This window comes from Coleofasciculus sp. B1-GNL1-01, assembly GCF_040220235.1.
Lineage (GTDB): Bacteria > Cyanobacteriota > Cyanobacteriia > Cyanobacteriales > Coleofasciculaceae > Coleofasciculus.
Map to the genome: position 1 here is coordinate 115,343 of NZ_JAVJTO010000088.1, position 44,487 is coordinate 159,829.

General features: G+C 46.3%; 25 protein-coding genes (1 of these 25 running past the window's edge). 8 read left to right on the forward strand and 17 right to left on the reverse strand.

Annotation, left to right across the window (positions count from 1 at the left end; translation table 11 throughout):
* Positions 1 to 235: the 3' portion of a DNA sulfur modification protein DndE gene (gene dndE / locus RID53_RS21890; RefSeq protein WP_446390101.1), read on the forward strand. It extends 146 nt beyond the left edge of the window; the window shows 235 of its 381 coding nt (coding positions 147-381); the start codon falls outside the window, past its left edge; it ends in the stop codon at positions 233 to 235.
* A 1,871-nt stretch (positions 236 to 2,106) separates the two neighbouring features.
* On the forward strand, positions 2,107 to 6,732 hold the full coding sequence (locus RID53_RS21895) for a hypothetical protein (protein WP_446390102.1): 4,626 nt from the start codon (positions 2,107 to 2,109) through the stop codon (positions 6,730 to 6,732).
* 542 nt (positions 6,733 to 7,274) lie between these two features.
* On the opposite strand, the gene RID53_RS21900 is transcribed toward RID53_RS21895, so the two are convergent.
* From RID53_RS21900 to RID53_RS21915, 4 genes are all read right to left on the reverse strand, one after another.
* Positions 7,275 to 8,522: a CHASE2 domain-containing protein gene (locus RID53_RS21900; protein WP_446390103.1), complete on the reverse strand. Its 1,248-nt coding sequence runs from the start codon at positions 8,520 to 8,522 to the stop codon at positions 7,275 to 7,277.
* A gap of 160 nt (positions 8,523 to 8,682) precedes the next feature.
* Positions 8,683 to 9,180 (reverse strand): hypothetical protein, encoded by a 498-nt coding sequence (locus tag RID53_RS21905; protein WP_446390104.1) that lies wholly within the window; start codon positions 9,178 to 9,180, stop codon positions 8,683 to 8,685.
* Positions 9,181 to 9,210: 30 nt separating this feature from the next.
* Entirely contained in the window at positions 9,211 to 9,900 is a 690-nt protein-coding gene (locus tag RID53_RS21910; RefSeq protein ID WP_446390105.1) for a tetratricopeptide repeat protein, read from the reverse strand.
* Between the two features lie 226 nt (positions 9,901 to 10,126).
* The gene (locus RID53_RS21915) at positions 10,127 to 11,011 is read right to left on the reverse strand and encodes a tetratricopeptide repeat protein (protein WP_446390106.1); all 885 of its coding nucleotides are present in this window, start codon (positions 11,009 to 11,011) and stop codon (positions 10,127 to 10,129) included.
* A gap of 748 nt (positions 11,012 to 11,759) precedes the next feature.
* Here RID53_RS21915 and RID53_RS21920 point away from each other — a divergent pair.
* Together RID53_RS21920 and RID53_RS21925 are read left to right on the forward strand one after the other, a co-directional pair.
* Positions 11,760 to 12,695: a hypothetical protein gene (locus RID53_RS21920; RefSeq protein ID WP_446390107.1), complete on the forward strand. Its 936-nt coding sequence runs from the start codon at positions 11,760 to 11,762 to the stop codon at positions 12,693 to 12,695.
* A 70-nt stretch (positions 12,696 to 12,765) separates the two neighbouring features.
* Complete coding sequence (locus RID53_RS21925; RefSeq protein ID WP_446390108.1) at positions 12,766 to 12,903, forward strand: hypothetical protein; 138 nt, start codon at positions 12,766 to 12,768, stop codon at positions 12,901 to 12,903.
* Between the two features lie 43 nt (positions 12,904 to 12,946).
* Here the strand turns inward: RID53_RS21925 and RID53_RS21930 are convergent, their stop codons facing one another.
* Positions 12,947 to 13,156, reverse strand: coding sequence for a hypothetical protein (locus RID53_RS21930; protein WP_446390109.1), 210 nt, complete (start codon positions 13,154 to 13,156; stop codon positions 12,947 to 12,949).
* A gap of 189 nt (positions 13,157 to 13,345) precedes the next feature.
* Between RID53_RS21930 and RID53_RS21935 the strand changes: the two genes are divergently transcribed.
* Positions 13,346 to 17,368, forward strand: coding sequence for an NB-ARC domain-containing protein (locus tag RID53_RS21935; protein ID WP_446390110.1), 4,023 nt, complete (start codon positions 13,346 to 13,348; stop codon positions 17,366 to 17,368).
* Positions 17,369 to 17,870: 502 nt separating this feature from the next.
* Here RID53_RS21935 and lpxB read toward each other — a convergent pair.
* The 6 genes from lpxB to purC form a co-directional block, all read right to left on the reverse strand.
* Positions 17,871 to 19,196, reverse strand: coding sequence for a lipid-A-disaccharide synthase (gene lpxB / locus RID53_RS21940; protein ID WP_446390111.1), 1,326 nt, complete (start codon positions 19,194 to 19,196; stop codon positions 17,871 to 17,873).
* A gap of 193 nt (positions 19,197 to 19,389) precedes the next feature.
* Positions 19,390 to 20,217, reverse strand: coding sequence for an acyl-ACP--UDP-N-acetylglucosamine O-acyltransferase (gene lpxA / locus RID53_RS21945; protein ID WP_446390112.1), 828 nt, complete (start codon positions 20,215 to 20,217; stop codon positions 19,390 to 19,392).
* A 419-nt stretch (positions 20,218 to 20,636) separates the two neighbouring features.
* Entirely contained in the window at positions 20,637 to 21,149 is a 513-nt protein-coding gene (gene fabZ / locus RID53_RS21950; RefSeq protein ID WP_446390113.1) for a 3-hydroxyacyl-ACP dehydratase FabZ, read from the reverse strand.
* Between the two features lie 165 nt (positions 21,150 to 21,314).
* Positions 21,315 to 22,220, reverse strand: coding sequence for a UDP-3-O-acyl-N-acetylglucosamine deacetylase (gene lpxC / locus RID53_RS21955; RefSeq protein ID WP_446390114.1), 906 nt, complete (start codon positions 22,218 to 22,220; stop codon positions 21,315 to 21,317).
* A gap of 210 nt (positions 22,221 to 22,430) precedes the next feature.
* Positions 22,431 to 25,103, reverse strand: a complete 2,673-nt coding sequence (locus RID53_RS21960; RefSeq protein ID WP_446390115.1) for a BamA/TamA family outer membrane protein — start codon at positions 25,101 to 25,103, stop codon at positions 22,431 to 22,433.
* Positions 25,104 to 25,433: 330 nt separating this feature from the next.
* Positions 25,434 to 26,168 (reverse strand): phosphoribosylaminoimidazolesuccinocarboxamide synthase, encoded by a 735-nt coding sequence (gene purC, locus RID53_RS21965; protein ID WP_446390116.1) that lies wholly within the window; start codon positions 26,166 to 26,168, stop codon positions 25,434 to 25,436.
* Positions 26,169 to 26,641: 473 nt separating this feature from the next.
* Here purC and RID53_RS21970 point away from each other — a divergent pair, with 473 nt between their 5' ends.
* Complete coding sequence (locus tag RID53_RS21970) at positions 26,642 to 26,899, forward strand: DUF7219 family protein (protein WP_446390117.1); 258 nt, start codon at positions 26,642 to 26,644, stop codon at positions 26,897 to 26,899.
* Between the two features lie 108 nt (positions 26,900 to 27,007).
* Here the strand turns inward: RID53_RS21970 and RID53_RS21975 are convergent, their stop codons facing one another.
* From RID53_RS21975 to RID53_RS21985, 3 genes are all read right to left on the reverse strand, one after another.
* The gene (locus RID53_RS21975) at positions 27,008 to 27,640 is read right to left on the reverse strand and encodes a cytochrome c oxidase subunit 3 (RefSeq protein ID WP_446390118.1); all 633 of its coding nucleotides are present in this window, start codon (positions 27,638 to 27,640) and stop codon (positions 27,008 to 27,010) included.
* Positions 27,641 to 27,712: 72 nt separating this feature from the next.
* Positions 27,713 to 29,398 carry a cytochrome c oxidase subunit I gene (ctaD, locus tag RID53_RS21980; RefSeq protein WP_446390119.1) on the reverse strand — a complete coding sequence of 562 codons (1,686 nt, stop codon included), beginning with the start codon at positions 29,396 to 29,398 and terminating at the stop codon, positions 27,713 to 27,715.
* Between the two features lie 66 nt (positions 29,399 to 29,464).
* Positions 29,465 to 30,478, reverse strand: a complete 1,014-nt coding sequence (locus RID53_RS21985) for a cytochrome c oxidase subunit II (protein ID WP_446390120.1) — start codon at positions 30,476 to 30,478, stop codon at positions 29,465 to 29,467.
* Between the two features lie 957 nt (positions 30,479 to 31,435).
* Here RID53_RS21985 and RID53_RS21990 point away from each other — a divergent pair.
* Both RID53_RS21990 and RID53_RS21995 read left to right on the forward strand, forming a co-directional pair.
* A complete protein-coding gene (locus RID53_RS21990) occupies positions 31,436 to 34,504 on the forward strand; it encodes a response regulator (RefSeq protein WP_446390121.1) in 3,069 nt (1,022 codons plus the stop codon).
* A 73-nt stretch (positions 34,505 to 34,577) separates the two neighbouring features.
* Complete coding sequence (locus RID53_RS21995; protein ID WP_446390122.1) at positions 34,578 to 36,548, forward strand: adenylate/guanylate cyclase domain-containing protein; 1,971 nt, start codon at positions 34,578 to 34,580, stop codon at positions 36,546 to 36,548.
* Between the two features lie 330 nt (positions 36,549 to 36,878).
* Here the strand turns inward: RID53_RS21995 and RID53_RS22000 are convergent, their stop codons facing one another.
* The 3 genes from RID53_RS22000 to RID53_RS22010 all read right to left on the reverse strand — a co-directional run bounded on the left by RID53_RS22000 (position 36,879) and on the right by RID53_RS22010 (position 44,114).
* A complete protein-coding gene (locus tag RID53_RS22000; RefSeq protein WP_446390123.1) occupies positions 36,879 to 38,495 on the reverse strand; it encodes a mucoidy inhibitor MuiA family protein in 1,617 nt (538 codons plus the stop codon).
* A gap of 197 nt (positions 38,496 to 38,692) precedes the next feature.
* Positions 38,693 to 41,656, reverse strand: coding sequence for a mucoidy inhibitor MuiA family protein (locus RID53_RS22005; protein WP_446390124.1), 2,964 nt, complete (start codon positions 41,654 to 41,656; stop codon positions 38,693 to 38,695).
* A 274-nt stretch (positions 41,657 to 41,930) separates the two neighbouring features.
* On the reverse strand, positions 41,931 to 44,114 hold the full coding sequence (locus RID53_RS22010) for a mucoidy inhibitor MuiA family protein (protein ID WP_446390125.1): 2,184 nt from the start codon (positions 44,112 to 44,114) through the stop codon (positions 41,931 to 41,933).
* Positions 44,115 to 44,487: the final 373 nt, after the last annotated feature.

Genomic DNA, 44,487 nt, shown 5'->3' on the forward strand with positions numbered 1-44,487 from the left:
CCCGATTCCGGCTGACTCGAATGTGGAAATGACATGGCGGGTGTTTGGTGGCGATTTGGCTGATATTTTGTTAATGGCGCTGAAACAACGCTGTCATAATGATGGTTTAGGGTGTGATAAGGATACTCTTACCAATCAATTTCGCCTTCATCTACATCGGGGGATTGGGTATTTAGCGGGTGATCCCACGATTAGGAAAATTGAAGATTTTATCGAAATTGCCAATAAGCAATAAATGTTCTTGGTTATTCACCTCTCTACACCCTTCCATCATGCATGTCTGGTTATTTTCGATGACATTATGTGTGATGTGTTCTGTGTTTGTTAACTCTGTAGGGGCGAGTTAGGGGTTACGGTTAATAGGGGTCTACAGGTCGGCACATTTTCCCATGATGAAATAGTACCTAAAATGCGCGATCGCGTCAAGTCCTAATCTTTATTTCTTTCGAGGCGATTATCCCTTTATTTGCCATGTTCACCTGCATATCTGAAGAGGTTCATCTGTGAACAAAGGAGATGGAGACAGGGGATGTTGGTGGATTACGGTGGATAGCGAATATAAAGGATTAGTTAGGTCAATTGATTCCTACCTAACCCACCCCACAGGTTCCGGTGAATAGGGGTCTATAGGTCGGCACATTTTCCCATGATGAAATAGTACCTAAACTTGGCGATCGCGTCAACCCCTAATCTTTTTTCTTTCAGGACAATTATCCCTTTGATGTGCCATGTTCACCTGCATATCTGAAGGATTCATCTGTGAACAAAGGAGATGAAGCCAGGATTTTGGTGAGTTACTGTGGATAGCGAATATAAAGGATTGGTTTGGTCAATTGATTACCACCTAACCCACCCCACAGGTTTCGGTGAATGGGGGTCTACAGGTCGGCACATTTTCCCATGATGAAATAGTACCTAACATTCGCGATCGCGTCAACCCCTAATTCTTATTTCTTTTGGGGCGATTATCCCTTTGATGTGCCATGTTCACCTGCATATCTGAAGAGGTTCATCTGTGAACAAAGGGGATGAAGACAGGGGATTTTGGTGGATTACTGTGGATAGCGAATATAAAGGATTAGTTGGGTCAATTGATTACCATCTAGCCCACCCCACAGGTTCTGGTGAATGGGGGTCTATAGGTCGGCACATTTTCCCATGATGAAATAGTACCTAAAATGCGCGATCGCGTCAACCCCTAATCCTTATTTCTTTCGAGGCGATTATCCCTTTAATGTGCCATGTTCACCTGAACATAGGTATGATTGAGGATTTTTCCTATTCCCCTATCAAATTACGACTTGTCTTCCTCTTGAATTAACTTTTAATAAAGAATAAATTATTAGTTAACGGTTGAGATGAGAGAACCGGAAATCGGGAACCGGAAAGAGTAATAAATTGACTTTCGTTAACATTTATTTATACAACAGACATAATTTATGTCCGGGTACTTAAAGTTACCATAAACTTGTAGGCAATCGCCATTGTGGTTGTTTAGAATATCGGTTGACTAGATTATCGGCGAGTAGAGAATTCTCCGCTCTACTAGCATGATCACTAGATCCGGATTCTAGCGAAGAAAGACGTTGCCGTGTCTTGATTCCAGGCTGGCTGATTGAGTTACGGTGAAATGATTTATTCTTTTAGCCAAGAAATAAGACGGCAAAGGGAACCGCATCTTCTCAACAGGTGTAAGACAGATCTACCTCAAAAATCCGGACAGGTATAACAGGTTTGGGTAAGTAATAGCGTATCACTGTCAATGGCACGATAGGTCTATTCCTGTTTTCTGACTTTAGCTTAACCCTCAAAAAACCTGTCAAAAAAGAATTATTAACTTAGGGAAATCTACAACGGTGATCACAGCTTACCGTTCAATTTATAAGTAGTCAGATAAAAGAAAACGGCACGGTATTAAGTTTTGCAAATAAGCCTCAAACCCTTACATAAACGAATGACGAAGGACAAAGGACGGTCCCCACCGCCAGACTGTAATTGTGTCCACCTACTTAGCGCTAAAACCCAAGCCTAGTGGTTAATCGCAAGCCGCAACTGGAATATCCTCTACTTGTTCAGGACGTCGCTCACCCCCCTATAGAGAAACCTATGACACAAAAATCATTGCTAGAAATCTTTGAATATATTTCCTTGGCTGGCTCTGCTGTCGGAACTGTCGTAGCGGCGACATCTCAGCAGGTGGCTTACGCCGCAACGCCGTTAACGGTGGCGCTGGCGCTGAATCTGTTGAACCGACGTAACATAATACAGCAGACACAGGATAGCACCAGAAGTGCGATCGGGGAAACCTATCAACTGATTCAATCCCTACATCAACAAGTCCAAGCTATCCCCACGCTGAATAATCAACTCAATAGCTTAGACCAACAATTTAATGCTCGACCCGAAAAAACGGCAATTGAGGACTTAAAAGCCTCCCTAAGTGAATTAACAGAACAATTCACCCAACTGAGTCAAACCTTTAATACTCGCCCGGAACTACAAACCATTGAACAGTTGCAAACCACTGTTGCACAATTGACCGAACAGTTTAATAGCCTTAGCACTCAGTTCGAGCAGCTACCGACTGAGCCAGAGGTAGACTTAAGTAGCATTGAACAAGCCGTTTTTGAACTAACGGAGCAATTTAGCCAACTCTATCAACAATTCCATAGTCGTCCCGAACTTGAGGATATTGAGCAAACTCAGGCGGCGATCGCCCAACTCCATGAACAACTCGGTACTATTACGGTTCGCCTGGATCACTTACCTGCATCATCCGAGGTAGACTTAAGTATGCTCGAAGGCGCGATCGCCGAAATTACTAGCCAAGTTGACACCTTAACCACGCAAGTTAACACCCTACCCAGCACCAGCGACACTGATCTCACCGGAGTAGACGCCGCACTTTCAGAACTCACCGAGGAATTTAGCCAACTCCAAGAACAGTTCCAGACTCGTCCAGAACTGCAAACCATCGCCCAACTTAGAGATCACCTTGCAACCTTGACTCATCGCTTAGATGAGTTACCCACCGCACCCCTAACCGACTTAATTAGCGTCGAAAGTGCGATCGCCGAAATTACCAGTCAAGTTGACACCTTAACCACTCAGGTTAACACCCTACCCAGCGCCAGCGACACTGATCTCACCGGAGTAGACGCCGCACTCTCAGAACTTACCGAGGAATTTAGCCAACTCCAAGAACAGTTCCAGACTCGCCCAGAATTACAAATCATTACTGATCTGAGTGAACAACTCGAAACCCTCAGCACTCGCCTGGATCAACTTCCCACCGCACCAGCGGCTAACTTAAACGGTTTAGAACCCGTTATTGCTCAGATTACCAGTCAAATCGAAACCTTAACCGCACGAGTCAATACCCTTCCCCTCTCCGGCGAAACCGATTTCACCGAAATTGAAGAAGCGATCGTCCAAATCCATGGTCAAATTAACACGATTCAGCAGCAATTCCAGAATCGCCCTGAACTGCAAATTATTGAGCAATCCCAACGTGCGATCGCAGACCTAAGCGAACAACTCGAAACCCTTAGCCAGCGCCTGGATCAGCTTCCCACCGTACCCGGCGAAGAGTCAACCGCGATCGCCGAAATTACCCATCAACTAGACAGCTTAACCACTCAGGTAAACACCCTCTCCCCCGTTTCTGACACCGATTTGCGCGGGATAGAAGGTGCGATCGCGGATATCAGCGAACAACTGGAGACATTAAGCGCACGAGTTGATCATCTCCCCTTAACCGCCACCCCCGAAGCCACCGACTTCAGTGAAATCGAAGCCGCGATCATTGATTTTAATCAACAACTGGGTCAACTCCATCAACAATTTACCACCAGACCCGAACTAGAAACCATTGAGCGATCGCAAACCGAAATTAGCCAGCTTACGGAACAATTTGCCATCCTCAATAGCCGCCTTGACCAACTCCCAACGACATCAGAGGAAGGCGTGGAACAGGTGATTGGCGAGATTCGGGGTCAAATTGAAACCCTCAGCCAACGAGTTGACCAGCTTTCCCCAGTTTCCCCAACCGATGTCAGTCAGTTAGAACAAGCCATTACTGACATTACCGCACAAATCGACAACTTAACCCAGCAAGTCAACACCCTCTCTACTCCTTCAGACACCGATCTATTTGACGCAGAAGACACCCTGGCTCAAATTCAAAGTCAGATTAACACCCTGAATCGACAGTTCCAGACTCGACCAGAACTTCCAGAACTTGAGCAAACACAAACCGCGATCGCCCAACTGACGGAGGAACTGGAAACTCTTAGCAACCGCCTGGATCAGTTATCCACAGCACCAGAGGGTGATGGTAATGTCACCGAACAAACCATTACTGAGATCACCGATCAGATTGAAACCTTAACCGAACGGGTAAATACCCTATCCACTCCCCCAGACACCGATGTGAGTGGAATCGAAACCGCACTGTCAGAACTCACTGACCAATTTAGCCAATTCCAGCAACAATTCCAGACTCGTCCAGAACTAGAGGAAATCCAGCAATCTCAAACCGCGATCGCCCAACTGAGTCAGCAACTGGAAACCCTTACCACGCGCCTGGATCAGTTGTCAACCACACCAGAGGGTGAGGATAGTCTCACTGAACAAACCCTGGTTGAGATTACCCGTCAAATTGACAGCCTAACCACACAGGTAAATACCCTATCCACCCCTACCGAAACCGATGTCAGTGGCGTTGAAACCGCGCTGTCAGAACTCACTGACCAATTTAGCCAATTCCAACAACAGTTCCAGACTCGTCCAGAACTAGAGGAAATCCAGCAATCTCAGAATGCGATCGCGGATCTAACTGAACAACTGGACACCCTGAGTACCCGCCTAACTCAGGTATCGACGACACCAGAGGTAGATCTGAGTGGGATTGAACAAACCATTGCCGAAATTGCGGGTCAAATTGACACCCTAACTCAACGAGTGAATACCCTCTCCACTCCCACCGAAACCGATTTGAGTGGGGTAGAAGACTCCCTATCTCAACTAGCGGAACAATTTAGCCAACTCCAGCACCAGTTCCAGGAACGTCCAGAACTAGAGGAAATCCAGCAATCCCAAACCGCGATCGCGGATCTAACGCAGCGACTGGAAACCCTGAATATTCGCCTGAATCAGTTACCTATTGTTCCCGAAGTCGATCTGAGTGGGATTGAACAAACCATTGGCGAAATTACGGGTCAAGTTGAAACCTTAACCGAACGGGTGAATACCCTCTCCACTCCCACCGAAACCGATTTGAGTAGCGTCGAAGCGGCGCTGTTTGATTTAACTGAACAAGTCAGTCAACTTCAGCAACAATTCCAGGAACGTCCAGAACTAGAGGAAATCCAGCAATCCCAACGTGCGATCGCGGATCTGACTCAACAACTGGACACCCTGAGTACCCGCCTAACTCAGTTACCGACAACGCCAGACGTCGATCGGAGTGCGACGGAACAAACCATTGCCGAGATTACCGATCAGATTGAAACCTTAACCGAACGGGTAAATACATTATCCACTCCCACAGCACCCGATCAAAGCGGAATCGAAGCTGCACTTTCGGAACTCGCGGAACAATTAAGCCAACTCCAGCAACAGTTCCAGAATCGTCCGGAACTCCAGGAGATGGAACAGTCGCAAATCATGATTAGTCAACTGGCTGAACAACTGGAGATACTGACGAATCAGCTTGATCAAACCTCAGCGACGCCGGGAGTCGATTTGATGGAAATCGGATCAGCGATCGTTGATGTTCATGATCGCCTGGATCAACTAACGGCGCGTTTCGAGCAATTTCCGGGGACACCCGACACCGAACCCGCACCGATTCAACCCACCCTTACCGATTTAGTCGAAGAGGAGGTTGTTGCACCTCCGCCTCCCATCCCCACAATCCCCGCACTGGAACAAATTCAGCAACTTCCCGAAAATGAGGCGATCGCACCGCTTACGGATAAGCTAAAATCCCTGAACGAACAGTTTCACAATCAGCCTGCGACTCAAGCGGTTGAGGGATTAAAAATGACGCTGATTCAGTTAACGGATCACGTCAACATAATCACATCTCGTTTGGGAGGTTTACCGACAACGCCAGACCTAGATCTGAGTGGGTTAGAACAAGCGATTACCGAGGTTCACACCCAACTCGACGCCTTCAATCAACAGTTTAATGCACGACCGGAAGTTCAAGCCATTGAGCAATTGCAAGAGGCGATCAATCAGCTAGGTGAGCAGATTTATACCACCCTGGTGCAATTTACTGAAGACTCGGAATCAATGTCCAAGAAGGAAAAAGATGACGCCCTCAAGGATATCGATTTCCAGTTAGATGCGATGGAGTTGTGTCTAGAGAACCTACCCATGCTGGCTGACTTAGACTTCAGTGGGGTGGAAGGAGCGATCGCCGCGATCGACGAACAGCTTGACAATCTAACTCAAACCATCGCCGAGAATCAAGCTGCACTCTTTGAAGTGGATCTCAGCGGTGGAGAGGAGGCGATCGAAGACATTAATCGTCAGATTGAGGCGCTCAATCAAAAAATCAGTTCCCAATTAGATAAAGCGACGATAAAACAATTGGAAGACGCGATCGTTCATCTGAAAAAACAGCTTAATGCGGTTACGTTTACTTTAGAAACACTACCCGTGGCGTCCGATGATATGGACTTCGGTGGAGAAGAACCAGACATCGCTGATTTACAGTGGTGATTGGTCATTGGTCATTGGTCTTATGTCCTTTGTAAGAACCGTATAATCGTAGGGTGCGTTAGGCGGAACAACTCATATTTATGATCCTGTTAATAGGAATGTCGCCGTAACGCACCATGATTTGCAATGTTAATCAACAACTGATTACCGAAGATATTACGCTCTATTTAATTCCTATTTTCTGATTCACTCTTGCATTTTTCCACAATCATGAGATTCTACGTCCAACCAATTTCTCGCACCAATGGTGCGAGTTTTTCAAATAGCTTCAGGCGTATGTTAATCGGGGCGGGTTTAATTACTTATAAGTGCAACCGAAAAGATAGTAGTGAAACCCGCCCCTACACAGTTTGTCGGTTGGGTTGAGTGAAGTCGAGGTAAGCCCTCACCGTCGAAGCCTCACGCGGCTCGACTGAGCTTCGCCGAACGTCCGAAGTCCGAGGTGTTGCCTATTGCCTATTGCCACTATCGTGAGTTTCACATCTCAAAGGTAAACACTATTATAGTGAGGAAAGGAAACGCTGCGATCGCTTAACTCCTATTCAAAAAAATTCAGTTAGCCATGCATGAATGAGAATATTCAAGATGAACTCAAGTAGTCGCAGAGAAATATTAACAATTGGTATGGACATGAGAGCAAAGGCAGGAGCTACAACGGGAATCCATCCGTATTGAGTAAAGATGAAAAAGCCAATGCCAAACACTACAATTAGCGCACCGATTGTACTCAAACCCAAAACCAGGGGATGACGTATTTTCCAGGTCAAACTCCCCCCAACTAGCGCCCATCCTAAAATCCATAAAATCTCCTCCCATTCTGACCAAAACCCAAGCAGGGGTCGCCCATCTAGTACCGTACTCAACAGTTGACTGACGATATGCCCATGGACAACTACTCCTGGCATTTTTTGAAGAACTTCCCCTTGGGAACTGTAGGGCGTGGAGAACAGATCATTTGCTGCCGGAGCAGAAATCCCAATCAGGACAATGCGGTCTTTAACTAAGCTCGGATCAACACGATCTTCGAGAACGTCTGTCAGGGTCACACTATCGGCTAACTTTTGGCCAGTGCGGTAATTCAACAAAATTTGATAGCCACCAGTATCCGCTTGTTGGTAACCCCCCGATGTGGGAGATAGGGGTTTAAAGACGATATCACCCCATTTTAGATACTCCTTTCCGTTTTGCTGAATAGTTTGTGGCTCAATTCCTTTTTGTTCGAGGTAGTACCGGGCAAGTTGAAAGTTAAAAGAAAAACGGGTGGTACAACCTTCAGGAATGTCGGAATTGTGAAACAATAACGCCCGACGCACGACACCCTCTTCATCGATTGGTAAATCCGAAAAGCCAACTTGATCCTGAGACACCCCTTCGGGTGGGGGAGTCCCTCGCCTGGTTTCGTTACCTAACCTACAAATGGGAATAATATTATCGCTGTTTTTAAATAGTTGGGTTAATTGGGAGTTACCCGGAGGGATGGGAATATCTCGATACATATCCAAACCAACCACCGTGGGTTGATGCTGCTTTAGCTGAGAGAGGAGTTGATGCATCAGAGCATCGGTCATGGGCCACTGCTCTAGTGATTGAATATCATTCTCAGTCACTTCGACTACCAACAAACGGGGGTCTGGTGGTAAACTCGGTCGCAACTGCATCATTATATCAAAAACATTTAGTTCCCAAGGTTCTAGTCTTTCAAACTGCCGTGTTCCAAACAGTAAAACTATCAGCGCTATGCCAGTCAATATAGTTCCTTTAAGATCTGAAATAGTTAAGTATAAGCGCATAAGGGAAGCCTGAAAATATACAATAAACTTTACAGTGACTCAGATAGCAAAACCTGTGAGAAATGCGGCTCCAGCCCTGACAGGTTTAGTTTTTTTATTTTAGGGGGGACTAGACAAGGAGGACAAGGAAGGAAAGAAGACAAGGGGAAATTGTGAGTCCCTACAAAAGGGTTGGTTTAGCGACATTAATTTGACAAAATATATTATACCAAATCAGAGTTAGCAACCTCTGTGATAACCCAGTCCGCGTAGGCGGACTACCCTTCGGGAAGGCTTCGCATACATCTGATGAACTCAATGTCTCCACATCAATCCACGGCGTCACCCCCCGCCGAAACCAACCCATTACCGTCACCGATTCACCCACTAAATCACTGGGGCAAGTTCCCAGAGGGAGTAAGTTACCCAGAGAACCTAAAATTGAAAAGTAATGCAATTTAACTAAACCACTATCGGTTTCAATAATTAAATCCACGCCTAACCAATTCTGCAATCCTCGCCGCCCTAAAAGTTTACCTGTAAATTCCACAAGTTGATGGGTAGAGGGTAACGCATTCGGATCAGCTAGCATTTGTTCTAAGCTGGGTTGGTGACGAATCGCCGCAGGTTTGATATCGGGAAAGTTACCGTAGGGTGGGCAAGGGTTATAAACCTTCAAATGCTTATTGGTGGGTTACTCTTGCCCACCCTACATAAAATCAGAGGAGAATTGTTCAATTATTTGCTGTATATATTCATAACCCTCTGTGTCACCTTGTTGCTGAACAAGAGTGGCAGCTTGGCGAAAATCCTCAAGGGCTTTTGGTTTATCTCCTAAGTTACGGTAGGCAAAACCCCGGTTGTAGTATGCCAAAGCATCGTCAGGATTAAGTTGAATGGCTTGAGTGAAATCCGCGATCGCTCCTTGATAGTCTTCTAGCTTAAAGCGGGCAAGACCCCGGTTGTAGTATGCCAAATCATCGTTAGGATTAAGTTGAAGCACTTGATTGTAATCCTCTATCGCCCCTTGGTAGTCTTCTAGCTTAAAGCGGGCATTACCCCGGTTTCCGTAAGCAAAAGCATCTTCAGGATTAATTTGAATGGCTTGAGTGAAATCCGCGATCGCCCCTTGGTAATTTTCTAGCTGATAGTAAGCATTCGCCCGTCGATGGTAAGACTCTGCATTGTTGGGACTTAGTTGTAGTGCTTGAGTTAAATCAGCAATAGCCCCCTGATAATCTCCTTTCTCTGCTTTGATTCTTGCCGAGTTAATCAGGTTTTGAACTGTCGGTTGTTGGGCGACAACAAGATTCGTCAAAGCGACGGCAAACTGAGGCTGTACCCACACAATCGCTGTACCGATGAGGGCGGCTGGTATGTGATTGGGAAACTTGATCATTGTCTCGACTACTCCGCAGATTAAACGAATAATGTATTCTCCCGTTAATATTGGTGGGTTACGGCGGATACTTCATTAAATGGTTATCACTTCGATTTAGATACCGCCTAACCCACCCTACGTTACTATTTGGTATTTCCAGTTTAAGGGAGCAACAATGTTGGCTGAGGATAAGACAGATCGGGGTATTTATACCGGAAAGGAGCCGGAAAATAATTTAAGGTCATTACTGCTCAAGCCGTCTAATTATTTGCTGTGTATATTGATATTTCTCTGTGTCACCTTGTTGCTGAAAAAGAGTGGCAGCTTGGCGAAAATCTTCAAGGGCTTTTGGTTTATCTCCTAAGTTAAGATAGGCAATACCCCGACCGGTGTAGGCACCAACATAATCAGGATTAAGTTGAATCGCTTGATTGTAATCCTCTATCGCTCCTTGGTAGTCTCCTAAGTCAGAGCGGGCAAAACCTCGGTTGTAGTATGCCAAAGCATCGTTAGGATTAAGTTGAAGCACTTGATTGTAATCCTCTATCGCCCCTTGGTAGTCTCCTAGGTTAGAGCGGGCATTACCCCGGTTGCCGTAGGCACCAGCATAGTCAGGATTAAGTTTAATCGCTTGAGTGTAATCGGCGATCGCTCCTTGGTAGTCTTCTAGGTTAGAGCGAGCAATACCCCGGTTGCCGTAGGCAATAGCATCCTCAGGATTAAGTTTAATCGCTTGAGTGTAATCGGCGATCGCTCCTTGGTAGTCTCCTAAGTCAGAGCGGGCATTACCTCGACCGATGTAGGCGTAGGCAAAGTCAGGATTAAGTTGAAGCACTTGAGTGAAATCCGCGATCGCCCCTTGGTAATTTTCTAGCTGATAGTAAGCATTTGCCCGCAGATAGTAAGCCTCTAAATTGTTGGGATTCAGTTGTAGTGCTTGAGTTAAATCAGCAATAGCCCCCTGATAGTCTCCTTTCTCTGCTTTGATTCTTGCCGAGTTAATCAGGTTTTGAACTGTCGGCTGTTGGGCGACAACAAGATTCGTCAAAGCGACGGCAAACTGAGGCTGTACCAACACAATCGCCGTACCGATGAGGGCAGCTGGTATGTGATCGGAAAACTTGATCATCGTCTCGACTACTCCGCAGATTAATTTGGCTGATTCAATAAACTGTTCGGCATTTAAACCTTAATATCAATAACGGCGAAAGCCTTGTAGTGCGTTTAGCGAAGCCATGCCGAAGGCTTTGCATCTTGCTCGCTACTAATACCCAATTTAAATGCATGACAGCTTACGACAGAGAACAGAAGGTTGTCAGGTTTTTTGTATTTACTTTATCACGAGAGCTGGACAACCTCTCTCCAAACGAAGAATGGCGTGAGTTTGACGCCTGTTGTATCAAACAAATGGTAGGGGCGCACTGACGTGCGCCCGATTTAACCCTTCGACCCTTCGGCACACTCAGGGCATCGCTTCGCGGCAATTGAGCGTTCGACTGAGCGCTCACGCGGCTCGACTGAGCATCGCCGAACGTCCGAAGTCCTGTCGAAATTCAGGGTTAACCGTGTAATCTATTGCTTAATTTTAGGAGTTGTCGGTTGGGTTGACGCAGGAAACCCAACCAAGTTTAGGATTATTGTCTGAAATATTGATTGAATAATATTTTCTCCCGTTAATATCGGTGGGTTACGGCGGATACTTCATTAAATGGTTATCACTTCGATTTAGATACCGCCTAACCCACCCTACGTTTTTTGATTCAAGTATTTTTCCCCTGGCTCTTTTTTTGAGAGAAAGGGGTTTTAATTTTGCTTATTATGTTATAACATTATTACAAGTAAACAGTACACTAATATAACACAAGGAAAAGAAGCTCATGAAACCTTTACCGCCTCACTTCGACACCAGCCATACCGCTGAAACCTCTGCCCAGCAAGCGTTAACAGAATTTGGGATTACCCAACTCCTGTCTCTACTCAAGCACTACCGCGATATTGATTTTGATGCGTCGCAAATGCACCTCACGGATACTGAAGTCCATGCGATCGCCCAGCTATTTATCCAGCAGTTGACCGAAAGCCTCAACGGTAAACTGATTGCTGGCGCGTTAAATACCCTGCGTCATAGTGAGGAGATAGAGAAACAGGGGAAGCCAAGGAAGCAAGGGGAGAATTTTTACAATCGCCCTCTCTCCACGCCTACCCCTCGCTATACAGAAGGCGATCGCGTTCAGTGGAAAACGAATCAGACAGACTGGGGTGTGATTGTAGGGCGCTTCTATGAATACCATCACCATCAATGGATGGTTTATTACATCATCCAACTCGCTTCTGATTCTCCTAGTGCAGCTTGGGTAACGACAGATACGGCGGCTGAAGCGGATGTGGAAAAAATACCTGATACGGTTGAATTGAATGAAGAGAATGGCAATTCTTATCGTTATCCCACCCATTCTCGCCGTGGGATACCGCCCCTATCTCTGCATTGCCCGACGGGACGTTATAATCCTCGACGACGCCACAATCTGCGCCCGATTACTCAGCGTGAACAATACATTATTGACCTTTATTGTTATTGTGAATTAGGGATGACGCCAAAGCAGTTTTATGCTAAATGGGATGTCACATACGAACAACTTTCTCATATCTGTTCCCGTTCCCTGGGGACAGTGCAGAATTGGTTCAACCGAGGTCAAGGATATTATCCGCCTAAACCTAGGGATTTGCGCCATCTAGCAATTATGGATTTTTTGTTAGAACATTTTGAAGAGATACCCCAATCCCTGATGGATCTGCTGTGTTCGTCTCGATAGGTGGATGTTAGGGCGTTTGCTATAGCAACCGCTATAGCGGTTAGGACAGATTATTTGGTAGAGACGCGCCATGGCGCGTCTCTACAATGGTGTCTTATTTCAGTGGGCTTGGAAACCAAGCCCCTACGGTTCCTGTTTCATCCCGGTTCACCCTTCTGTCACTACCTGGGTAATAAATCTCTCCACCAATGGAACTCCGGTGTCTTGATCGATACCCTAGGGTACGGAAGGTCAGTTCAACGAAAATTGTATCACCTGATTTTATTGTGTGTCAGAAACACAGGCAATACAACTTTAACTAATCCTGTAAGCGATCCAACTAAAATTGCAATGGCTAGAATAATCTCTGCTGGGCTGTTCCCATCTTTCATCCAGCTTGCCGGACTATGGAGTACAGGTTGGGCTGGCGTAACCACTGCAATAGAATTGGACGGCGTGATGTTAGTTGTCGAGTTGGTCATTGTTTGAACTTTATTTCAATTGGTGTTGAAACTAGGTTCGCTTTGGGGTTGTAATCAAAAGCAAGTGCTGTTGAGGAATTGATGAAAGCAAATAAAATTCAAGGCTAGAGTAAGGTTAGGGTAGGATCTTCATTTAGGATAGTGCTACCCCAACCCTAAACTTTTTGCGAAAATCTCTCATTGATAACGATGCCGAGAGCTACCTATGGATCTGAAGTTCAAGCTAGAGCGCTGCGCCTGTTTGAGGCTTTGCTTTCGTTTGTTAATCACGAATTAGAAGATGGCGATGATTTGGACATCAAATCTAATTGGCGTGAGCAAGATTCAGCTAAACCCAAGCTGCTTGTAGAGACAAAGCTCAGGGTTTTAGCGGAATTGACTCGCAAGGACAAGCATCAAGGTGGCTTAACCAAGCCTCACATTCGGGAAGCTCTTCATCGGATGAAAGATTTTCTGAAAATTCTGGAAGATAATCGGGTGCAGAAGAAGGGTAAAGAAGAATGGCGTTTCACCCTAACTCTGTGGTCAAAAGATAAAGCCGAAAATCTCAAGTGGTTTGACCAAGAGTGGGAACGTTTACGACCACCTAAGTCTAAGCAACAAGCAGGGGCTATTGCAACTGCACCCCAAACGGTTAGATGTAAGCCCCCGATGAGAGGTATTCCCCCCTTACCTCCTTATTTTGTAGAGCGCCCAGAAACGAGTCAAAAGCTAAAGCAATACCTACTTTCTGAGAAAACTGCCCGGATAGGAACCTTAGTAGTGTATGCGATTTACGGTTTGGGGGGTATTGGTAAATCTACCCTTGCGGCGGCTTTGACTTATGACCCAGAGATACAGGATTATTTTCCCGATGGCGTTTTATGGGTAACTTTAGGTCAACAGCCAGACTTGCTTTCACATCTGAGTCGCTGGATACAGGAGTTAGGGGATTATGACTTTAAACCTACCACAATAGATACAGCTTCAATGCATTTGCAAAGACTGTTGTACGATAAAGCTGTGCTGTTGGTAGTTGATGATGTTTGGAGTTTAGACCATTTTGAACCCTTTCGGTTTTGGGGTACAAAATGTCGGCTGCTAGTGACAACTCGTGAAAATCTAATTATTGACGCAATCCGCTACGAGCTAGATGTAATGACACAAGAGCAGTCATTAACACTGCTAGAAAATAGCGTGGGGAAACTATCGAAAACGGAGCGTCAGCAGGCAAAAGATTTAGCTAAGACAGTGGGTTACTTGCCCTTAGCGCTGGAGTTAGCGGCTGCTCAAATTGCTAATTATCAAGTGTCTTGGGCTGAATTACTAGCTGACTTGCGCCAGGAAATCGCTAGCTTGGAAGCCTTAGATTTCCCAGGTGCAGAAGGAATAGAAAGTGAAGCGATAAAGAAGCGTTATAGCTTATTGGCATCTTTTAACTTAAGCCTGAAACGATTGTCGCCAGACTATTTACAAAAGTTTGCCTGGTTGGGTGTCTTACCAGAAGATGCCACGATTACTTCGGCAATGATAGTCACGCTTTGGCAGTTAAATCAGGGGAAGGCAAAAAAAACGTTACGCGATTTCCAAGCTAGGGCTTTACTATTCTCCGGCAGTCCTCTTGCGGATGAAACTTCAACTTATCGCCTGCATGACTTATGGCACGATATGGCGCGTCACTTGCTCACTCGCTCTTCAGCAGTGGAGACAGATACTATACCAGGTTTGGGTTTAACCCTCCCACAAGCTCACGCTACCCTGTTGGAACACTATCGGGCAAAAACTGAAAATAATTTATGGTACACACTGCCTGATGATGGTTATATTCATGCTCATCTGACATGGCATTTGGAGAAAGCGGGCTGGATTGATGAACTGCATAAACTGCTGCAAGAGGAGACTGCACAGGGATATAACGGTTGGTATCAAGCTTGCGATCACCTAGGGCAGTTGGGGAGCTATGTGAAAGATGTGGCAAGGGCTTGGCAGTTAGCAGAAGAGGCATTTGAGTCTTGCCCTTCCCAATCCCTTGGTTGGCAATATCGCTATGCGCTGATCATAACTTCTCTCAAAAGCTTAGGAGAAAAAACTCCACCTGAACTAATAGCGGCATTGGTAAACAAGCAGATATGGACTCCTGCTCAAGGTTTAGCTTATGCTCAGCAGATACCGTACTCTGGTAATAGGGCAGAAGCCATCAAAAAACTAGCTCCTCATTTACCGGAGGCGTTACTTCCACAAGCCCTAAAGATAGCACGAGAGATTCAAGTGGAGAATGACCGTACTCTAGCGATGGTTTACCTTGCCACTCATTTTTCGCAACTCCTCCCAGAAGCATTGGAGGCAGTACGGAAGATGCACAATGAGGCTTTACCTCTCTACCCGTTAAGTCTCCTCATCCCTCATTTACCGTCTGATTTGCTCACACTCGCTTTGGCGGAGGCAAGGAAGATACAAGATCCAAATTATCGTGCCTACGCTCTAGCTTACCTAGCTTCCCATTTGCCACAAATTCGGCAAGAAGCCTTAGAAGCAGTACAAGCAATTCCCAACGAGTGGTATCGCGACCATTTTTTAAGCACCAATCCTCTAATTGACCTTGCCCCTAATTGGTCAGAAATCTTGCCAGAAGCGTTAGCTGCAGCACGTTCTCTGGGTGGATCTTTTCGCGCCCATAAATTGAGCTATCTGGCTATTAATTTTCCGCAAATCTTCCCAGAAGTTTTGGAAGCGATAGAGGCAATCCCAGATGAGAATAACCGTGCTTTAGCCTTAAGTAACATTGCTCCTGATTTGCCTTCTGATTTGCTTGAACCCGCCTTCAATGTGGCACGCAAAATTCAGAATCAGAATTATCAAGCTCTAGCCCTGAGTAATATTGCCCCCCGTTTACCAGACATTTTCTCATTCTCAGAAATTCTGAATATGGTAAGAGCGCTTCCAGATGAATGGCAGTCTTATTGGGATGAGATGCAGTATGAGTCGTATTATCTTAGAGCTTTAAGCAACCTTGCCCTCCATTCACCGGACATTTTGCCAGCAGTTTTAGAGAAAGTCTTCCAGACGCGGTTTAGTCGTGACGATACACTATGTAAACTTATACCCCATTTGCCCCCTAATTTGCTCAAACAAGCCCTTAAGTTAACACAGGCAACCCAGGATGAATTGAGTAGGGCTTATGCTTTGACACATCTTGCTTCCTACTTGCCAGAACTCTTCCCAGAAGCCTTAAAGATAGCACGATTAATTCAGGATCAATGGTCTCGTGCCAAAGCCCTAATTCACCTATCGTCTTATTTTCCGGAAATCCGGGAAGAAGCCCTTACTGCATCACGGTTAATTCAGAATGAATATTCCCGTGCTATGTCCCTAGGTGAACTGGTTCCTCATTTTCCGGAGATTTGCCCAGAAGCCTTTGAAGTGGCACAAGCCATTCCAGTGGAGTATCACCGTGCAATCGCCTTGGAAATTCTTGCCCCCCATTTGCCCCCGATTCTTCTCAAACAAGCTATTGAGGTAGCTCAAGGGCTGCATGAAAAGGATGCTCGTGCGATCGCTTTGAGTTGCCTCGCTCCCTACCTCCCCGAATCCTTGCCACAAGCTCTTGATGCAGCAATTAACGCTGAATCTCGGTTGTGTACCGATGCTCTGTGTCAGCTAATTCCTTATTTGCCCTCTAATATGCTGATACGAACATTGGAAACAGCACGGTTGATGCAGAATCAGTGTGACTGTGTTAAGGTTCTGAGTCATCTGGCTTGCCGTTTACCCGATATTTTCTCAGAAGCCCTTGAGGTAACACAAGCCATTCCGGATGAGAATGGTCGTGCTTTAGCACTCAGTTATCTTGTTCCTAATTTACCTGAACATCGGCTCGAATCTGCTCTGGAAATAGCACGAGCAATTCAGGATGAGAATCACCGTGTCTTCGCCCTTAGAACCCTTGCGTCCCGTATGCCACAAATCATACCGCAAGCTTTGGATTCGCTAAGGTTGATTCAGGATGAGTTATCTCGCGCTCGTGCCTTAAGCGAACTCACACCCTATTTAAAACTGTTTTCGGTAAATGTCTCTCTTTGGCAAGAAATTCTTCACATTTTGGCTCATCTTCCTCGTCATAATTTTTTAGAGAATCTAGTGTCTTTAAGTCCTATTCTTGTAGAGCTAGGTGGCTCCGAAGCTTTAAAGGAAACCGCCCAGGCAATCCAGGATGTTGGCAGATGGTGGTCTTGAAAACCAACCCTCATAGGTAAATATTGGGACGGTTTTGAGGATGAACCCGATGAAATTATTTATGACTTTCTGGAGTATCAATAATTTGTTTGCCTCTCTGCTTGCTCCCTTCGTCCAAGAATGCTTAAAATCAAGCGTATAAGCTGTTCGGCATTTAAACCTTAATATCAATAGTGGCGTAATCCTTGTAGTGCGAGCATCTTGCTCGCTACTAATACCCAATTTAAATGCATGACAGCTTACCTCAATTCCTGAACAACAGGGAACGGGGAATACCTAATTTATACCAAATCTGGGTTGATTATCCCCTTGATAGACTCCTTCATTCCCCCTTGCACTTCTCCACAATCACGAGATTATTCGTCCAATCAGTTTCTTGCACCATTGGTGCGAGTTTTTGATTATGGCGGTAAGGGTGGTGAATCGGGGCGGGTTTAGTCACTGATGGGTGCAACCGAAAAGATAGTAGTGAAACTGTAACCAATTTTATCAAGGCATAGATTTATTGAGTGGAGTACGCTAGCTGGAGAATCGCTAACGCCGCGCGATCGCATACTCCGACTTCCCCTAATAGTTGACGCATTTGTTGATAATTTTCCAGGGTTTGTTGACGGTTCTGGGGATTAAATAACAGTTCCATTGCTTCTCGAACTAAATTTTCTGGAGTCGCATTTTCTTGAAGTAACTCTGGCACAATTGAACGCATCACGACTAAATTTGGGGGTGACATGAAGGGAATGGAAAACTTAAGGAAATTACGGGCAATCCAGTAGGTTAATGAACTCACCCGATAAAAGACAACCTGGGGAACATTGAGCAGCACTAATTCCAAATTCACTGTACCTGATTTGGTAATCGCTAAATCAGCGGCGGCGAGTACCTCCTGAGTCTTTTCTGTTACTAATGTTGCCTGAAGTCCATAGTCTTCTATTGCCTTTTCAATCGGTTGGCGATAGGCTTGATGAGATAAGGGAATCCAAAAGATTGGGGATTGGGAAAGTTTTGACTTTTGAATAAGGGCGGGTTTTGTTGATAAGTTATCAGTGACAAGCTTATCTGAGTGGCTAAACCCGCCCCTACAATTGACTGTTGACTTATCTCCCCCTGCTTCCCAGACGTGCCATGGCACGTCTCTACAAGTCGATAACTTCTCCTGAAGCTGCTGGGCGGCGGAAAAGATAATCGGCATCATGTATTTGATTTCTTGATGTCTGGAGGCGGGTAAAAGCGCGATCGCGGTTTGATCGGGTTTAATCCCTAGCGCTGTTCTAGCTTGCTCCCGACTGGGATAAGATGGGATACGATCAACCAGGGGATGACCTACCCAATGAACGGATGCGCCTTTTTCTGCAAAATAACGCGCTTCTTCGGGAAATATAGCTAACAGTTTGTGTGTCATTTCCACAATTGTGGCGGTATTGCGGGGAGACAGTGACCAAACCCACTCTTGAGGGGCGATGTAATAGACGACAGGAACTTTGGGAAGCTGACGCTGAATAAACTTGCCAATACCGAGATTGGGTCCCATATAGTCAATGAGAACAACGACATCTGGAGGATTATTCTGAAGGTATTGTTTGGCGCGACGCTGAATGGTTAAGGTTGGCAGAACAAATGGCAAAGATTCTAATAGTCCGACTGAGCCAATACCCGTCGTATTTCCTAATAATGTGGCACCAGAAAGCGCCATTTTTTCGCCCCCTAATGCCACAATCGTTAACTCGATTCCTTGTTGGGTAGCTTGTTTTTTCAGGGCATCAATAAGCATTGCACCCTGTAAATCACCGGAGACTTCACCCGTACTGATAAAAATTGTTTTTTTGGTCATTCGTCAAAACACTGATTTCACGGATTTATGGGAGAGAGTGGGGGAGGGAAGTGAGAGGTTAGTTACACTGATTACAAAGATGCTTCGCTTTTGTTGTATGGAAGGGGGAGAATTCAAAGCCTCTCTCCTTGCAGTAGAGAGGTTTGGAGAGAGGTTTTTCCGATTCCATGAAAAGTAAGGTCATTCAGTTGGGTTAACACTTCTCCGTGTCTTGACTATGATGAAAACGACGCCCTGGAATCGAACCACGCCGCCCAGGTAATTGCGATCGCTCTAAGAATAGGCGTAGGTGCTGTACCTGTTCATGCTCAGAGATTAGATGGAGTTGTTCTACGGCTTGATTGAAGGTGTAATCAGAGCGATAGAGTGTCTGAAATGCCTTTTTTAAGTCTCCTAGGGACTCGCCGTTGATTCCCGCTCTTTTGAGACCCACTAAATTGAGCGATCGCACTCGTGCAGGATTGCCTTCAACTAACATATAAGGGGGTACATCTCGATCAATTCGACTCATTCCCCCCACCATCGCTAGACGCCCAATGTGGACAAATTGATGAATGCCTAAAACGCCGCCAATGGTGGCTTTTGATTCAATATGAACATGTCCGGCTAAAGCGACTCCATTAGCAATCACGACAGAGTTTTCCAACAGGCAATTGTGAGCAACGTGGACATAAGCCATCAACAGGTTATTATTGCCAATAACTGTCGCTTCTCCCGCACCCGTTGCTCGGTTAATCGTGACATATTCCCGAATCCGATTATCATCACCAATTCTGACCCAACTGGGTGCCCCATCATATTTTAAGTCTTGCGGTTCTAAGCCAATCGCTGCCCCAGGAAATATTTGGTTTCTCTCACCAATTTCCGTCGGTCCTTCTAGAACCGCATGAGCGCCAATCTTCGTCTGTGAACCCACTTTTACATTATCGCCAATGACCGCATAAGCACCAATTTGAACTGTCGGATGGAGTTGGGCGCCAGGGTGGATTACAGCAGTAGGATGAATCAGTGTTGTTGCCATATAGCGATCCTATTTGAGTGGTGAACAGGGTGAGTTTGTCATTCGTCATTCGTCATTGGTCATTTGTGAGGGTTTGAGGGTTATTTACATCACTTAATTAATATAGTTGAGTTTATTTCCACCAACCTACTTACGTTAAAGGAAGGTTGAACAGGGGACATACTAAATTTGGGTGAGCTGTAGGATTGAATGTTAGGTTAAGCGATCGCAGAAATTTTAGGTATAGCAAGTCGCTCTGGTGTATTTACAACTCCCTTCTCTGAAGCTGAGTCCAGATGGGATGTTCGTACAAACAAAGTGTAACTAGACCAGCGCGAAGCGCTATATAATCATTTATACCGACGCCTCAAGAGATTCAAGTGTGACAGGATGAAGAATCCGGGAGCGCTAACCCGAATTTGGGATAGCGCCAGTAAGAGTTATTCAACTAGAGAAAACATCAATTCCCCTTCAGCAACTCGCTGATCGTCAACGACTGCACGAGCTTGCATCTTTCCAAAACGACGGCGCTTCACCGATACGAGTTCCGTTGTCATGATCAGTTGATCACCCGGTACAACAGGACGACGAAAGCGAACTTTATCAATTCCGGCAAAAACAAATAAGGCGTCATCCATATCAGCCATTTGCTTTAAGACAATGCCACCAACTTGAGCCATGGCTTCTACAATCATCACCCCCGGCATCATCGGGCGTCCTGGAAAATGTCCTTGAAAATAGGGTTCATTAAACGTGACATTCTTAATGCCAACCGCTAGCTTTCCCGGAACATATTCAATAATGCGGTCAACTAAAGCAAAAGGATAGCGATGGGGCAGGATCTTATGAATGTCTTCAACTGTGAAAACTGTTTTGGTGGATGATTCAGACTGAGTGGGGTTGGCATTATCAGTGGAATCATCGTGAGTGTTAACGTCAATCAAGGTAGACATGAGTAAATTAGGATAAAAACGAGTACCAATGAGCAGCGTTCAGTGACCAGGTGAGTGACTCTGTAAACGTATCCAAACTGTAAGCGGATTAGAATGCTGGTCACTTAGTTTTGCGTCCGCTACACAAGGAACATGGATGAGTAAGCGTTTAGGTGCCAGTAGTGATCAATTGCCAATGACGGCTGATGATTGACCACTGACATCCCCAGCGCCGATTTGTTGAGCCAGTAATCTCGCTAATTGAATATGCAGAGTGTGACTGGCTTTGTAGGCGAGGACATGAGCGACAGGAAATTTCCCCAATAAACTCAAATCCCCTACTAAATCTAAAAGTTTATGACGCACTGGCTCATTTGAAAATCGCAAGGGCGGATTCAACCAGCCGTGATCGCCGCAAACTAAGGCATTTTCCAAGCTACCGCCTTTAATTAAACCGCGATCGCGTAATTGGTCAACTTGGTTGGCTAAACCAAAGGTTCGCGCAGGTGCGATCGCCTTAGCAAAATGCTCCTGTTCCGGTGTCCAGCTATGCCATTGATTGCCAATCGCTGGGTTCTCAAAATCAATGCCGTAGGTAAATCGCGTCATCGGTGCGGGTAAGGCGGCGACAAAGGCATCCTCTTGATTCACCCAAATGGGTTCCTTAACCACCAGTGGAGACGACAGGGAAGGTTGACTCTCAACCATCCCCACCTCCTGAATTGCTTTGATCCAAACCAATGCCGAACCGTCTAACAGGGGAACTTCTGATCCGTCAATTTCAATACAAGCATCGTCCACGCCACTCCCGGCGAGGGCGGCGAGGAGGTGTTCGACTGTTCTCACTGTCACCTCGTAATCGAAGGAAGAGGCAGAAGTCTCACCATTTTCCGCCCTCAACTGAGTCGAAAGCATCGTAGTAGAGACAGCCTCCACTCGCGCTGGAATCACAGGTTTTCCTGGCAAGTCAACGCGGACAAAATAACGTCCCGTTCCAGCTGCAGCGGGCAAGACGCGAACCGTGGTAGTGATCCCACTGTGCAATCCGACCCCTGATTGTTCAAAAGCAGCACCCAAAGTGTAGTTTGTCATTGGTCATTGGTCATTGGTCATTGGTCATTGGTTATTGGTCATTGGTCATTGGTCATTGGTCATTGGTCATTGGTCATTGGTCATTGGTCTTATGTCAGAGAACACCTCGCTCAACCCTTCGGACAAAAGAAAACAGCACGCTCACTAAGTTTTGTAACTGGTACTCAAATCCTTACAAAGGACAAAGGACGAATGACGAATGACGATCTCCTAAAAACGCTCTCCAATACCGAAATGGAGGCGGCTTTCTCCCTCATCATTAAACCCATAATCCACACGAATCGGACCCAGGGGAGATTGGACTCGGATACCAATCCCGTAGCCAAAGCCGGTGCCAGGTTTATCGCGAACGATCGCAGGTTCACCAGGTACATCATCACCGGTACCGAGATCGGTGCCGAAGTCCAAAAATAAAGCACCGCCCACCACCGAGATAATCGGAAAACGGTATTCTGCTGTAGCTTGGATAAAGCTGCGACCTGAACCCACTTCTCCCTCATCGTAACCGCGCACTGAGTTACTCCCACCGAGAGAAAAGGCTTCGTAGGGGGGTAAGTCTCCTATCGCGGTTCCGGCTTGCACGTTAAAGGCGAGGGCTTCGGCTCCTTCACTGAAATTGGTAAATTCTACAGGGAGATAGTAACTGTAGCTACCGCGCAGGCGACTGAGAAAGATACTCCCTTGACCAATCGGAATCGTCTGTTCAACGCCGAATCTGAGCAGAGAACCACTCGTGGGTCGCAGGGGATTATTGCGGCGATCGCGCACCGCCCCTAGTTGCAGGGTAAACAGGTCATCTTCACCCTCTCCACTGAAGCTTAAATCGTTTCCGAGTTCATCCTCTGGACTCAAATCACCATCTGAATCCCGAATCGACACATTTTGAAATTCTAATCCGGCTGAGGCGGTCCATTCAGAACGGCTATAGAGATCGCGGGATAAGGGACGAGTAAAATTAATTCCACCCCCGGTACGCACCACACGAGGGCGGTCACCATTGGGGAGTTCGACTTCAGGATCACCCCCGTCGAAAATCAGGGAAATCGAGCGGCGGCGGAAAGCATTCACGGTATAGGAGGTGCGGAAGGGATCGCCAGCAATCCAAGGGTCGGTAAAGCGCAGGTCAAACAGCAAGGCGCGTTCTCCCACCTGGAATTCTGCCCCTAGGGTTTGATTATTGCCACCGAGGTTTTGCTGCTGATAGCTCACTGTACCAAATAAGCCACTGGCAGAGCTAATTCCCGCCCCAGCCGCCAAGGAGCCTGTATTTTTCTCAATCACATCCACCACCACCACAACTCGACGGGGGTCAGTTCCCGGAGCAAAGGAGAGGCGCACGTCATCAAAAAGTCCTAGACCAAAAACTCGTCGCAAATCCCGTTCAGCAATTTGGCGGTTAAATACATCCCCTTCATCGAGTTGCATTTCTCTGGTGATGATAAAGGGACGGGTACGCCCACCAATGGGTTCATCCTCCTCTGTGAGTAAGCGAATTGGCTCACCTTCGTCATTCAGGATGGGTTCTCCCTCTTCATCAAGATAGCGGACGGCAATCTCTTCAATCACACCTTCTGCCACAGTCACGGTGACAATGCCATCATCATTCACATCTGAGGCATCAACCACTTGAGCCAGGTCGTATCCCTGTTCTTGATACCAGTCGTTTAACCGTTGAATGCCTTGTTGGAGGTCATTCAGGTTAAGAATTTCACCATATTGCTCTTGGAAAATCTGATCAACCACCTCCTGAGGTAGAACCCGCGCTTCGGCTTCTGGGGGAACTGTATTCACCGCCACCTGACGCAGTACAGGGTTCGGTTCGACCACAAAGGTAATCCGCACGCCCAGGGGAGTATCTTCGGGTACAACGTCTACACTTCTGAAGAAACCTGTGGCAAAGACAGCATTCACATCTTGCTGTAACTGAGAGCGTGTGGTTGCCAATCCGGGTCGGGTGCTAATGGCTCGAAAAATCTCGTTTTCCAGTTGCTCTTGGGGTCCGGTGTAATCCTGAAAGTCAATGACGACTTCTGAGACCAAGACTCGTGGTTCTGGCTGATTGGCGGGTGGCGTTGGTGCGTCAGTTGGCGGAACTTGAACTTGGGAAATTAGGGGCGGCGTTGGCGTCACCGTTGGCGTTGCTATGGCATGAAGGGCTAGATGATTTAGGGTTGTGGGGTTAATTGTTGATTGGGTCGAATTGACCTGAATCGGCGGGGAGGTTGATTCTGCCTCATTTCTAGGCTTATCTTTTGCCAATTCGCTGGTTTCTGTTGTCGTTTCGTCCATAACTTGAGCGAATCGAGGAGAAGAAATACCCTGGTGATGAACTCCCCCCTGATGTGTCGGTGTGACTGATGGTAATGGCGTTGAATCCACCTCAATTTGATGAATCGCTGGATTATCCTGAATCGGCTGGGAAATCGATTCTACCTCACCTCTAGGACTGTCTGTTGTCGATTCGCTGGTTTCTATAGAGGGTTTGTCAATAACTTGAGCGAACTGAGGAGAAGCAACATCATGGTGATGAATTCGCCTCTGATGTGTTGGTTGAACCGATGGTAATGGCGTTGAATCCACCTCAATTTGATGAATCGCTGGATTGTCCTGAATCGGCTGGGAAATCGATTCTACCTCACCTCTAGGATTGTTTGTTGTCGATTCGCTGGTTTCATTAACGGCTTCATTCAGCCAATGTTGAGCCGTTGTTGCTTCGGGGTAGTCTGGCATCCCCATTTTCTCATGGTCTTTTAACCCATCCCGTTGACTAGGTTCAAAGTCGCGGATAGGTTGGTCTGTTGTTTGCCCATGGCTAGGGGAGTTTGATAAACCGATGCTAGCCGTTACCGCGAGAATTGCCGTTAATAAAGGAGATAAGCGCATGATCCTCAGATTTTTTGACACGTCCACACACCACGTTGATTGCAAGGGTTGCGATCAGCTTTTATCCGTTGTTCACTGCTTGTTAGTCAGTTGAGCGATCGCCTACTGAACAAGCTTGATTAAGTTGACTTAGGATCTGACCTCGAGTTGCTTTAAACTTAAGATGTCATCATTTAACTGATAAAGGACAAAATACCAGGATTTTCATCACCTCGCTTACTCTGAAGCCATTAAGTTCCCCTAGCACGGCTTGGCTACCCATGCCTACCCGTTAACAAGCACAGAAAAAAGCAGACCTCATAAACTTTACAGCTTTGTGTCCTCTGCCTTCTACTTTCTGCTGTCTTGGGCTAGCACTCGCTCTAGAACTTGCTGATAGGCTTGTTCGACTTGTCCGAGATCCCGACGAAAGCGGTCTTTGTCCATGACGCGCTGTTGGGGATCAGTTTCTGCTTGGTTCCACAGACGACAGGTATCGGGGCTAATTTCATCGGCTAAGAGTAACTGTTGGTTGGTATCAATGCCGAATTCTAGCTTAAAGTCCACCAGGGTAATGCCGCAGCTTTGGAAAAAGGTGGTGAGACTCTGGTTGACTTGTAATGCCAGTTGGTCTAACTGGTTAAGTTGGTCAGGTGTTGCCAGGTCTAGGAGTAATAAGCGATCGCGAGTGAGCAAGGGATCTCCTAATTCGTCCTTCTTATAGTAGAATTCCACCAAGGGTTGGGGCAGGATTTTGCCCAGAGGTAATCCAGTTTGTTGACACAGACTCCCTGCGGCAATGTTCCTCACCACAACTTCCACGGGCAAGATTGTCACCCGCTTGACCCGCATCTGGTTGGAGGTGGGACAGTCAATAAAATGGGTGCGAATCCCTTGAGATTCCAGAAACTTAAACAAGTGAGCCGCGATCGCACAATTCATTTCCCCTTTACCGACGATTTGACCTCGCTTTTGGGCATTAAAGGCAGTTGCATCATCTTTGTAGACGGTGAGGAGTATCTCTGGATCTTCAGTCGGATAAAGGATTTTGGCTTTGCCTTCGTATAGTTTTTGCGGTTGAGACATGATCAGAGTAGGCTCGATAGATTCATTGAATCAGGATAGTGCAGTAGGGGTTGGGTCACCAAACCCCTGTCCCCCAAAGCGGCGCTGGGTTATTCACGCCAGATTCACTACAATGGTAGATGGTGGGAGTCTAAAAAATTTGTACCATTAATTATTCTGAGTCAGATAGGATGGCAAACCTCTTAGACGCTGTCCTTGTAGTTTTGTCTTGGCTACAGAGGATCGGACTAGACCGAGTACCCATCCGTGAGGCGTTGACTTCTGAGTAGTGATTTGTGATCCACTTCGCTGATGGGAAACTTGCGCCACGTTAGTTTAGGCACTGCTTCTGGTGGGGATGTCACCGTTCAACCAAGTTAATTCTCGTCAATGGACTAAGGAAAAGATGCCATCAATATTATTAAATTTCTTGAGAAATAGGGGGGAATTAGATTCCAGTTGATCGACAATAGCTTTTATCAAAGGAGATCCAAATGACCGATAGAGATGAGTTTTTATATCCACGCAGTCGCTATTACGGCGATGTCAAGCCAGAAAATTTAGTGTTTAATGCCAATTTACAGGAATTCGCGCAAAAGGTAAACTATATTTGCAACTTAGAAACCGCAGGTAAAGTTGAACCCGAAGCTGCCTATAAACAAATTAAAGAGTTGTGGCATAATTTGAGACAGAGTAAACAAGAACTGGCAGTTGGTCAGCATCCTTTCCGTCGGGATGATAGGGAGAACTAATACCAAATCCGGGGAACGCTACCCCCGTTATATGAAATATGGGAAGGTCGGATAAAGCCCACCCGACAAGGGTAGAGACGTGCCATGGCACGTCTCTACGTCTTCGCTTTAAAACAGCGTCAGGATGTACAGCAGGGTAAACAGAATAATCCAGATGATATCGACAAAGTGCCAATAAATTTCTGCCATTTCAATGCCAACGTGCTTGGTTTCACCGTAATGTCCGGGACGACGCGATCGCCATAAGACGCCGAGAATCAGTAAAACCCCGACGGTAACGTGCAACCCGTGGAATCCAGTCATCAGATAAAAGCAGTTAGCAAACACATTCGTGGTCAGACCATACCCCAATGTGAGATATTCATACACCTGACCGCCTAAGAAAATGACGCCCATAATCGCGGTAATGATATACCACAACCGCATCCCGGAGACATTATTCTTTTTAATCGCCACATCTCCGTTATGGATGACAAAACTACTCGACACCAGAATAATTGTGTTAATTGCCGGAACTAAGAGTTCCACTTCTGTGCCTTCGGGGGGCCAGGTTGTGGATACCCCTCGATAGATTAAATACGAGGCAAACATCCCACCAAACATCAGGGATTCAGAGGCAAGAAAGACGATTAGCCCCAAAACCCGATAATCGGGATGTTCCTCATGTTCCGCCACCGCCCCTTCAGCCGAGGCTTCGGGGGTAGAGGAGACTTGATATTCGTCAATCGTTGAACCTTGCATAATTTTCGTTTACCTATCGCCATCTACACGTAGAGACGCGCCATGGCACGTCTCTACAGTCATAAATTAACCTTACTTCGCTTCAACAGCAGGTTCCCCCGATGCTGGCGCACTGGGATTGAGACCTTTACCATTGCGACCATTCATGCCATACGCATAGGGACCATGGGTTAATACGGGTAAGACTTCCCAATTTTCGATTTCAGGTGGTGAACTGGTTGTCCATTCCAGGCTCAAGGCATCCCAGGGATTATCACCCACCTTGGGTCCTGCAATCCAACTCCAAATTAAATTAATCGCGAAGGGCACCACCGAGAACCCTAATAGAATCGCACCGAAGGTACAAAGCTGATTAATTGCCGTGAATTGGGGGTCATACATCGCTACCCGGCGAGGCATTCCTTGCAAACCCAAGGAATGCATAGGGAGGAAGGTGAGATTCGCGCCAATAAAGGTGAGAATAAAGTGAACCCGCCCCCAAGTTTCGTTGTACATCCGACCCGTAATTTTGGGGAACCAGTGATACATGCCAGCATAAAGACCAAACACCGAACCACCAAAGAGAACATAGTGGAAGTGCGCCACAATGTAGTAGGTATCGTGGACATGAATATCAAAGGGTGCCGTTCCCAGGGTTACGCCACTCAGTCCGCCCAAGACAAACATGCCTAACAAACCGATCGCAAACAGCATTGCCGAGGTGTAGCGGATTTTTCCCTGCCAGAGTGTCGCCACCCAGCTAAAGATTTTCACACCCGTCGGGACTGCCACAATCAGCGTGGAGATGGTGAAGAACATCCGCATCCAAGGGGGGGTGCCACTGGTAAACATGTGGTGTACCCAAACGAATAGACCGACGATACAGATGGCTAGGGATGAATAGGCGATCGCCTTATAGCCAAAGATCGGTTTACGGGCATGAACCGGAACCACTTCCGACATAATCCCGAAAATCGGCAGAATCATCAGATACACCGCCGGGTGGGAGTAGAACCAGAACAGGTGTTGATACACCACCACATTCCCCCCAGCATCGGGGCGGAAGAAGCTAGTGCCGAAGTTGATATCAAATAACAGCAGGGTTAATCCAGCCGCTAACACGGGCGTGGAAAACAGGGCTAATATCGATGTGGCTAAAATCGCCCAACAGAACAACGGCATCTGATCCCAGCGCATACTAGGAACGCGCATTTTGAAGATGGTGATGATAAAGTTCACCGAACCCAAAATTGAGGAGGTTCCCACCAAGATAATGCTGAGAATCCACATCGATTGAGCAGTATTGGCAGTAATCAGGCTCAACGGGGGGTAGGATGTCCACCCGGATTGAGCGCCGCCGAAAAAGAAACTGCCTAACAGCAGCGCCCCCGCTGGAGGAACCAGCCAAAAGGCGATCGCATTCAGTTTCGGGAATGCCATATCTCTGGCACCAATCATCAACGGGATCAGGTAGTTACCAAACCCGCCAATAGCTGCCGGAACGACCCAGAAAAAGATCATGATCGTGCCGTGATTGGTCAGAAAAGCATTATAAAGATTGGGATCAAGTAAATCGGCATCGGGGGTATACAGTTCAGCCCGCATAGCGACTGCCATTAATCCCCCGATCAAATAAAACACGAACGAGGTAACTAGGTATTGAATGCCAATGACCTTATGGTCAACATTAAACGTGAAATAGTCATACCACTTCCATGCCGTTGGATGGGAACTGTGGGAAGTGGCTTGAGATTGAGGTGCAGTTTCGGTTTGGGTCATCAGAATTTCTTGTGACAACTAAAGCAGCCTGTCCAGATGGACAACTGGAGTGTGATGGGCTTCTGTTTAGGATTCATGCATTGAGTGTAACTGGGTTAACGTTTTTTCATCAACGCCCAACTTAGTCGTGTAGGGTTCCAGAAACTCGGACTCGGATAGATCCGCCGGATTCACCGCCACGGTTTGATTCGGGTTTTGCTGCTGGGCAACTTGATTTTCCTTGAACCAAGCCTCATACTCCTCTTGGGTATGAACAATAAGCTGTGTCCGCATCGCACCGTGGTAACCCCCACAGAGTTCAGCGCAAACCACGGGATAGGTTCCAGGTTTTGTCGCAACAAACCGCAGTTCCGTTTCTTGACCCGGAATGGCGTCTTGTTTGAGGCGGAACTGAGGTACCCAGAAAGAGTGAATCACATCTTGGGCGGAGATATTCAGTTGCACGTCTTTGCCAACCGGAACGTGTAATTCACCAGCAACAACGCCACTATCGGCATAGTTAAAGATCCAAGCAAACTGTAAACCCGTGACATTCACCACTAAGTCAGCCGTCTGTCCTTGCCGTTTAGGTGCGGCGCCAAAGCCGTATTTAGCGCCCTTGGGTGCGGCTTCATCCGACTCCATCCCCTCCGCATCAGCCACTAAGGGGGCGGCGATCGCACTTCCGGGCATACTCGCCATCTGCGCGGGGGTATCGGATTTAACCAAGTTCGGTTCAAAACCACCCATGTCTCGATAAACTTCGACGCTGTAAATTCCTAGTCCAATCACGATAATGGCAGGAATGGCTGTCCAAAAGGCTTCTAAGGGCAAATTACCGATGATGGGTTCAGCATCCGTATCATCCCCCTCGCGTCGCCGAAATCGAATCATGGCAATCACAATCGCCCCTTCGACGACTAAAAACAGGGCAGTGCCGATAGTCATCATCACGTCAAAAAACTCATCGACTAACGGCGCTTGTTCTGATGCCTGTTCTGGCATCAAGCCGTGGTTTTGACCAACCCACAAACTGACCAGGGTGATAACGACACCGGCGGTCAGCGTGATAATAGTAGTTGGTACTTTTTCGTTTTCCATAGCTTATCTCCTCGGCAGCAGCAGATCTCCACCCAGGTTGGGTGAAGTCGCTGTCTGATTCTATCTTGACTATCATCGATCCTAATTCACATTTCTTTATAGCGCTTGTTTGGAGAAGACAAGGGATTCCGGTGCAGGGGTGCAGAGGTGCAGGGGTGCGGGGGTGCTGAGGTGCTGAGGTGCAGGGGTGCAGAGTCCAAATTAGATGTAGGGGCGGGTTTAGGGAATCAATTCAGATATCCACCAATAACGGAACAACAAAACCCGCCCTCCCCACCGATAACGGAACAACAAAACCCGCCCTCCCCACCGATAACGGAACAACAAAACCCGCCCTCCCCACCAATAACGGAACAACAAAACCCGCCCTCCCCACCAATAACGGAACAACAAAACCCGCCCTCCTCACCAATAACGGAACAACAAAACCCTCCCACTCCCCCAGCGAAAGGCAATCAATTAATCCAAAACCGGACAACAAAACCGATTAGATTCCCAACCGCGATCGCACATAAACAATATCGGGGTGAAAGGGTGGGGCAGGGCGGGTTTTGTACAAAGGTTATTGGTTACTCCATTAATTTTGTCCCTAAACCCGCCCGTACACAGATTTCTAGACTTAATAGAGTTAGGTTTATATCCATCCACCTAACTAGGGGCTGCTGAATAAGTGTTGTGGTGAGGGGAAGCTGGGGGAGCAAAGGACGAATGACGTAGCTTGCTTCTCGCGAAGCGAGTATGACGAATGACGATCCCCACGTAACCTTCTATCGTGGATGGTATAGCAGTCGCCAGGGTCATTAGGACATCAGATGAATGCCGCTTATTGTGTCAATGTATGTTTAGTGTCCTAACCGTTGTGGCGGTTGCTATAACTTTACCGATCTAATGGCACGATAAAACAAACCAGGGTGGATTAAACCGTTGCGTTAAAGAATTTTTTAGGAAAAGAAGACTGTGTTGGAATCATTACAGACTATTTTATCCTCCCGTAGCTATATGCCCCACGGGAACTGTTACCTGTGGCAAACTCCCCTAGTGGGATTACATGTTGTCAGTGATGCACTGATTGCGATCGCGTATTTCTCGATTCCGGCAATGCTGATTTACTTTGTCCGCCAACGCCGGGATATTCCTTTCTCTAGAGTATTTATTTTATTCGGGGCGTTTATTATTTTCTGTGGCATCGGACATCTGTTTGATATTTGGACACTGTGGTATGCCGATTACTGGATATCCGGAATTGAACGCGCTTTAACCGCCCTGATATCTTGTTATACAGCGCTACGATTAATCGATTTACTGCCCCAATTCCTCGCCCTACGCACCCCGGAACAGTTGGAAGCGATTAACCGGGAATTACAGCAGCAAGTGGTACAACGACGCCAAACCGAAGAAACCCTACGCGCCATTGTTGCGGGTACAGCCTCGGTTACGGGAGAAGACTTTTTTGCCGCCTTGGTGCAGAATTTGGCAAAATCCTTACATGTTCCCTCTGTCGTCGTCGCTGAGAAAATCTGCGATCGCGAACCGGGATGGCGTAACCTTGCTTGTTGTTGCATCACATCCTGTCAGGTGTCCCAGTTACAGCCTACCTCCTGTGAAATTATTCCCCAAACTCAACCGAGTGGTAACGAAGCTGACAATTGGCAGCAACTTTTCCCCGATACAAAGGATACCGAACATTGCGTGGAGATTCCCTTACTCGACGGAAATCAACAGGTAATTGGGATGCTGGGTATTTGTGATATCAAACCCTTGTGCATCACCAATTTAGATCAAGCGATGATGAACGTATTTGCCGCCCGCGCCGCCACAGAATTGCAACGGAAATGGGCAGAAGACGAAAAACATCGCGCCTACGAAGCCTTAGAATTTCGGGTTGAGGAACGCACCGCAGAATTAATGGCAACCAACGCCACCTTAGAAACTGAAATTCAAGAACGGATTGCCGCCGAAGCCGCGATCAAATTGATGGCACAGCGGGAAAAAGCAATTAACCGCGTCATCCAGCAAATGCGCCAAAGTTTAGATTTAGACACCATCTTTAAGGCGACAACGGCTGAATTACGACAAGCCATTGAGTGCGATCGCGTTCTGATTTATGAGTTTAACTCCGATTGGAGTGGGACAATCGTTGCTGAATCCGTTGCCCCCGGTTGGCAGGCTTTACTTCGTGACGGTAAAAAAGCCTCTACCTTTGCCCAAACCACAACGGTTAATCCCCAGTGTCTTGCCACTCAATTAACCGATGCAGATGGATTGGTTCAAGACACGTATCTGCAAGAACGACAGGGTGGAATCTATCGACAAAAGAACACCTATTGCTGCGTCTTTGATGTTGAACAAGCTAACTTTTCCGAATGCTATCTCAACTTGCTCAAAGGAATGCAAGCCCAAGCCTATATCATCGCCCCCATTTTTTGCGGTCAGCAACTATGGGGACTCTTAGGGGTGTATCAAAACAGTAATCCTCGACAATGGCAACCCGCAGAAGTCCAAATTGTTACCCAAATTGGTAATCAACTGGGTGTTGCCGTTCAACAGGCTGAACTCTTTGCCCAAACCCAAAACCAAGCCATTGAACTTCAACAGGCAAAAGAAGCAGCGGATGCGGCAAACCGGGCAAAAAGTGAGTTTTTATCTAATATGAGTCACGAACTCCGCACGCCCATGAATGCGATTTTAGGATTTACGCAACTCATGCAGCGCGATCAATCCTTACCCGCCCAGCATCAAGGGTACATGGAAATTATTAATCACAGTGGTGAACATTTACTGGAGTTGATTAATGATGTCTTAGAGATGTCAAAAATTGAAGCGGGGCGGATAACCTTAGAGGAAAGTGACTGTAATTTACATCAACTCTTGCGCCGTCTGGAATCCATGTTCCAACTCAAGGCAAAGTCTAAAGGATTACGCTTAAGGGTTCAGCGAGACGATACTGTTCCCCAATGGATTAGAACCGATGAACATAAATTACGCCAAGTCTTAATCAACTTGCTGAGTAATGCGATTAAATTCACAGAAAACGGTCAAGTTACCCTAGAGGTATCGAGGGTTAGTCAGGGTAAAACCGTCAACCTGGGATTTGAAGTAGCTGACACCGGACCCGGAATTGCCAAAGAAGACAGGGATGAGCTATTTCAAGCCTTTAAGCAGACCAAACTTGGGCAAAATACCGACGAAGGAACCGGGTTAGGATTAAAGATTTCTCAGAAATTTGTGCAATTGATGGGCGGTGAAATTACTGTCACAAGTGAATTGGGACAAGGAAGTTGTTTTAAATTCCAAATTCAGGTAGAATTAACAGAATCTATCCCCGATACTCCAGCCTCTGATTTCCAGGAGGTGACGGAATTAGCCCCCGGACAACCCGCCTATCGAATTTTAGTCGTTGAAGATCATCTGGTAAACCGCCAGCTATTGGTAACGCTGTTAAAGGAGGTGGGTTTTCAGGTTAAATCGGCAGAGAATGGACAAGCCGCGATCGCGCTGTGGCAACAATGGCAACCTGAACTGATTTTCATGGATATGCACATGCCGATTATGGATGGTTATCAAGCCACTCGACAGATTAAACAGTCGAATTTTGCCACGATTCCGCCGATTATTGCGATTACCGCCAGTGCGTTTGCCCATAAGCGAAATGAATGTTTAACCGCCGGATGTGATGCGTTTATCAGCAAGCCGTTTCAGCGGGAGGAAATTCTAGAAATTGTCAGTCAATATTTAGGGGTGGAGTATTCCCAGAACACAACAGGCGAAACGGTGTCTGATGCTACTGATGCCAGCGTATCTCCATCGGATTATACTCTAGATGCCAATGATCTGACGATTATGTCATCCGAATGGATTGAGCAACTCCACTACGCGGCAAGTTCTTGTAACGATGCCCTATGTTTAAGCTTAATTGATCAAATTCCTGAGGAACAATCTCAACTTATAGAGGTGCTAAGTGAGTTAGTGAAAACCTATCAATTTGATCAACTGATAAACTTGACTATCTCTCCAATAAATCCGTGAAATTAGTGTCACTAACCTTTCACTTCCCCACCCAAATCTTTCCAATAAATCCGTGAAATCAGTGTTTTGACAAATGACAAACGACAACACATTCATCGCCGATATTCTCATTGTTGACGACCAACCCCACAATATTAAATTTTTATCGGATTTCTTATCAGACTACAACTATCAAATCCGCAAAGCCATTAATGGTGAAATGGCATTAAATGCAGCTCGGCTGCTTCCCCCAGACTTAATTCTCCTGGATATCAATATGCCCGGATTAGATGGCTATGAAGTCTGTGAACAACTCAAAGCTGATCCGAAAACAAGTTCTATTCCAATTATTTTCCTGAGTGCGTTTTCGGATACTGAGACAAAGGTGCAGGCATTTCAGTATGGCGGTGTTGATTATATCACCAAACCCTTTCAATTTGAAGAAGTTTTAGCCAGAATCCAAACCCAATTAAACCTTAAACGCCTGCAAAGTGAACTCGAACATCGCAATAAAAAGCTGGAAAAAACTGTAGACGTATTACAAAAAACTAAAACCGCTTTAACCACATCAGAAGCAGAACTTCGCACCTTATTCAACGCCATGACTGAACTGGTGTTAGTTTTGGATTCCCAGGGGCGCTATCTAAAAATCGCCACACCCAACCATGAGTTGGTCTCTCAATCTCCCCAACTCGCCCAGGGAAACACAGTCCATGAAAGTTTACCCCAATCCCAAGCCGATTTGTTACAAAGTACGATTCAAAACGTATTAGAACGCCAGGAAACGATTGAAATTGAATATAGTCTTCAGTTAGAAAACGGCAGAATAGACTTCTCTGCCAAGATTTCTCCTCTATCCCAGGATAGCGTTATAGCGGTGATGCGGGACATTAGCGATCGCAAACGCCGTGAAGAAGCCTTACAATTAATTGTTGAGGGAACCGCCACCAAAACAGGGCGCGAGTTTTTCAACGCTTGTGTTCGCCAACTTGCCGAAATTTTGTCAGTTCGTTATGCGTTTGTTACCGAATGTCTAGATTTTAAACAAAAACGAGTCCGGACATTAGCCTTTTGGCTGGACGAGAAATTTGTCAAAAATATTGAATATGACTTGCTGGGAACACCCTGTAAGGAAGTGATTCAAAATAACAAATATTATTGCTATTCTGACAATATTATCGCGAGTTTCCCTGATGATCAAGACTTAGTGGACTTAAAAGCCGAAAGCTATGCGGGAATTCCTTTAACTGATTCCATGGGGAATGTCATTGGTCATATTGCTGTTCTAGACACTCAACCCATGCTCAAGGATGAAACCCGCGAATTGGTCTTAAAAATATTCGCCGCTAGAGCCGGAGCGGAATTAGAGCGTCAAATTACGGATATTGCCCTGAAAAAAAGTCAAGAGCGTTCTGAAGAATTATTACTGAATATTTTACCCGCTCCGATTGTTGAACGCCTGAAAAAAGAGAAAACAGCGATTGCCGAACAATTCGCTGATGTGACGATTTTGTTTGCGGATATTGTCGGCTTTACCCCATTATCGACAAAGATAAACCCCACGGAAATGGTTGACTTACTCAATGAAATCTTCTCAATTTTTGATCAATTAACTGAGCAACATGGGTTAGAAAAAATCAAAACCATTGGTGATGCGTATATGGTTGTCGGTGGATTACCCGTTCCCAAAGCCAATCATGCTCAAGCCGTAGCGCAAATGGCGCTAGATATGCGAGACGCGATCGCCCGTTTTCAAGAGAGCTATGGTGAACAGCTACAAATCCGCATTGGTGTAAACAGGGGTTCAGTTGTCGCAGGTGTGATTGGCACCAAGAAATTCATCTATGATTTATGGGGAGATGCGGTTAATGTTGCCTCTCGCATGGAATCATTAAGTTTACCGGGTAAAATTCAAGTCACTGAAGCAACCTATACCTGTTTAAAAGAGCAATATCGCTTTGAACAACGGGGGAAAATTGCCGTTAAAGGAAAAGGAGAAATGATGACGTATTGGTTAGTCGAGTCATTAACGAAAAATCCTCCATTACCCAATCCAGTGGTTTGAGCTGTAGGGACACAGCATTACCCATTTGTGTCAACTTCAGGTGAAAAGCACAACTGGCAAGTATTTCACCCTCATCCCCTAACCTCTTCTCCCATCAAGGGAGAAGGGGAACTATAGCAATCCTCAATAGGATGCAGCAAGTGTACGGCTTGAAATCCAGGTATAGCAAGGGTTTCAGTTTTGAAAATTGCCACAACCTAAATAGGATTGCTATATCACATAAAGACGCTTCCAAAGTACCTTTGGAACACCGCTTGCTTCTTGCTCCCCTCTCCCCAGGGTGGGAGAGGGGCTGGGGGTGAGGGGTTGAGAATGGGCAATACCGTACCCTTACAATGCTCCTTTCACCTCTGGCGCTGTTGCCACTTGATAAACTAGGGTGACTTGACGTTTAGAGTAGGGCGCGAGGGTCAATTTCCAGGTACAAAATCCATCATTATCGGGTTGAACTCCATTGGTTGTTTTTTTCGTCAAAACCTTGACCTTGACTTGCTCTAATTCTGACACTGGAACCCGCTCTGTTATTGTAATCTCTCTCGGTTCAGCGGCAATATTAGAGAGAAATAACTGGGTTTGCGTAATCACTCGTTTCCACTGGGTTAGATGGTCTTTTTCTTGTTTTTTCGTTTGGCTACGCTGCACCCGCATGGCTTCATCAGACCCCCATCCTAAGGCAAATTTTTCTCCGGGGGCGATGAATCCAATGGCAGTTTTGCCGACAAATTCGGATGAACGTACTAAGTCCACAGGTCCAGCTAGAATGGGACAGGTTGATGAATTAATTTGTTCGCTTTTGAGAACAACCTGACAGGAGACTTCTGGCATTAAGATATACTCAATTTCAGCCTTAGACTCAAAGGAAAAAATTGGCACCCGATAGGGACGACCATCAGAGGGAATTGTTGCTTTTTGGCTAGGGCGAAGCGTCCGGACTTCGCCGCCATCATCAACACCAGGTAAGTTTACTGAATTAGTCGTTTCTCTCTGAGGAACTGTTCCACCTGCACCCAGTCCAGTGGTTTGAATTTGCTGATTTCGAGTTTCAACAATAATTTGTTTGGATTTTTCTTTGACATTTAATTTGTCATCGCTTAAAAGAGGGGGTTCAGTTCCTAGAGATGTGCGGGCGGTGGAAAAGACTAAATCAACATTCGTCCAGTCTTCTCCTGTATTTTGCCAGACACACCCATCCATCCGAAATGATAGAGTAGCTGGTGATGAAGACCCATTAGTTGGGACTAGCAGACGGGCTTGATGCCAAGGACGCCATAAGGCATTGGGAACAACGTAATCGAAGGTAATTTCATAGTCTCCAGCGTCAGAAATCATTAAATCGGATTCAATTTTGGCGGTGTAAATTGTATCTGGACTGGATAGGGATTGGAGGTGAGTGGTTATGTCATCAATTTGCCGTCTGAGTTGTGCTTGATGTTCACCACTGCTTAATATTTCTGTCCGTAATTCACGGAGTTGTTTAAACAGGGTTTGCAATTGTTCCCGCCAGGTTTTGGGGTCAATTTGTCCCCAAACGGCATCAATGGGTAATTCTTGTAAGGCTTTGGTTAAGATGGTATTGACTTGTTTAAAGCAATACTTCTGATGTTGAGAGTCTTCTGAAACTATGGCGAGGTGATGCTGGTGCGATCGCAACTCGTTATGCAAGGGCTGAATGTCTTCGGGTCGTTCTTCGTCTTTGACGATTATCTGGCGACGAACGCGGACATCATTGATTTTGGCGTTGTTATAGTTTTCTGCAAATTCTGCCCGCAGGGATTTATCGGAAAGTACGGGGGCGACATTTTCTACAGTGATGCGCCATAATCCTGATGTTAGGTTGGCTTTGCCACGGCGTTGCACTAAGGCGCGGTCTTCGAGTAGGGTAACGAGGGTGACGGGTGCGTCGAGGGTTAAGGATTGAATGTCTTGTTGGGGTGTAATTGATGGCATAATTGACCTCGGTGAGTTATAGGGTAATGTCGGAAGTTTTTTGGGCTGTTTAATGGGGGAATCTATGGATAATTTTTCAACGCAGAGGTACGCAGAGGTTTTCGCAGAGGGGCGCAGAGGGGGTTAAATGATGGGGATGCATAAGATTTAACACTTAATACTTAACCCCATCGCCAGATTTATTTAGCTGCGCCTAACTATTCCCGTCGATTTCCACCGATTACTTCACTATCGGCGTAGGTTTTAATTGTGTACTGTGCTGATAATTTTGCCTGTTGTTGACCGGGTATTTTTATCCGCCAGCGATAGCCGCCTTGAATGGGTTTTCCGCGTTCTTCTTGTTCGTATTTATGCCATTGCGGGGAAACTTTACCAAGTTCTACATCAACTTTTTCTCCTTCCTGGGGGACGGGAATCCGTTCTCGAATTTCAATCCGTGCTTCGTTGGCTAAACGGTTAGCAATATCAATTTTAAGGTGGTGACGGAGTTCGTTGAATGCGACTAATAAATGACTGGAACGTTTTTCCTGATACGTCGTGTTTCGAGCCACTTTTATTCCTTGTTCGACGCCTAAACCTAATTCAACTTGTCCCTTGGCGGGTACGGTTGGTAATGTCGTAGATAAAATATACTCTCCATCAACATAAACATCAGCTGAACCACTTAAAAGTGGGGCATCTAGGGGATTACAAAGTTGAACAATTCGGAAAACATTTGTATCTTCACGGGGAACGACAACATAGCGCAGGTTGACATCGGTACTTTGGCTAGTTAGTGCTACGGAATGAAATTGTCCATCTGACGGAACATCCACCCGTCCATCAGCAGAGTAAGCATAATCAAAGGAACCTGCGGCGTCACGTACTGATATTCCACCAAATGGTAATGGGGTAGACAGACATTGTTGGGAAGTTGATATAGCCTGGTTGACGATTTCTAGGACATTAAAATTTACCACAAATTGCTGTTGCTTGAGGATTGCTAGATAAACATCCTGCTGGTTTTGACGTAGTAATTTCCCTCGCTTATTGGGGTCATCTGCGCCGGGAAGTCGCATCAGATTGTAAGTCATTAGGTCATTGTTAATCCACCCAGTTGAGAAACCAAAGGCTGTTTTTTGTACCCTAATATAAATATTTTCCCCATACCTAGCCGGGATGATTTCGACGAATAAATCAACCATACGTCCCTGAAATAGACGCTGAAACTGACCACTTTGCAATAGACATTTGTTGATGTCTAAATCTGCCATGATTTTGACACGATTAGCTACGGCATTTTTAATCTTTCTTGGTAAGGGCTCGAAGGCTGGCCGCAGTACGCCATCTTTACGGAAGCGAACATATAAAAATGGATCATGGGGTTCGATGTGAATGTCAGAGACTCCCTCTTGGAGGGCTTTGGCGAGGATGCGATTCACCAAGTTAATCACCGGGGCATCACCCGCGTCATTCAAGGCTTCGCCTAAGTCGCATTCTGTTTCTTCTGGTGCATTGGACAGGGTGTCAAGATTCTCCAGATCCTTACTGATGCCTATATGCTTGGCAGCTTCCTGTTCCTTCTCTTGTGCCAACTTTTGATCCCGATATTGATTAATCAGATGCTGATAATCTTCCTGGGTAATAACCATCCGCCGTAGTCCAATTCCTTGAGGGCGGAGAATCCGGTTGAGATCATCTTGGGCATCCAGATTATCCGGATCAACCATTGCCACCAGAACGAATGGGGGTTGACCATCATTTTTGAATAACGGGACTAAACGATAACGACTACAGATTTCAAGGGGAATGAGGCTTTCAATTAGTTCCTTGACTTGGTGCCCGGAAATTTCACTAAGTTCTGGATCAAGAGATTCAACACCATAAATTGTTTTGAGTTCAAACAGTTGCTGTTTCTTGTAATGGCGGATTAAGTCGGGTGACAACTGACGCCCGGTAATTGATTCAATAATATCGGTCAGAGGTCGTCCTGACTTACGGCTTTCTATCCGCGCTTGTTCTATCTGCTGTTTATCAGCATAATCTAACTGTAATAATCGATTGTAGAATGAACTTTTGATTCTACTCGCTGGTTGTGTAAAGGCTCTTGGTGTTGAGGTTCTATTCTTTTGTAGATTTTCTCTTACAGTCTGTTTACCTCCTAAGTTGAACTCTTGTACTGATGACACATCAATTGAAGATGATTCCAGGTTTTGGAACTGTTCAGATACCGTGACTAACTGCGGCTTCTGGCGGTCATAATCGGCAAACAGCATTGTTGCACCAACGGGAGGTAAACGCCAACCGGATTTTCTAGGGACAGGCTGAGTACGCCCTAATCGCAGTGAGGGTAATTCTGGTAACTCACACCACGTCATTGGGTTAGCTGTTGAGAGTTCCAAGCGAACCCCAGACCAATCTTCTCCTGTACGCTGACACAAAAAAGCCCGAACTGCGATCGCGGCGGTATTCGTGCTACTCTCTAAACGGCATAAATAGGTGGGTGTCCAGCGTGCGCCAGGAACGAAATACTCGACAATTAACTGTTGCTGGGAAACTGTCACCTGTGCCGGATAACTTAAGCTGATAATCACCGTTTTCCTCAATTCGTGGGGTTTCACCTGTTGGGCAGTTGACGCCAGTTTCTGTTTGTGTAATAACTCGTCTAAGTGGGTTTTTGCCTCCTTTAAGCTGTTTTGGGTTTCCCGTCGTTCCTGAATGCGACTACGGATTTGCTCATCTTGAAAATTTGCGATCGCTAATCGGGCGGCTAGGGGTGAAGGGGGGGGTGCTTTTCCGGGTTCTGCTTTCGGTTGATTGGGTACATGAAGCTTTTTCAGGACAGAGATTTCGTTATCAATTAGGGCAATCGTCTCTTGAATTCGCCTTACTTCGGCTTTGGCTTGGCGCAGTTGTTCCTCAGCGGGGGAGTTGGGGAGTTCTGGGTGAGAAGGAACCGCAAGACTGATGCGAATATCGGTAGGAATCACCAAATTGGCATTTCCCTCAACTTGTACTCGCACACTGCTATCATCTAGCGCCAGGGGAAGTCCTGAAATTTCGACTTGTTCTGGCGTTTCTCCATTCTCTAGGTGCAAATCGGCGATACGGCTAACGGTTGCACCAGCCGCATAGACTTTTACCTTGTCTATTTTCGAGGCGAGTTGGATGATGTTCGGCATCGGATTATCCTATGGCTGATCCCAGGTACATTGTTCTATATCTCTGGGTGATTACCAGGATATGCACTTAAGTAGGTGGACATAATTAACGTGAACGGTGAAGATCGTCATTCGTCATTCGTCATTCGTCATTTGTAAGGGTTTGAGGATTGTTTACAAAATTTCATACAGTGCCGTTTTCTTTTGTCCGACTACTTAGCTTAGTTGGTAGTCAGCACGAAGAGTGCTATAAGATTTAGCTGGAGAGGGCTGAGGTTCCCTCACTACGGACGAACTATTCTCGTCGATTCCCACCGATTACTTCACTATCGGCGTAGGTTTTAATGGTGTACTGTGCTGATAATTTTGCCTGTTGTTGACTGGGTACTTGTATCCGCCAGCAATATCCACCTTGAATAGGTTGTCCGCGTTCTTCTTGTTCGTATTTATGCCATTGCGGGGAAACTTGACCAAGTTCTACATCAACTTTTTCTCCTTCCTGGGGTACAGGAATCCGTTCTCGGATCTCAATCCGTGCTTCGTTGGCTAAACGATTAGCAATGTCAATTGTAAGGTGGTGATGGAGTTCGTTGAATGCGACTAATAACTGACTGGAACGCACCTCCCGATACGTCGTGTTTCGAGCGACTTTTATCCCTTGCTCGACGCCTAAACCCAATTCAACTTGTCCCTTGGCGGGTACGGTGGGTAATGTCGTGGATAAGATATACTCACCATCAACATAAACATCAGCTGAACCGCTTAGAAGTGGGGCGTCTAAAGGATTGCAAAGTTGGGCGATTCGGAAGACATTGGTATCTTCACGGGGAACGACAATATAGCGCAGGTTGACATCGGTACTTTGGCTAGTTAGTGCTACGGAATGAAATTGTCCATCTGACGGAACATCCACCCGTCCATCGGCAAGATAAGCATAATCAAAGGAACCTGCGGCGTCACGTACTGATATCCCACCAGGCGGTAATGGGGTAGACAAACATTGGTGGGATTTTGATATAGCCTGCTTGACGATTTCTAGAACATTGAAGGTTACCACAAACTGCTGTTGCTTAAAGAGTTCTAGATAGACTTGCTGCTGGTTTTGAAGCAGTAATTTCCCTCGCTTATCGGGGTCATCTGCGCCGGGAAGTCGCATTAAATTGTAAGTCAGGTTCACCAAGTTAATCACCGGGTTACTGCTAGCTTTATTCAAGGTTTCACCTAAGTTGCAGTCTGTTTCTTCCAGTAAATTATAGAGAGTTTTATCTAAGTCGCATTCTGTTTCTTCGGGTTCATCAGACAGGGAACGTTCAAGGTCAGCAAACTCGTCTCCTGATTCATCGGACAGGTTATGAAACTCCATAGCCTTATCGGCATTGGACAGGAGGCATTCAAGCTCCATATCCAGATCGTCTTGTGCTTTCTTCTGTGTCAGTTTTTGATCCCGATGTTGATTAATCAGATTCAGTTCCAGATTGTAGGATGAACTGTTGAGTGTACTCGCTGGTTGTGTAAAGGCTCTTTGTCCAGTGACCACCTGCGGCTTCTGACGGTCATAATCGGCAAACAGCATTGTTGCACCAAGGGGAGGTAAACGCCAACCGGATTTTCTAGGGATAGGCTGGGTACGTCCTAACCGCAGTGAGGGTAATTCTGGTAACTCACACCACGTCATCGGGTTAGCTGTTGATAGTTCTAAGCGAACTCCAGACCAATCTTCTCCTGTGCGCTGACACAAAAAAGCCCGAACCGCGATCGCGGCGGTATTTGTGCTACTCTCTAAACGGCATAAATAGGTGGGTGTCCAGCGTGCGCCAGGAACGAAATACTCGACAATTAACCGTTGCGGGGAAACTGTCACCTCCCCCGGATAACTTAAGCTGATAATCACCATTTTCCGCAATTCGTGCGGTTTCACCTGTTGGGCGGTTGACGCCAGTTTCTGTTTGTGTAATAACTCGTCTAAGTGGGTGTTTGCTTCCTTTAAGCTGTTCTGGATTTCCCGTCGTTCCTGAATACGGCTACGAATTTGTTCATCTTGAAAATTCGCGATCGCTAATCGGGCGGCTAGGGGTGAAGGGGGTGGTGCTTTTCCCGGTTCTGCTTTCGGTTGATTGGGTACATGAAGCTGTTTTAGCACAGAGATTTCGTTATCAATTAGGGCAATCGTCTCTTGAATGCGCCTTACTTCGGCTTCGGCTTGGCGCAGTTGTTCCTCAGCAGGGGAGTTGGGGAGTTCTGGGTGAGAAGGAACCGCAAGACTGATGCGAATATCGGTAGGAATCACCAGATTGGCATTTCCCTCAACTTGCACTCGCACACTGCTATCATCTAGCGCCAGGGGAAGTCCCGAAATTTCTATTTGTTCTGGCGTTTCTCCATTCTCTAGGTGCAAGTCGGCGATACGGCTAACGGTTGCACCAGCCGCATAGACTTTAACTTTGTCTATTTTCGAGGCAAGTTGGGTGATGTTCGGCATCGGATTATCCTATGGCTGATCCCAGGTACATTGTTCTATATCTCTGGGTGATTACCGGGATATGCACTTATAGCGCTAGGCAATAGGCAATAGGCAATGGGCAATAGTGAAGAAAAAAGCTTACCCTCCAAGGGATTGAGTCATGTTGTTCTACGTAGGGTGGGCATTGCCCACCTACCCCTAAGTAGGGCTTGCTGCATAAGTGTGTAAGGTAGACTAGATAGGGGTTTCCAGCCATTTTCCGACCCAACAAGTGCAAGGTTTTTACACTATAACCGTCTTGCATCCTGGAATTTTTGCCGACCTCAGCGCCGAATTCTCCCTCGACAGAGGGTTGAAACCATTGCAAGAAAAATCAGGTAATATCCGGAAA

Bases quoted from the DNA above. Each gene is read 5' to 3' on its own strand.
- lpxB (WP_446390111.1), bottom strand. From the start codon at position 19,196: ATGACCAAAAAAACAATTTTTATCAGTACGGGTGAAGTCTCCGGTGAT.
- RID53_RS21930 (WP_446390109.1), bottom strand. From the start codon at position 13,156: ATGACCAACTCGACAACTAACATCACGCCGTCCAATTCTATTGCAGTG.
- RID53_RS21935 (WP_446390110.1), top strand. From the start codon at position 13,346: ATGCCGAGAGCTACCTATGGATCTGAAGTTCAAGCTAGAGCGCTGCGC.
- lpxA (WP_446390112.1), bottom strand. From the start codon at position 20,217: ATGGCAACAACACTGATTCATCCTACTGCTGTAATCCACCCTGGCGCC.
- RID53_RS21925 (WP_446390108.1), top strand. From the start codon at position 12,766: ATGGCGCGTCTCTACAATGGTGTCTTATTTCAGTGGGCTTGGAAACCA.
- RID53_RS21970 (WP_446390117.1), top strand. From the start codon at position 26,642: ATGACCGATAGAGATGAGTTTTTATATCCACGCAGTCGCTATTACGGC.
- RID53_RS21920 (WP_446390107.1), top strand. From the start codon at position 11,760: ATGAAACCTTTACCGCCTCACTTCGACACCAGCCATACCGCTGAAACC.
- RID53_RS21995 (WP_446390122.1), top strand. From the start codon at position 34,578: ATGACAAACGACAACACATTCATCGCCGATATTCTCATTGTTGACGAC.
- RID53_RS21915 (WP_446390106.1), bottom strand. From the start codon at position 11,011: ATGATCAAGTTTTCCGATCACATACCAGCTGCCCTCATCGGTACGGCG.
- RID53_RS21975 (WP_446390118.1), bottom strand. From the start codon at position 27,640: ATGCAAGGTTCAACGATTGACGAATATCAAGTCTCCTCTACCCCCGAA.
- RID53_RS22000 (WP_446390123.1), bottom strand. From the start codon at position 38,495: ATGCCATCAATTACACCCCAACAAGACATTCAATCCTTAACCCTCGAC.
- RID53_RS22005 (WP_446390124.1), bottom strand. From the start codon at position 41,656: ATGCCGAACATCATCCAACTCGCCTCGAAAATAGACAAGGTAAAAGTC.
- RID53_RS21910 (WP_446390105.1), bottom strand. From the start codon at position 9,900: ATGATCAAGTTTCCCAATCACATACCAGCCGCCCTCATCGGTACAGCG.
- RID53_RS21895 (WP_446390102.1), top strand. From the start codon at position 2,107: ATGACACAAAAATCATTGCTAGAAATCTTTGAATATATTTCCTTGGCT.
- RID53_RS21985 (WP_446390120.1), bottom strand. From the start codon at position 30,478: ATGGAAAACGAAAAAGTACCAACTACTATTATCACGCTGACCGCCGGT.
- lpxC (WP_446390114.1), bottom strand. From the start codon at position 22,220: ATGACAAACTACACTTTGGGTGCTGCTTTTGAACAATCAGGGGTCGGA.
- ctaD (WP_446390119.1), bottom strand. From the start codon at position 29,398: ATGACCCAAACCGAAACTGCACCTCAATCTCAAGCCACTTCCCACAGT.
- RID53_RS22010 (WP_446390125.1), bottom strand. From the start codon at position 44,114: ATGCCGAACATCACCCAACTTGCCTCGAAAATAGACAAAGTTAAAGTC.
- RID53_RS21960 (WP_446390115.1), bottom strand. From the start codon at position 25,103: ATGCGCTTATCTCCTTTATTAACGGCAATTCTCGCGGTAACGGCTAGC.
- purC (WP_446390116.1), bottom strand. From the start codon at position 26,168: ATGTCTCAACCGCAAAAACTATACGAAGGCAAAGCCAAAATCCTTTAT.
- fabZ (WP_446390113.1), bottom strand. From the start codon at position 21,149: ATGTCTACCTTGATTGACGTTAACACTCACGATGATTCCACTGATAAT.
- RID53_RS21900 (WP_446390103.1), bottom strand. From the start codon at position 8,522: ATGCGCTTATACTTAACTATTTCAGATCTTAAAGGAACTATATTGACT.